Genomic DNA, 57671 nt, shown 5'->3' with positions numbered 1-57671 from the left:
TCGTGCGTGGTGTCGGGTTCGTGCGTGGTCACGTGGCTGCTCCTCTTTCGGCCGCCCCGGCGTGCCGGGAGACCGCGAAATCATCAAGATTAATTGCTAATTAATCGCACTGCCGACCGGAACGAGTCATCCCGCTTGTCCGGTGACCCGTTCCGGCCGATTCCGATCACATAGGCTCGTCCGCGAGATGAACAGTAATCACACCCCCCTAGGCCCCAAAGCCGACAAAGAATCGGTTCGCCGGCACAATCTGAGCCTTGTGCTGAGGGCGGTACGGGACGAGGGCGAGACGACCCGGGCGGGGGTGGCGGCGCGGGTGGGGCTGACCCGGGCGGCGGTCTCCTCACTCGTCGAGCAGTTGCTGGAGAACGGATTCCTCACCGAATCCGGCAAAACCTTCAGCGGACAGGCGGGGCGGCCTGGCACCGTACTGAAGGTGACGCGTTCGGGACCCGCCGGCATCGGCGTGGAGATCAATATCGACTATGTGTCGGTGTGCGTGGTCGATCTGTCCGGCACCGACCGGGTACGGCTGACCGAGCACCTCGACAACCGGGGGACGGAGCCCGCCGAGGTGCTGGCCCGTGGCGCGCGGATAGCCGCGCGCACCCTGGAATCCGCGGCCGAGCAGGAGTTGCACCCGGTCGGTGTCCAACTCGCCCTGCCGGGGCTGGTGTCGGGGGGCACGGTGCGCCAGGCGCCGAACCTCGGCTGGAACCAGGTGCCGGCGCGGGCGCTGTTCGCGCGCGCCCTGGCCGGGCTGCGCCCCACGGCCCCCGGCCTGCCGGTGAGTTCGGAGAACGAGGCCAATCTGGCGGCGCTGGCCGAGCTGTGGTTCGGCGGCCCGGGACCGCTCCGTACGTTCCTCTACCTGACCGGTGAGATCGGCGTCGGCGGCGCCCTGGTGCTCGACGGTGAACTGCTGCGTGGGGCGCACGGGTTCGCCGGGGAGATCGGCCATGTGGTGGCCGACGCGGACGGACCGCTGTGCCGGTGCGGCGCCCGGGGGTGCCTGGAGCAGTACGCGGGCCAGTCGGCGCTGCTGCGGGCGGCGGGCATCGACGAGGACGCCGGGGTGCCGGGTGTGGCGGAGCTGGAGCGCCGGGCGCGCCACGGCGACCGGGCGGCCGTGGCGGCGGTCGAGCGGGCCGGCACGATGCTCGGCCGGGTGCTGTCGGGCGCGGTGAACCTGGTCGACCCGGACGCGGTCGTGCTCGGCGGGATCTACCGCGAGCTGATGCCCTGGCTCTCCCCCGCGGCGGACCGGGAACTGACGGCCCGCGTGGTGTCGGGCCTGTGGCCGCCCGGCAGCGGACGGCTGCGCGCGTCCTCCTCGGCGGGCGACGCGGCGCGCGGCGGCGCGGCCCTGGTGGTACGGGAGGTCCTGGCCGACCCGGTGGCGTACGTACGACGCGACCGGCCGGGCGGTACGGAGCACGGCGGGGCGGTCGGCACGGGCGGGACGGACCGGGCGCCACGGACGCCCCACGAGACCGACGGGGCCGACGGGACTGTCAACGGGGCCGGGAACGGCTGACGCCGGACAGCCCCCGCGGGGATCCGCCCGGCGTCCGCGCGCCCCGGCCGTCCTCCGGGTCGGCGCGCCCCGGTCCTCCAGGTCAGCGCGCCCCGAGCAGGTGGTCCATGGCGAGCTGGTCCAGGTGCTCGAACGCCATCCCGCGCGCCGCGGCCGCATCGACGTCGAACTCCTCGTACGCGGCGCGGTCCGCCAGCAGTCCGGCCACCCCGTCGGCGGCCGACGGCTGTGCCAGCTCGTCCACGCGCGAGGCGCGCAGCGCCTCCTGGACCAGCGGGTCGGCGCGGAAGGCGGCGGCGCGCTCCTTGAGGATCAGGTAGTTGCGCATGCAGCCCGCGGCGGAGGCCCAGACCCCGTCGAAGTCCTCCGTGCGCGGCGGCTTGAAGTCGAAGTGCCTGGTGCCGTCCCAGCCCGCGCTCTCCAGCAGGTCCACCAGCCAGAAGGCGGCCCGGACGTCACCGGCGCCGAAGCGCAGGTCCTGGTCGTACTTGATGCCGTTCTGGCCGTTGAGGTCGATGTGGTACAGCTTGTCCGCCCACAGGGCCTGGGCGATGGAGTGCGGGAAGTTCAGCCCCGCCATCTGCTCGTGGCCGACCTCCGGGTTCACCCCGAACAGCTCGGGGCGCTCCAGCTGTTCGATGAAGGCCAGGGCGTGGCCGACGGTGGGCAGCAGGATGTCGCCGCGCGGCTCGTTCGGCTTGGGCTCGATGGCGAAGCGCAGGTCGTATCCCTGCTCCGTGACGTAATCGCCGAACAGGTCGAAGGCCTCCTTCATCCGGTCGAGCGCGGCCCGTACGTCCTTGGCGCCGCCCGACTCGGCGCCCTCACGCCCGCCCCAGGCCACGAAGGTCCTGGCCCCCAGTTCGGCGGCGAGGTCGATGTTGCGCAGGGTCTTGCGCAGCGCGTAGCGGCGGACGTCGCGGTCGTTCGCGGTGAAGGCGCCGTCCTTGAAGACGGGGTGGGTGAAGAGGTTGGTGGTGACCATGGAGGTCACGATCCCGGTCGCGTCCAGCGCCTGCCGGAAGCGCTTGACGTGCGCCTCGCGCTTCGTGTCGGAGGAGCCGAACGGGATCAGGTCGTCGTCGTGGAACGTCACGCCGTACGCGCCGAGATCGGCGAGGCGCTGGACCGACTCGACGGGGTCGAGGGCCGGGCGCGTCGCCTCCCCGAACGGGTCCCTGCCCTGCCAGCCCACCGTCCAGAGACCGAAGCTGAACTTGTCCTCGGGGGTGGGGGTGAAGCGTTCCGTCATGCTCTGGCCGCCTTCGATACCTCAGGTCCGGCGTGCGCCGAAACCTTTTTGTTTCCTGACATGACTAATAATGCATGCCGGTCGCCGCGCGGAGAAGCCCCACGCCGCATCCCCGCACACTGCCCACCGAGGACACCGGCTCCCCGCCGGGGCGATGATCGGCGGGACGGTTCCCGTGCGCGGCGCCATCGCGTAATTTGTTCTCCCAACGTCCAAAACCGCTGCTCGGAAGAGGAACGCCCATGTCGCAGAGCCCGGTCGTGATCGGCGTGGACAGCTCCACCCAGTCCACGAAAGCGGCCTTCACCGACGCCGCCACCGGCCGGCTGCTCGCCGTGGGCCGCGCGCCGCACCGGGTGACCGGCGAGGGCGGGGCGCGCGAGAGCGACCCCGAGGTGTGGTGGGACGCGCTGCGCGAGGCGGTGGCGGCCGGGCTGAAGGAGTCCGGTACGGACCCGGCGGCCGTGACCGGCATCGCGGTCGCGGGACAGCAGCACGGCCTGGTGGTGCTGGACCGCGGCGGCCGGCCGCTGCGCCCGGCGCTGCTGTGGAACGACACCCGCTCGGCCCCGCAGGCCGCCGCGCTCACCGAGGCGCTGGGCGGCCCGGACGCCTGGACGGCGCGTACGGGCTCGGTGCCGGTGGCCTCGATGACGGCCTCGAAGTGGCAGTGGCTGCGCGAGAACGACGCCGCGGTCGCCCGGGCCGCCGCGGCCGTCAGGCTCCCCCACGACTTCCTCACCGAGCGCCTCTCGGGGACCGCGGCGACGGATCCGGGCGACGCCTCGGGGACCTGCTGGTACTCGACGGCGACCGGCGGGTACGACGAGGAGCTGCTGGCCCTGCTCGGTCTCGACCCCGCCCTGCTGCCCGCCGTCGCGCCCACCGGGGCCACCCGGGTCGGCTCGCTGACGGCCGGGGCGGCGGCCGAACTCGGCCTGCCCGCCGGGGTCGCGGTCGCCGCGGGCACCGGCGACAACATGAGCGCGGCCGTCGGCCTGGGCCTCGGGGGCGCGGGCCTGCTCGACCACCCGGTGCTCTCCCTGGGCACCTCGGGCACGGTCTTCGCCGCCACCCGTACCCGCCCCGGCTCCCCCGCGCTCGCGGGATTCGCCGCGGCCGACGGCACCTATCTGCCCCTGGCCTGCACCCTCAACTGCACCCTGGCCGTGGACAAGATGGCCGCGCTGTTCCGGCTCGACCGGGAGGACGCGGTGCCGGGCGGCGAGGCCGTCGTCCTGCCGTACCTCGACGGGGAGCGCACCCCGGACCTGCCGGCCGCGTCGGGGCTGCTGACCGGGGTGCGCCACGACACCACGCCGCAGCAGCTCCTCGGCGCCGCGTACGAGGGCGCGGCCGTCACGGTGCTGCGCGCGCTGGACGAGGTGCTGCGCGCGTGCGGGCTCGATCCGGCGGACCCCGCGGTGGCGGGCCGCCCGATGCGGCTGGTCGGCGGCGGCGCGCAGGGCCGGATGTGGGTGGAGACCGTACGGCGCCTCTCGGGCCGGCCGCTGATCGTGCCGGCCGGCGGCGAACTCGTCGCCCTGGGCGCCGCGGCGCTGGCGGCGGGCGCGGCGACGGGCGAGGACCCGGTGGCCGTCGCGACCTCCTGGGCCTCCGGCGCGGGGACCGAACTGGAGCCGGTGGAGCGGGACATGGAGACCTGGGAGCGGGTGGGCGCGGTGCTGGACAAGGCGGCGCCGAGCCTGCTGTCCTGAGAGCCCGTCGGGAGAGGCCCGCGTCCCGCCCCCGTACGCCAGGCATGACGTGCCCCGGTGCGCGCCGACGAGCGCCCCCGCACGCCCCTTGAGGGGGCCTCGGCCGCCCCTCTACGCTGCGGTCTGTGCGGGCGCGGCCCGCGTCGGGGAGGGGGACCGGCCATGTCCGACGCACCGTCCGGGGAAGGGCCGTACGAGAAGGCGGCGGCCGGCGCCGAGCCGCCGCGCTCCGCCGGGGAGCCGTCCGAGGAAGCGCTCCTCGAAGCCGTCCTCGCGTACGGCGGCGGCAACCGCCGGACCCGCCATCCGCACCGCGAACTGGCCGAGCGCGTCCGGGAGGTCGAACGGCACCAGCTCCTGCGCGCCCGGACCGTACGGTGTGTCGAGACCCGCGAGCAGGAGGACGCCGAGCATCACGGACCGCTCGATCTGTCCGGCCGCCCCCGCTACCAGGACGACGTGCGGAGCTATGTCCTCGCGCCGCCGGCGGACGCCCACGAGACGCTGACGCTGGAGCTGGTGCGCGAGGGCTCCGACAAGGAGATCATCTGCAGCTGCGACAACGGCCGGATCGCCTGTCCCGGCTGCCAGGGCAGGGGCAGGCGACCGTGCCCCGATCCGGAGACGGTCATCTGCCCGGACTGCCTGGGCGTCGGCTCCTGCACCCACTGTCCGGACCCGCCGCGCCGGGAAGGCCCGGCGCGGCGCCCGGGCACCGGGAGGCCCGCGACGGGCGGGAAGCCCCCGGCGGGCGGGAAGCCCCCGGCGGGCGGGAAGCCCCCGGCGGACACCGCCGCGCGGGCCCGCCGGAGCGAACGGAGCGAGGCACCGCCCAGGACCACCTGTGCCCGCTGCCGCGTCAAGGAGGCTGCCTGCGCCGGCTGCAGGGGCCGGGGCGTCGTCACCTGCGCCACATGCGGCGGCAGCAACGTCATACGCTGCGAGGAGTGCGACGGCTCCCGCCGGATCGACCACGCGCAGTGCGGCGGCAAGGGCAGCCTCGTGCGCTGGGTCCGGGGGGTCGTCCGGCGCAGGCCGTCCGTCCGCACCCTGACGCTGCCCAAGCAGAGCTGGCCCCGCGCGGTCCGTAACCGACTGGACACGCGCACGGCCGGCTGGACCGAGCTGACCACCGCGGGGAGCGACCCGTTCACCGTGCCGGACGGCGTCGACCGGATCCACCGCCGCTCCCTCGAAGGCCATCTCGCCCGCGAGCCCAGGGAGATCGCGCGCGAGGTGAGCGTCCGGAGTCTGCGCCTGACCCGGCTGAAGCTGCTGAACCAGCCGAACTGGGTCTTCTACGTACTCCCCGGTGAGCGCGGCCTCACCGTCACCCGCGTACCGTCCCGGCTGTTGCTGCTGCGCGCGTCGGGGGCCGCGGCGGGCGCCCTGACCGTCCTGGTGCTCCTGCTGGTCCTGCTCGGCTGAACCCCCGCGAACCGACAGGCTCTCACCCCGTCGCCACCCCGGCCGCCGCCAGCGACAGCGCCGCCAGCACCGGCCGGATCAGCGGATGCTCCTCCGCTCCCCGGCGTACGGCGGCGAAGACGCGGCGGGTCGCGGCCGGGCCCGCCACGGGGCGTACGACCGTGCCCTTCAGCTCCATGCCGCGCAGCGCCGAGCGCGGTACCAGCGCGACCCCGGCGCCCGCGCCCGCGAGCGCGACCACCGCGCGGAAGTCGTCCGAGGAGTGCGCCAGGCGGGGCTGGAAGCCGGCCAGTTCGCAGGCGAGCTGTATGACGTCGTGGCAGGGGTTGCCGGGGTAGGGGCCGATCCAGTCGCTGTCGGCGAGACCGTCGAGGGTGACCTCCGCGCCGAGGCTCAGCGGATGGGCGGCGGGGAGCACCGCGTCGAAGGGCTCCGCGTACAGCGCCACGCGCGAGAGCCGCAGATCGTCCTCGCGCGGGGCGCCCCGGTACTCGACCGCCACGGCGACGTCCGCCTCCCCGTCGAGCACCAGCGGCAGACTCTCGTCGCCCTCGGCGTCCCGGACCCGGACCCGGATGTCGGGATGGGCCCCGGCGAGCTGCCGCAGCGCCGGGGCGAGCACCTCCGCGATGCCGGTGGCGAACGCGGCGACCGTGACCTCACCGGCCGTGCCGCCCGCGTACGCGGCCAGTTCCGCCTCGGCGCGTTCGAGCTGCGCGAGGACCTGGTGGGTGTGGGCGAGCAGGATGTCCCCGGCGGCGGTCAGCCGCACGCCCCGGCCGCTGCGCGTCAGCAGGGCGTGGCCGGTCTCCTGCTCCAGCGCGGCGAGCTGCTGGGAGACGGCCGAGGGGGTGAGGTAGAGGGCGGCGGCCGCGGCGGTCACCGTACGGTGCTCCGCGACGGCCCGCAGGACGCGCAGCCGGCGGGGGTCGATCACACTCGCCATCCTGCCAGGTCGCCCGGGCACCGTCAGTCCTCGTTCCCCATGGCCTCCCGCGCGTCCACGAACGCCCGGACCGCCCGCTCCACGTCCTCGGTGGAGTGCGCGGCCGAGAGCTGCACCCTGATCCGGGCGCGGTCCATCGGCACCACGGGGTACGAGAAGCCGATCACGTACACGCCGCGCTCCAGCAGCAGCTCCGCCATCCGGCCGGCCGCCGCGGCGTCGCCGATCATGACCGGGGCGATGGCGTGGTCGCCGGGCAGTACCTCGAAACCGGCCTCGGTCATCTTCGTACGGAAGAGCCGGGTGTTGGCGTTCAGCCGCTCCCGCAGCCCGCCCGCGCTCTCCAGCAGGTCGAGCACCTTGATGGAGGCGGCGGCGATGACCGGGGCGAGGGAGTTGGAGAAGAGATACGGCCGGGAGCGCTGACGCAGCAGCGCGACGATCTCGGCGCGCGCGGCGACATAGCCGCCGGAGGCGCCGCCGAGCGCCTTGCCGAGCGTGCCGGTGAGGATGTCGACGCGGTCCAGCACGCCGTGCAGCTCGGGCGTGCCGCGGCCACCGGGGCCGACGAACCCCACGGCGTGCGAGTCGTCGACCATGACCAGCGCGTCGTAGCGGTCGGCGAGGTCGCAGATCTCGGCGAGCGGGGCGACGTACCCGTCCATGGAGAAGACGCCGTCCGTGACGATGAGCCGGCGCCTGGCGTCCTGCGTCTCCTTGAGCCGGGTCTCCAGCTCGGCGAGGTCGCGGTTGGCGTAGCGCAGGCGGCGGGCCTTGGAGAGCCGGATGCCGTCGATGATGCTGGCGTGGTTGAGGGCGTCGGAGATGACGGCGTCCTCCGGGCCGAGCAGGGTCTCGAAGACGCCTCCGTTGGCGTCGAAGCAGGAGGAGTAGAGGATCGTGTCCTCCTGGCCGAGGAACGCGGACAGCCGCCGCTCCAGCTCCTTGTGGATCTCCTGGGTGCCGCAGATGAACCGTACGGAGGCCATGCCGTAGCCCCAGCGGTCGAGCGCGTCCTTGGCGGCGGCGACGACCTCGGGGTGGTCGGCGAGGCCGAGGTAGTTGTTGGCGCAGAAGTTGAGTACGTCGCCGGGCGCGCCGCCCTCGGCGACGGCGACGGAGGCGCTCTGCGGGGTGGAGATCACACGCTCGGGCTTGAAGAGGCCGGCGGCGCGGATGTCGTCGAGGGTGGCGGACAGATCGTCCCGGACGGACCCGTACATGGGGGCTCCCTGTGCGTTCGTTCTGTGGGCTTCTGCGGCTACTGCGACTACTGCGGCTACTGCCGCTACTGCCGCTACTGCGACTACTGGCGGGCGTGCGCACGCTTCCGCGTGCTTCCGGCCCGTGGGCGGGGCGAGGACCGGGGTTCAGCGGGTCCAGTCGAGGATGATCTTGCCGCTGCGGGCGGTCGCCGCCTCGTCGAACGCGGCGTCGAACTCCTCGTATCCGTAGCTGCCGGTGATGACGGGGGTGAGGTCGAGCCCGCCTTCGAGCAGCACGGACATCGCGTACCAGGTCTCGAACATCTCGCGGCCGTAGATGCCCTTGACCGTGATCATCGAGGTGACGATCTTCGACCAGTCGATCGCGAACTCCTCGGCGGGCAGGCCCAGCATCGCGATCCGGCCGCCGTGCGTCATGTTGTCGACCATGTCGCGCAGCGCCTCGGGCCGGCCGGACATCTCCAGGCCGATGTCGAAGCCCTCCTTGAGGCCGAGACGGCGCTGTGCCTCGGCGATGCCGGTGCCGGGGGCGGAGACGTCGAGGGCGAGGGTGGCGCCGGCCTTGCGTGCCAGTTCGAGGCGGTACGGGCTGACGTCGGTGATGGCGACATTGCGCGCCCCGGCGTGCCGGGCGACCGCGGCGGCCATGATCCCGATGGGGCCCGCGCCGGTGATGAGCACGTCCTCGCCGACGAGCGGGAAGGAGAGCGCGGTGTGCACGGCGTTGCCGAAGGGGTCGAAGATCGCGGCGACGTCGAGGTCCACGTCGGAGCGGTGGACCCAGACGTTGGAGGCGGGCAGCGCGACGTACTCCGCGAACGCGCCGTCCCGGCCGACGCCGAGGCCGACCGTGCTGCGGCAGAGGTGACGCCGGCCCGCGAGGCAGTTGCGGCAGGTGCCGCAGACGAGATGCCCCTCGCCGCTGACGAGATCTCCGACGGCGATCTCCCGTACGGCGGCGCCGACGGCGACCACCTCACCGACGAACTCGTGGCCGAGGACACGGGGCGCCGTGACGGCCCCGCGGGCCCAGCCGTCCCAGGACCGGATGTGCAGATCGGTGCCGCAGATGCCGGTACGGGCGACCTTGATGAGCACGTCGCCGTCGCCGGTCTCCGGCTCGGGTACGTCCATGAGCCACAACCCCGGCTCGGCCTTCTGTTTCACAAGTGCCTTCATGGGGCGCCGCTCCCGGGGGTGATGGTGCTGGACGGTGATCGACTCCAATGTGCCGACCCGGGCCGCTCCGGTCCATCGAGGATTTCTTAAGCGGGTCCACAGCGCAGCTTCACACGGACGTCACGCGGCGGCCCGGGAGCGCCGCAGCAGCCGACGTTGGCGTGGCACGCGCCCGTCGACCGCGCTGACCTCGGCTTCTTCCAGGCCGTCCGGTACGGGGGCGTGCGCGGCGGGCGCCTCGGAGCACGAAGGCGTGCGCGAGGGTACGGGGCAGACCGCGCGCCGGGACAAGGCCGTTCGGGTGGTGCCGCCCCTCCGGCCCAGGCGGCGGCGCCCGCCACGGCGGACGCGGGTGGGGGCGGTCGCGGTCGCGGTTGCGGGCGCGGCTGCGGGGGCCGCCCGGGCGGTGTCCTCCGCACCACGGACGTCCGGTACGAGGGCGCCCGGCACGAGGACATCCGGCACAAGGGCACCCGATTCGGGGGTGTCCGGTACGAGAGTGCCCGGTTCAAAAGTGTCCGCCGCGGGTCCGCCCACCGCGGCCGTCCGCGTGAGCAGGACCACTCCGCGCGCCGCGACCACGGCGCCCACGAGCGCCGCGGCGATCCCGGGTGTGCCGCCCTGGAGCCCTTCGCCCAGCAGCACCAGCCCTATGACGGACGCGGCGACCGGATTGGCCAGGGTCAGCACCGCGAGCGGCGCCCCCAGGCCGCCCCGGTAGGCCGTCTGCGAGAGCAGCAGCCCGGCCGAGGCGAAGGCCGCGACGACCAGGGCCACCGCGCCCACCTGCCAGAGCGGCAGCGCGCCGGTGGCCCCATCGAGCTCCGTGGCGGCGACGGTGACTGTCTGGGTGAGGGCGGAGGCGACGCCGGAGATGATCCCGGAGGCCGCCGCGTGACGGAGCCCCGGGCGGGCTCCCGGCCTGGTCAACAGCGCGACCAGGGCCATCGCGACGCCCGCGACCGCCAGCGCCTGTGGCAGGGTCAGCGTCCGCTCGGGGGCCGCGCCGGCGGCCGTCAGCAGGATGACCGCGAGGCCGGCCAGGGTGAGCGCCGTACCGCGCCACTCGCCCCGGCTGACCCGCCGCCCCGCGCGGCGGGCGCCCAGCGGCACGGCGGCGACGAGGGTGAGCGCGCCCAGCGGCTGGACCACCGTGAGCGGGCCGTACGTCAGCGCCACGACATGGAGCAGCGCGCCGGTCGCGTTCAGCCCGACGGCCGTCCACCAGGCACCCCGGCGCAACAGCGTGACCAGGGGTGTTCCCGGCTCCGTACGGGCGGCGAGACGTTCCTGCGCGACGGCCGCGCAAGCGTAGGCGACGGCGGAGACGAGGGAGAGCGCCACCGCGACGGCCATCTCGGCGCTCATCGGGCCCCCTTGCGTGGACGGCACGGCGCCCTGGGACGACGTGGTGGCAGGCGGCGGGGTCGGCACCCCGCCGTATCGATACGCCAGTGTACCGATACGCATCCGTTTCGGTACACTGGCGTATCGGTACACTGCCGTACCGACGCCGAGTGCCAGAGGCGAGGAGAGACGATGACGACGCCCCAGCGCCGCTCCAAAATCACCCCGGAACGCGAACTGGAGTTGTACGAGGCGGCTCTCGACGTACTCAGCGAGAGCGGCTATGACGCACTGACCATGGAAGGCGTCGCCGCCCGCTCCCGCTGCGGCAAGTCCACGCTCTACCGGCAGTGGCGCACCAAGCCGCAGCTCGTCGCCGCCGCGCTGCGCGGTACGCGCTGCGTCAAGCTCGCCGATGTCGACACCGGTACGCTGGAGGGGGACTTGAGGGCGGCGGTCCGCGTGGCGGCGGTCGGCGCGGGACGCGACACGGCGCTGCTGCACGCACTGAGCCATGCCGCGTTCCAGAACCCGGAACTGCTGCTGGCGCTGCGGGAAGCCCTCATCGAACCGGAGATCGCGGCCATCGACGCCATGCTGGAGCGCGCCGTGGCCCGGGGTGAGCTGGCGGCGGACCACCCCGCCGCCGAGTTCGTGGCAGCCCAGCTCATCGGCGTGACGCGCGCGCGGCCGACGATGGAGGGGCGGTACGCGGATGAGGCTTATCTCACGCGCTTCCTGGAGGCCTCGGTCTTTCCGGCGCTCGGTCTGCGGACCGGCGCACACCCCTGACCGGCGGACCGTCGTTCCGAGCGGATGACGACGGTCCGCCCGCGCCGCACCGTGGGGACGGGCGCGGCGCACCCCCTGACGGTGGGCCCCTTCCACGGGAGGGGCCCACCGTCATGTCCGGACCCTCAACGGCACGGCGCGGACACGCCGTCAAGGAGCCTTGACGTCAAGCTGCCCTGACGGAAGACTCGGCCCATGTCCACCCCGGAGGAGCTGGAGAGACGCTTCACCCTGCGTACCGCCGTCGGGCGCTACGACGAGCTGCGCACCCGCGAGTCGCTGTACGCCCCCGCCACCGCTGACATGGCTGACGGCGCCGAAACGGATGACAGCGCCGCGCTGACCCGCGACGAGACGCTGGAGCTGCTGGCGCTGAGCGAGCTGATCGCCCGCAAGGCGGCGTACGGACGCCAGCTCTCCGTCCGGTCGGCGCGCCGCGCCGGCGCGTCCTGGTCCCGGATCGGAGCGGCTCTGGGCACCAGCAAACAGGCCGCCTGGGAGGCGCACAACCGCTGGATCGACGAGCAGGACGGCCGGCGGCCACGGACCGGCGCGATCGGCTGGGACGACACGGAGATCGCCGCCGCCCGGGCCCTCGCCGGTGCCCCGGACGACGCGCAGGACGACACCGACCCACAGGACGGCCGCCGGCACAACGACCGGGACAGCGCCCGGGACGACGACGGGAACCGCGCATGACCGACCCCGCCCCCGCCTCCCCCGGCCCCGGCGTGCTCACCCCCTTCACCCTCGCCGTACCGCAGCCGGAGCTGGACGATCTCGCCGCCCGGCTGGCGGTGACCCGCTGGCCCGCCGCGGCCACCGGTGCCGGCTGGTCCCAGGGCGTCCCGCTCCCCTACCTCCGGGAGCTGGCCGCGTACTGGGCCGACGGCTACGACTGGCGCGCCCAGGAGGCCGAGCTCAACGGCTTCCCGCAGTTCACCACCACGATCGACGGCGCCACCGTCCACTTCCTGCACATCCGCTCGCCCCGGCCCGACGCGCTCCCGCTGCTGCTCACCCACGGCTGGCCGGGCTCCGTCGTCGAGTTCCTCGATGTGATCGGCCCGCTGACCGATCCGCCGGCATCGGCCCACGGCGACGCCTTCCATCTCGTGATCCCCTCCCTCCCCGGCTACGGGCTGTCCGGCCCGACCACCGGCCCCGGGTGGGAGGTACGCCGCATCGCCCGGGCGTGGGCCGAGCTGATGCGGCGGCTCGGTCATGATCGGTACGGCGCGCAGGGCGGTGACTGGGGGCATGCGATCACCCTCGAACTGGGCCGTATCGACGCGGCCCATGTGGTCGGCGTCCACGTCAACACCCTGCTGACCCCGCCGCCCGACGACCCGGCCGTGGCCGCCGCGCTCGGCGACGACGACCGGGAACGACTGCGCCGTACGTCCGCCGCGTACGCCGAGATGTCGGGGTACGCACAGCTCCAGAGCACCCGGCCGCAGACCCTCGGTTACGCGCTCACCGACTCGCCGGTCGGCCAGCTCGCCTGGATCGTGGAGAAGTTCGGGGAGTGGACGGACTCGGCGGAGGTGCCGGAGGAGGCGGTGCCGCGCGACCGGCTGCTGACCAATGTGATGCTCTACTGGCTCTCCCGTACGGCGAGTTCATCGGCGCGGCTGTACTGGGAACACGCCCACGCCCCGCACACCCGCACCCCGTCCGGTTCCGCGCGCGAGCCGTACCCCACGCCGACCGGGGTCGCGGTCTTCGGCGGGGATCTCGCGCGTCCGGTCCGGCGGCTCGCCGAGCGGCACCACCCCGTCGTCCACTGGACGGAGTTCGACCGCGGCGGCCACTTCGCCGCGCTGGAGCAGCCCGGGCTCTTCGTCGACGACGTCCGGGCCTTCTTCCGCCGCTTCCGCGCGCGGTGCTGAACCCGGCCCGGCGGTGCGGAGACAGACCGGGTGCGTCCGTCTCCTCGCAGGACCGTTCATTGACGTACTGTCCCCGATCCGGAAACCTCCGGATCCGGTACGGTCCGGACACGGGCCGTGACGAAATCACCGTCGGGGACCCCGCCATGGGCTCCGGCCGGGGTGGGGTGAGGAGGCGGATGAAGGCGCGCGACGGCGCGGGGAAGTCCGTATCAGGGGGGCGTGAACCGCTTCCCCGACGGGCTTACCGGAATCCGGACCAGCTTGATCAGGACAGCTCACAATCAGTCAATTTCAGCCAGGCGCCGGATACATGGGCCGCTGTTGACGATCCGACATGGCCCTATACGCTCCCCTACGCCCCTGTCCCCCCGGCATCCCGCCTCGTCAGCGCACCGCGCTCCGCCCGTCCCGCATCTGGAGGCCGATCGTGACCTGTGTCTCGGAACAGCACCTGACCCAGCAGCTTCCGGCCGTACCGTTCTACTGTCCGGTTCCGCCCGCCCGGCACCGCGCGGGCGGGGAACTCAACGACCGGACCGTGCGGTGGATGCGCGGTCGGCGGCTCGACGAGGACGAGCGGCAGCTCAAACGTCTCGCCGTCTGCGACTTCGGCGGTCTCGCCGCGGCGACGATGCCGTACGGACAGCTCGGTCCCCTCGCCCTGATGGCCAAGTTGCACGCCGTGCTCTTCTCCCTGGACGACGCGGTGTGCGACGAGTCCGGGGCGACGGCGGACCGGCTGGCCCAGGAGACCTCGCGCATCATGCGCGCGCTGGAGGCACCCGACACCGGTTCGACGGGCGACTCGCCGCACACCGCCGCACTGCGCCTGCTGCGGCTGGAGTTGGAGGAGTACGCCTCGGCCCGCCAGCTCCGCCGGTTCACGGAGGCGATGCGCGTCTACACCTCGGGGCTGGTGTGGGAGGCGTCCTGGCGCAGCGATGCCCGGCTGCCGTCGCTCGACGACTACGTCACGCTGTGGATGCGGGCCATCGGCATGGCGCCGTCCACCGCGATGATCGAGATCGTCGGCGGCTTCTCCGTGCCGGACGAGGCCCTGCAGGACGCGCGCGTACGGGCCCTCACCGAGATCACCTGGACGCTGGTGAGCTGGGACAACGACCTCTACTCCCGCAACAAGGAGCTGGAGCGGGTGGGCGACGACCTCAATCTGATCGATGTGGTCTGCCAGGAGCAGGGGTGCGATCCGCAGCGGGCGCTCGTCCGGGTGGTGGCGATGCGGGACCGGATCATGGTCCTCTTCGACCGGCTGGCCGCGCAGGTCACCGAGGAGGCGGACGACGGCCTGCGGCGCTACGTTCGGGGACTCGCGCAGTTCGTCCGGGGCCACCTCGACTGGGCGTCGCTCTGCCCCCGTTACGCCGTGGCCTCGGGCCCGCGGACCCCGACCGGCGGATGGTGGAAGCAGCAGCCGGCCGACAACAGCCCGGAGCCGCTGCCGATCCCGACGATCGCCTGGTGGTGGGATCAGCTCGCCCCGGCGCACTGACCCCTCCCTTCCCTCTCTCTCCTCTCCCCTTCCCCCCTCCCCTTCGCCACGGCCCGGCAGTGTGCTCGTGCCCGCGCGGCCGTCCGGTCAGTACCCGCGCCACCAGCGGGCGACGGCCTGCCAGGCCCGCCGGGGCGCGCTGGTGCCCGGGCGCTGCTCAGGAACCGGAACGGCAACCGCTACCGGCACGGGAGCCGGAGCCGAAGCCGGAGCCACCGGGCCCCCGTCCGGGGCCCCGCCCCCGGGAGCCGCCGACGGCACCGCCGCGGCCGGAGGTGCCGAGGGCGAGCCCGGCGCGGCGCCGGGCGCGGGCGAGTCGACCTGCCAGCGCGGACGCGGTACGGAGGCCGTCGCACTCGGCGGTCCGGTGATGTCCTGGGGCGGCCGGGGCGCGAACGTCACCGGCAGCTCCTGCAGCTGACGCGACATCAACGCGGCCGACCAGCGCAGTTCGTGCTCCTCCACGGCGAGTTGCAGATCCGGCAGGCGCAGCAGCAGCGCGTCGATCCCGGTGTCGGCGATGGCGCGGCCGATGTCCTGGCCCGGGCACTCGTGGGGGCCGCCGCTGAAGGCGAGATGCGCGCGGTTGCCCCGCATGGAGGCGTTGACGTCGGGCCGTACCACCGGGTCCACATTGGCCGCGGCGATCCCGACGACCAGCGCGTCGCCCGCCTTGATGGGCTGCCCGCCGAGTTCGGTGTCGCCGACCGCCCAGCGGCCGAAGATGGTGGTGAACGGCGGCTCGTCCCACAGCGTCTGCTCGACCGCCTCCGGCAGGGTCATGTGGCCGCCGCTCAACTGGGCCCTGAACCGCGGGTCGGTGAGCACCATCCGCAGCGCATTGGCGATCAGGTTGGCGGTGGTCTCGTACGCGGCGATGAGCACGAGCCGCAGATGCTGGCTCACCTCGTCGTCGGTCAGCCCCGCCGGATGCTGGGTGAGCCAGGTCGCGAAGTCCTCCTCCGGCGCGGTCCGGCGCCGCTTTACCAGCCGGGTCAGTGCGGCCATCACGTACATGTTGCTCTCGTTGGCGGTGGCGGTGCCCTTGATCATGTCGCGGGCCGCCTGCACCAGCCGCTCGTTGTACTCCTCCGGCATCCCGATGATCTGCGCCATCACCATCATAGGCAGGTGCTCGGCGAAACTGCTGACGAGATCGGCCTGCCCGGCCTGGCAGAAATCGTTGACCAGCCGGTTGCTGTAGCGGTTGATGTAGCGGCGTACGCCCCGGTGGTCGATGCGTGCGATCGAGTCGGTGACCGCGCCCCGCAGCCTCTCGTGGTCCGCGCCGTCGGCGAAGACGCAGATGGGCTGCCAGGTGAAGATCGGCGCGAGCGGGTGGTCGGGGGGCGCGCTGCCGTCGTGGAGCGCGCGCCAGCGCCGGGAGTCCCGGGAGAACTGCGAGGGCGTACGCGTCATGTGGAGGTTCTCGCTGTGGCCGAGGACCAGCCAGGCGGGGACGTCCCCCTGGAGGAGCACGGGCGCCACGGATCCGTGTTCGGCGCGCAGTTTCTCGTACAGGCCCATCGGGTCGTTCTCGGCCTCGGGCCCGTACAGCCGGCGCAGTCCGGCCGGGGCGGGACCGTGCGGGGCGAAAACGTCCGGGCCGAAGCCGTCCGGGGACGGGGCCACGCCGTTCACCGGCCCGGCGGGCAGGCCGGTGGGGAGCAGGCCGCCGGCGTTCAGGCCGTGGGCCGGGCAGCCGGGGGGCGGCACGGCATGGCCGTCGGGACCGGGGCGCTGAGGGAAGGGGCTGGTCACGGTCGCTCCAGAGTCGGGGAAAGGACAGGGACGGAGAGTGAGGGAGAGAGGGCGCCGTGCGGGTCACCCGGGCGGCGCGGAGAGCGTGTGCAGGTAGCTCATCAGCGTCAGCAGCACATCGCGGCTCGACGCCCGCAGCCGCGCGTCGCAGTCGACCATCGGCACCTCCTCCGGCAGGTCGAGCGCGGCCCGCAGCGCCTCGACGGGGTGGTACGGGGCGTCCGGGAAGGTGTTGACGGCGACGACGAACGGCACGCCGCGTTCCTCCAGGCGTCCGATCACGTCGAAGCTGACTTCGAGACGGCGGGTGTCGACCAGGACCACCGCGCCCAGTGCGCCTTCGAAGAGGCCGTTCCACAGGAACCAGAAGCGTTCCTGGCCGGGGGTGCCGAAGAGGTAGAGCACCAGGTGTTCGGTGATGGTGATCCGGCCGAAGTCCATGGCGACGGTGGTGGCGGTCTTGCTCTCCACCCCGCGGTTGTCGTCCACCCCCACCCCGGCCTGCGTCATGGTCTCCTCGGTGGTGAGGGGCCTGATCTCGCTGACCGAACCGACCATCGTCGTCTTGCCGACCCCGAAACCGCCCACGATCACGATCTTCACCGCCGAGGTGGCCGTGGTGGGGAGGATGTCCTCGGCCCGCGGGCCGGTGATCGTGTCAGAGTTTCTGGAGTCCATGCATCACCGCTTCGAGAAGGGACCGGTCGGGAAGCGTGGCGCGGACGACGGGTGCGCGCGATTCGACCAGCTCGGTCGCGAGGAGTTCGGTCAGCAGCGCGGTCACCACGCTGAAGGGGAGGCTGAGATACGCGGAGATCTCGGCCACGGAGAGCGGCCGGTGGCAGAGCCGCATGATGGCGGCCTGCTCCGGCTGGACGGTCGGTGCCGGCTCCACCTGTGCCACGATCATGGTGACCAGGTCGAGCGGGGCCCGTTCGGCGCCGTCCGGGCCGCCGGTGATCACATAGAGCCGTTCGGGGTCTCCCACGTCCCCTTCCGGCTGTCGGCGTTCACGTCGGGGAGGCGGGGTCATCCGGCCTGCCCGTCATGGCGCGGCGGACTGGTGAGATGGGCTCCGATCCGGACCACCATGTCCCGCATCCGGGCGCCGACGAGCCCCGCGTCCACCGTGTCGTCGGCGAGGACCGCGAGATACGCGCCCGCTCCCGCCTCCATCAGATAGAAGAAGCCGCCTCCGACCTCGATGACGACGAGCCGCATCCGGCCGTCGCTCAGCGGGATCTCGGCGGCGACGGCGGCGGCCAGGCTCTGGAGCCCGGCGCAGGCCGCCGCGAGCCGGTCGGCCACGTCCGGGTCGCCGCCGTGCCGGGCGATCCTGAGCCCGTCGGCGGAGAGCACCACGATCTGCTGGATCTGCGGCACGCCGTCGGCGAGTTCCTTGAGCATCCAGTCCATGTTCGCCCGCTGCTGGATCACTTCAGATCTCCCTTGCCCCGCACATCGTCGGATTCACCGTGGTCGCCGGTCCGGCCCGGCGACTCGCCTGTTCCGGCCGCGGGCTCCCCGGGGGTGCCGTTGACCGCCTTCGTGAACGCTTCGAGCCAGATGCCGGGTCCGGGCTTCTGCTCCGGCGTACGGTCACCGGCTCCGGCTGCGGCGCCTCCGACTCCCGGGCCGTCTGCGGCTCCGGGGCCGATCCCGTTTCCGGGGCCGATCCCACGTCCGGGGCCGATCCCACGTCCGGGGCCGATCCCGTCGCGGTCGTGGGCGCGGCCGTTCGCGGCACCGTTCGCCGTGCCGTTGGCACCGCCGTTCAGCGGGGCGCCCGGCTGGTCGCCCGCCCGGCCGCCGCCCCCGTACCCGGCTCCCTGGAGGCCGAGATTGTGCGAGCCGAGCGGGGCGCGGCCCCGGCTGCGGCGCTGGGGCAGTCCGTTCTCCGTCCACTCCGTCACCACCGGCACGTCGTCCTCCCCCACCGTCGCGACCGGGGCCGGGCGCCGGGGGCCGGTGACCGGCCGGGGCACCCGGTTGGCGGGGCGCAGCACATCCTTCGTGGGCAGGTCCGACACGCTGCCGCGGGGCAGCGCCGAGGCGCCGATGCCGTGGGCGATCCCGGGTGCGGGACCGGTGGTGATGATGGAGCGCGGCACGATGAGGACGGCGCGGACGCCGCCGTACGCCGACTGCCGCAGCGAGACCTGGAGGTGGTACATCTGGCAGAGCCGCCCGACCACGGCCATGCCGAGCCGGGGGGTCTCGCCGAGGTCGTTGAGGTCGATACCGGCCTGGGCGCGCGCGAGCATGCGCTCGGCGCGGGCCCGCGCCTCCTCGCTGAGGCTGACGCCACCGTCCTCGATCTCGATGGCGATCCCCGTCTGTACCTCGACCGCGGTGACATGGACGCGGGTCTGCGGCGGTGAGTAGCGGGTGGCGTTGTCGAGGAGTTCGGCGCAGGCGTGGATGAGCGGTTCGACGGCGGTGCCGATGATCGCGACCTTGGAGATGGAGTGCAGGTCGACGCGCTGGTACTCCAGGATCCGGGACATCGCCCCGCGCAACACGCTGAACAGCGGTACGGGGCGGGGCCATTGGCGGCCGGGCCGGGCCTTGCCGAGGACGGTGATGGAGTCGGCGAGCCGGCCGATCAGCGCGGTGCCGTGGTCGATCCGCAGCAGGTCGTCGAAGACCTCGGGGTTGCGGCCGTGCGCGTCCTCCATCTCGCGTAGCTCACTGGCCTGTTGGTGTACGAGCGACTGGACGCGGCGCGCGATGTTCACGAAGGAGCGCTGCGCGGACTCGCGCATGGCCTCCTCGTCGTCGACGATCTGGAGCACGTACTTGAGCAAGGCCCGCTGGGCGGCGGGCAGTTCGCGGTAGCGCTCGTCGCCGTCGACGACGACGCGGATCACCTCGTCGGGTGATTCGCCCTGGCGGAGCCGGTGGACCGCGGCGGGCACCAGCTCCTTGCCGAGCCGGACGTTCTCCTCGTCGTGCTGCGCGAGGCGGCCCTCCAGCAGGGAGATCCGGTACGCGTAGTGCTCGTGGAGCACGCTGACCGCCCGCCGCCTGCGCGCCAGTTCCCCGGCGCACCAGCCGACGACGACCAGGGACCCGGCGCCGTACAGCGCGAGCGGTATCCGGGCGGAGTCCTCGACGAGGACCACCATGAGGGTGGTCGCCGCGGTGACGAGGAGGACGGGGAGGAGCAGCGCGCGGAATCCCGGTGGTGTCTGTTCCTTGGGTGGTGACTGTTCCTTGGGTGGTGCTTCAAGACGAACCATGTAAGCCCTCTGGCGGTCGATTCAGGTCGGTTTTCGAACAATCAAGGAACCTGGGAACAAGTGCCTGATTACGTATCAACTCGGCGCGTAACGCGAGAGCCTAACCCGGCCCGTTCGGCACTTCGGCGTATTCGCGCAACCTCATGCACAGGCGCCCCACGGAGGAATAGACTTCGCCGATTTGCACGCTGTGCAGCCTTGACGGCACAAAGGGTGACCACATCAGTGCGCGCGACGAACACCCGCCCGAAGGCGCGGTGCGGGCAGGCGTCCCGTCAGAGCGCCCCGTCGCCGCGCTTGGCGAGCTGGATCTGCTCGTACACCCGTGTGCGCAACTCCGCGAAGCACGGGGCGACCCGTGTCCGGAGCTGGTCCCGCTCCGCCGGGAGGTCGATCTTCACCTGTTCCTGTACGACGGTCGGCGAGGCGGAGAGGATCAGCACCCGCTCCCCCAGATAGACGGCCTCGTCGATGTCGTGGGTGACGAACAGGATGGTCATGCCGCGCTCGCGCCAGAGGCGCCGTCCGAGCCGTTCGAATCGCTCCCGCCGCAGGCGGTTGCGGTGACCAGGAACGCGGCCGCGATGACCGCGACGGACAGTCGGCGCATGGAAACCCTCCTTCGACGGACGGCACTTCCGGCGGACTGTGCGCAGCCCGCACAACAATTCCCAGCGGGAACATGGGGGCAGCCGCCGTCACGGGTCAACGGTCGTGCAGCGTCCTCACCAACTGGGGCGTACAAGGGAGTTGGGGCTCAGATGTGGAAACCGCCGGTCGTCCGGGGCGTTGTTGACAGCCGTCGGACCCGGCTCCTAGCGTGCGCATCACGCACACCGGTACGCGGATCACCCCTGACACACAGCGGATCGCCCCTGAGACACAGCGGATCGCCCAAGACACACCTCAGGGTCGACGGAGGCAACTGATGAGTGCTGCCCAGGCACGTGAACCCCACTTCGTCCAGTCCTTCGAACGGGGACTGTCGGTGATCCGCGCCTTCGACGCGCACCATCCGGAGCTGACGCTCAGCGAGGTGGCCCGCCTCTGCGGCCTCACCCGGGCCGCCGCGCGCCGGTTCCTGCTGACGCTCGCCGATCTCGGCTATGTCCACACGGACGGGCGGCTGTTCCGGCTCAGCCCCCGCGTCCTCGAACTGGGGTACTCCTACCTCTCCAGCTTCTCGCTGCCCGAGATCGCCGAGCCGCACCTCGAACGGCTGGTCGCCGAGGTGCGCGAGTCGTCCTCGCTCTGCGTGCTGGACGGCGACGCCATCGTCTACGTGGCCCGGGTCCCGGTGAGCCGGATCATCACGGCGTCGATCACCGTCGGCACCCGCCTCCCCGCCCACGCCACCTCGGTCGGGCGGGTACTGGTCGCCTTCCTCCCCGAGGAGGAGCGCGACACCCGGCTCAAGGGCGCCGAGCCGGCCGCCCTCACCCCGTACACCATCGTCTCCGTCGATCTGCTGCGCGCGGAGCTGGAGCGGGTACGGCGCCAGGGGTACGCCGTCGTCGACCAGGAGCTGGAGGAGGGCCTGCGCTCGGTCGCCGTGCCCGTACGGGACCGGACCGGCACGGTGGTCGCCGCGGTCAACGTCCCGGTCCACGCGAGCCGGCACTCGGCCGAGTCGGTACGCCGCGACCTGCTGCCCCCGCTCCTCGCCACGGTGGCCCGGATCGAGGCCGACCTGCGGGTGGTGGCACCGCGGAGATGAGCGGGGTGGCGCCGGGTCCGGACGGGGTCAGGCGGGCACATCCCCTTCGAGGAGCTTGACCAGCTCGTCCACGAGGGCCGGGGCCTCCCGCTTCAGCGCGACGATGTCCATCCCCTCGTCGCCGAGGATGGAGAGCAGCGCCCGGTCCCCCACCGCGAGGACGATGATCTGCCCGGCCGCGCAGCGGATGACCACGTCACGGAGCGCGCCCGCGTCGGCCTGCTGCGCCATGCGCTGCCCGAGTCCGAGGGTGGCGGCGGCGAGGGCGGCCACGGACTCCGGCTGGAGTGTGTCGGTGTCGGCGGCGACCATCAGGCCGTCGGCGGTGGACAGAACGCTCTCCGACGCTCCCATCACCCGCTCACGGAGCGAGGCCAGAACATCGACGAGTGACGTGACGGACGAGTCTGCGTGCATGGTTTTCGCTCCTTGGTGATGATCCGGCAGCGGTCCTGCCGTGGGGCGTTCGTACGAGGCCCGGCTGCGTCCCGCAGCCGGGCTACAAGCCGTCCGACTGTCCTGAGAGTTCCTGGTGCGGCGAGGGCTCCGCTCCCCCGGGGGAAGTCGGCGCCGCACCCGGCTTTTCGCCCGGGGTCCACCGGGGGCGGGGGCCCGGAACCCGGCGCGGGAGGGAGCCGGCCGGTGGCGGCGTCACCGCGCCGGAGTGACCGCCGGCACCTGTGCCCGGGACGCGGGGCGCGGTGCTCGGCCGGCCCGCCGGACGCCGGGCGCCTTCCCACTGGATGAGCCCCAGGTCGTCCATCCGGATCAGGTCCACCATCACGGCGAACAGCCCCCGGCCCAGGAAGAAGGCGAGGTCGCGCGCTGTGCGGCGGCCGTTGGCGATGGCGAGGAGCGCGGTGTGCCGGGGCGCCAGCCGGCCGGCCACCCGCTCCGCGCTCGCCGAGGGCCGCAGCCGCGTCCTGGCCAGTTCGCCCGGCGATCCCCAGCGGTCGGTGACGAACGCCAGCCGCCGCACGGTCTCCTCCGCGACACTCTGCGGCTGCGCGGGGTACCCCGCGAGCACGGTCCGGGTGGGCCCGCCCACCTCCCAGCCGTCCGGCCGGGTCAGCGCCAGCGCGAAGGCGCCCTCGTGGATCGTCGCGGTGCAGAGGACCTCCAACTCGGTCTCACCCACCAGTCCCTGGCCGACGAGGGCCGCCCCGAGACCGTCCACGTCCCGAGTCGCCGCCAGACCGGTTGCCCACCCCTCCTCGGTGATCCGGCCCGACTTCAGAAGGGCGGACTCGACCGAGGGGGTCCCCGGGGTCTCTACAGCGCTGATCAGGCCGTTCCTGAGGTGAATCGTTCCTCCAGGTGACCCGGAGACCGACACCGTACCGCTGTACTCCTCCTGTTGCAGCCGTACCAGCAACGCCGTGACATTGCGCGGCGCGGAACCGTGCGCGTGCGCCCCGGCCGGAGTCTGCGGGGGACTCGTCCACAACGGGACCGGCTGCGCGGCCCCCTGGACGCCGGACCCATCGCTCATGCGAGCACACCTTCCGCGTGTTCCGTGAGCCGGCGCATCGCCAGGGCGAGATTGGTCCGGTCGCGGTCCAGCGCCGCGACCAGCAGCACCGGGTCGCCCGCGCGCCGTACCGTCTGCACCACGTGGTAGCGGCGCGCACTCGTCACGATCACGCTCTCCAGCTCGCTCTCGCCCCCGACCCGGTCCAGCTGCCCCGAGATCACGGCGGTGAGTTCGGCCGTCTCCACTCCGTCCCCCACCTCCAGGACATCGCCGACCACGCAGTACGTGAGGCCGGTGACCGCGTCCACCAGAGCGGCCCCGGTGATCCCCGGCATCTCCATGAGCCGGGCGAGGGACGATTCGATCGCTGACACGTACATCCCTTCGAGTGACGGCTGATTTCAGAGTACTCTAGCCTTCAACTAGTACCTTGGTGACCAGGTTTGGCATTATTTCGACCGCAAAGTTTCGGCTCGTAGAACAGGACCACAACGATGAACCTTGAGACCGCACTCAAAGAAGCCATGGCGATCGATGGCGCCCTCGGTGTGGCCGTGGTCGACTACGAGAGCGGGCTGTCCCTCGGAACGCTGGGCGGGGGCCAGGGACTTGACCTGGAGGTCGCGGCCGCGGGGAACACCGAGGTCGTCCGGGCCAAGATCCGCACCCTCGCCACACTGGACATGGACGACAGCGTGGTCGACATCCTGATCACCCTCGGCAAGCAGTACCACCTGCTCCGGCCGCTCATCTCCAGCCACGGAACCCTCTTCCTGTACCTCGCACTCGACCGCACCCGCGCCAACCTCGCGCTGGCCCGCCACAACCTCAAGCGGATCGAGGCCGAACTCGCGGTCTGAGGTCGCGGCGGCGTGTACGAATGGATACGGGTGCCGGTGGGCACCGGTTCGACGCGATGGACGACGCGCGGACGGTGCCGACGGGTGCTGTTCGTCGTGCACAACGTGACCTCGGCGACCCGGCTGCTGGACGTTCTCCCGCTGTTCCGCGACGACCTGCGCGTCCAACTGCTCGCCACGTGCACCGGTTCGTCACCGTTCCAGGCCGGAGTGGCCGAACTGCTGGCGGAGACGGGCGTGCCGGTGCTTCCGTGGGAGCAGGCGGTCTCCCTCCCGGTGGATCTGGCGATCTCGGCAAGCTTCGGCGGCCAACTCCATGCGATCAAGGGGAAGTTGACAGTCCTCTCGCATGGCGTCGGCTACAATAAGAGGCTGGCAACACCGGACACCGGACACCGGACACCGGACACCGGACGCCCTTCGGCCGGGGCCGTTCCACCCGTCTTCGGGCTCTCCCCCGAGTGGCTGCTCGCCGACGGGACACCGGTCGCGGACGCGATGGTCCTCTCCCACCCCGAGCAGGCGGCGAGGCTGCGCGCCGCCTGCCCCGAGGCCGCTCCCACCGCCGTCCTCGCCGGTGACCCCTGTTTCGACCGCCTGCTGGCCGCCGTCCCGTACCGCGAACGCTTCCGCCGGGCCCTCGGCGTCCATGAGGGCCAGCGACTCGTGCTGCTCACTTCGACCTGGAATCCGGATTCCCTCTTCGGGGACGGCGGGGCCGAGGACGTACTGCCCGCGCTGCTGCCGCGCCTGACGGCCGAGCTGCCCGCCGACGAGTACCGCTCGGCCGCCGTACTGCACCCCAACATCTGGCACGGTCACGGCCCCGGGCAGATCCGCGCCTGGCTGGACCGGGCCCGCCGGGGCGGTCTGGCGCTGGTGGACCCCCTGGAAGGATGGCGCCAGGCGCTGATCGCGGCCGATGTGATCATCGGGGACGCCGGTTCCGTGACGTACTACGGAGCCGCCCTCCGCACCCCCGTCCTGCTGGGCGCGGCCTCGGCGGAGGGTCTCGACGCCGGGTCGCCGGTGGCCGCGTTCGTACGGCAGGCGCCCCGGCTCGCGCCCCACGCGCCGCTCCGGTCACAACTGGAGGCGCTGCTCGGCGCAGGAGAGCGCCGGCCGTCGGCCCCGGCGGCGGAACCAGGCCCCGCCGAGCTGGTCTCGTCGGTCCCCGGTGCGGCGGCGGCCCTGCTGCGGCGCCACTTCTACGGAGTCATCGGCATCCCCGAGCCCGCGGAGCCCGCGCTGCTCGACCCGCTGCCGCTGCCGCCCTGCGAACGGGGCACCCGGACGGCCCCGCTGAGGGTGGTGACCCGGCTGACCGGGGCGCGCGAGGTCGAGGTGGACCGCTACGCGGATCCGCGTCCCGAGCCCGCGGCGGACGGGGACGCCCACATCGCCGTGCACGAGGACACCCTGGACCCCGGGCTGCTCGCGCTGGCGGATGTGATCTTCCGGTACGGCGCCGCGGACGACCCCCGGTTCGGCGGGCCGGCGCGGTGGACCGACGAGGTGTTGGCGCGCCATCCGCACAGCGCCCTGGCGGCGTTCGTCGCCGAGGACGGGGCGTGCACGGTCCGTACCCGCGCGGGCGTGCTGGTGCGGCTCTCCGGCAGTGTCCCGGAGGGTCTCCCGGGCGGTCCCCTGTCCGGGGCCGACCCCGCCGCCCACGCCTCCGCCCTCCACGCCTGGCTGGCCGCGGGAAAGGCGCTGGAGGAGCTGACGGCGGCCGGGATGACGGTACGGACCGGCGCGGGCGCCTGCCCGGTGACGGTCACGCCGCTCGGCCCCGGCGCACCGGTCGTTCCCGCCGCGCCGGTCCTCCCCGCCGCGCCGGTCAGTCCCGGGCGAGGGCGCTGAGACAGCGCTCGCGCAGGGCCCGCAGATGCGCGAGGTGGTGGGCGGCCTTCTCCTTGTCGAGGGTGACCGCCGCCTCGTCGATCAGCGGCAGCGCCCCCTCCGGGTCGCCCTCGGCGAGATGTGTCTCGGCCAGATCGGTGAGGGTGCGCGCCGCGTTGTACGGGTCGGCGCCGGTCGCGAAGAAGCCGAGCGCCGTCTCCAGCCGCTCCCGGGCTTCGGCGAACCTGCCGAGTCCCCGCAGGGCCCGGCCCCGGTGCCGCTCCAGCAGGGCGCGGGCGCGCGGCAGATCACGGGCGCCCTCGCCGTCGGTCCCCGCCCCGTCCAGGACCGCCGACGCCTCGTCGAAGCACGCGTACGCCTCCTGGAAACGCCACTGGCGCAGCCGCAGCAGGCCCAGGGACTCGACGGCGGACGCCTGCCCGCGCGGGTGCCCGGCCGCCTCCTCGGCCCGTACGGCGGCGGTCAGATGGGACTCGGCCTCTTCGTCCTCCCGCAGCTCCAGCAGGTTCAGCGCCAGCAGCACATGCATCCGCCCGGCCAGCCGGGTTCCGGGGTGGCGGGCGTCCACCATCCGTGCCCCCGCCCTGAGCGCCGGCAGGATCTCGTCGTGGTGGCCCGCCTTGAGCTGGAGCGGCCAGAGCGCCTGGCAGAGCTGGTGGACGGAGTCGGGATCACCGAACTCCTCGGCGGCGAGGACGGCCTGGACGAGATTGCCCAGCTCGGCACGGAGGACGGTGAGCGCCTCGCCCGCGTCCCGGTACGGGCCGGGGCTCGCCGCCAGTTCGTCGTAGAGCGGGCCGATCGCCCACGCCTGGGGCAGGGCGGCGAGCCGGGCCCGTACGGCGAGGCGCAGATACCACCGCACCGTGCCGGTCATGGCCGCCGAGCAGGCCGCGATGCCGTCCGTGCGGAAGGCGGTCTCCTCCGCGTGGGCGCGGACCGCGGGACGGTAGCGGAAGCGGCCGGTGTCCGTCGGCTCCAGCAACTGCCCGTCCGCCAGGGCGCCGAGGATCCGGGCCGCCTCGGCCTCGGACACCCCGGCGACGTCCGCGACGACGGCCGGCCCGAGCGCGGGCCATTCCCGCAGCGACATCAGCCGGTAGACCCTGGCCGCACCGGGCTCCAGCCCGCGGTACGTCCTTTCCGCGGCGGCACGGACCGGGTCGGCGGCGGACAGGGCGGGGTCCTCCGCCGTACGGCGCCGGGGCTCGCCCGGGCCGGAGAGCGGCTCACGCTCCGGCTCCGACAGCAGGGGCACGGCGGCCCGCAGCGCGTACGGCGAGCCGCCGCACCGCTCCAGCACGCGCGGCAGTACGGAACGGGCGCCGGCCACGGTGTCGCTGCCCGCGAGATCCGTGAGCAGCCGGCGGGCGTCCTTGTCGGACAGCGGTCCGACCGGGACGGGTACGGCGTCGAGGCCGGGCAGCGGCCGGCGCGCGACCACCACCGTGAACACCTCGGGCGCGGAGGTCAGCAGCGGCCGGACCTGTGCGGACGAGTAGGCGTGGTCGAGCACGACGAGCAGCCGCCGGTCGGCCACGCAGCGGCGGAAGGCCGCCTGCCGGTCCGCCGCGCCCGGCGGTACGTCGTCCTGGTCCATGCCGAGCTGGACCAGCAGGCTGCGCAGCACCACGGTGCTGTCGACGGCGGTGCCCGCGGAGGCGCCGCGCAGATCGGCGTAGAGCTGCCCGCCGGGGAACCGGGCGGCTTCCTTGCACCCCCAGTGGACGGCGAGGGCGCTGGTGCCGATGCCTTCGGGGCCGTGGACCAGCGCGAGCCGGGGTCGCCCGTCGGCCTTGCGCGAGGCCTCCCGTTCCAGCAGCCGCATCGGTCCCTGACGATCCGTGAAGAACCGTACGGACGGCGGGAGCGCGGGGACGCCGTCCGCGGTCGCCCGGAGCGGCGCCGTACGGGCGAAGGCCGCCCAGGCACGGGCGAGCGCGGGGTCGTGGCGTACGCCCTCGTGGACGAGGCGGGCCACGGCGGACAGCTCGGCCGGTCCCGTGGGCGCGGCCACCTCCTGCCCGGCGATCCGCCGCACCAGGCCGCCGGCCGTTTCCCAGGCCCATTTCCCCGCCTCGTTGGCCAGCCCCGCGCCCACGGCGCCCAGCACCGCGGTGATCGCCGCCAGTGACATGGGATCCAGCATGTCCCGCCCCCCGCTCCCCTGATCTGTGGCCCGGCCGGTCCGTGGCCGGTGTCCGAGGACGCCCCGCGCCACGGTTCCGGATCAACGGTAGTCCTGATCAACGCCGTTCGGGGAGGGTTGGCGACTACTCGCGAGCGCCCGGCAACGGGCCGGGCCCGGTGCGGGTACCGGCCGGTATCAGGCGGGGGCAGCCGTACGCGCTGATACTGGCCCCATGACCCGACACGGAGAGCTGGGCACGGCCCTGCACCGCTGGCGCGACCGGCTCGCCCCGGCCGAGGCCGGGCTGCCCTCGGACGAGCCCGCCAGGACGGGCGGGCTGCGCCACGAGGAACTGGCGCGGCTGACCGGGCTGTCCGTGGACTATCTCGTCCGGCTGGAGGAGGGACGGGCCACCTCTCCGTCGGCGCAGGTCCTCACGTCGCTGGCGTGCGCCCTGCGCCTCTCCGACGACGAGCGCCGGCATCTCTTCCTGCTCGCCGGGCAGTCCCCGCCCGCCGTGGGCCGGGTCCCCGACCATGTTCCGGCCGGCGTGCGGCGGCTGCTCGGGCGGCTCGCGTGCACCCCGATCGGGGTGCACGACGCGTCCTGGAACCTGATCACCTGGAATCCGCTGTGGGCCGCCCTGGTCGGTGACCCCGCGCAGCTCCCGCCGCGCGGGCGCAACGCCGCCTGGCAGCACTTCACCGGCCGGCCGAGCCGGATCGCCCACACCGCGGAGCAGGAGGCCAGGTTCGAGGCGGCGCTCGTCGCCGATCTGCGCGCGGCCACCCTCCGCTATCCGACCGACGTACGGCTGCGCTTCCTCATCGGTGAGCTGCGGCGCGCCAGCAGCCGGTTCGCGGTGCTCTGGAACTCCCGGATCACCGGTGTGCACGACAGCGCGACCCGGACCGTCCATCACCCGGATGTCGGACCGGTGACGGTCGACTGCGACACGTTCACCGTGCCCGGGTGCGATCTGCGGATCACCACCTACTCGGCGGCGTCCGGTACCGACGCCGCCGACAAGCTCGCCCTGCTCGACGTGCTCGGCACCGAGGTCATCGGCACCGCGACGGGGCCCGTACGGGAGCCCGGAGAGGGCCTCGTACGGATGCCCGGAGAGGGCCTCGTACGGGAGTCAGGGAGCGCCGCCGTACGGTGGCCCGGCGACGGTCCCGTGCCGGAGCCCGGCGACGGCGGGGAGCCGGGCTCCGGCGCGGATCCCGCCGCCGACCCCGCGCCCGCCGGAACCTGACGGGACGGCCCCGCCCCCGGCGGCGCCCCGCCCTGTCACCCGATCGGGTGCGCGCCCCGGAGGGGCCGACCGGGGCGGTGATACATCCGGTCGGCCCACGCGAGGGGCGCGCGGCACGGTCCGTTCCTACCGTGGCGGGATGATCATCAGACCCGTGACGCGCTCCGCGCTCTCCGGCACCGTCGCCCTCGCCGCCGGCCTGCTGGTCCTCCTGCCGGTGTCCCCGCCGGCCGCAGCGGATTCCCGTACCGATCCGGCCGTACGCGCCCCCGGCCTGCCCGCCGGCGCCGCGATCGCGGGCTTCCCCGGTGCCGGTGCCCCGCCCGGCGCGCCGGGCGCACCCGCCCCGAGCGGCTCGGCGCCCGCGTCCCGGCCGGCCGGCCCGACGACGCCGGGGCGCGCGGCCGCCTCCCTCGACACCGCCGCCCGGGACGGTTCGCTGCTGCGCCGCTCCGGGGTCCAGGTCAGGCCCACGCGCGGCACCCCCGCGCCGCCGGAGCTCTCCGCCCTCTCCTGGCTGGTCGCGGACGCCCGTACGGGAGACGTGCTCGCCGCGCGGGACGCGCACCGTCCGCTGCCGCCCGCCTCCACCCTCAAGACGCTCTTCGCCATCACCACACTGCCGCGGCTCTCCGAGCACGCCAAGCGCCTGGTGACGGACGAGGAACTGGACGACATCGGTCCCGGCAGCAGCACGGTGGGGGTCGTCCCGGGCGTGCGGTACGAGGCCGCCGACCTGTGGCGGGGCGTCTTCCTCAGCTCCGGCAACGACGCGGTGCGGGTCCTCTCCGAGATGAACGGCGGCCTGGACGCGACCGTCAAGCAGATGCGGGACAAGGCGAAGCTGCTGGGCGCGCGGGACACCCATGTGGTCTCGCCCGACGGCTACGACGCCCCGGGCCAGGTCTCCTCCGCGTACGACCTGGCGGTCTTCGGCCGTACGGGACTGGGCTCGCCGGACTTCGTCCGCTACAGCTCGACCGTCGACGCCGAGTTCCCCGGCTACGGCGGCACCTTCGGCATCATGAACACCAACCGGCTGCTGACCGGGGCCGACGGGGTCGAGGCGTATCCGGGACTGATCGGTGTGAAGAACGGCTACACCACGGAGGCCGGCTACACCCTGATCGCCGCCGCCCGGCACGGCGACCGCACCTTGCTGGTGACGGTGCTGAACCCGCAGTGGGGCGGCGTCCACGCCGTGTACGAGGAGGCCAGGGAACTGCTGGACTGGGGGTTCAAGGCGCAGGGCCGGGTGACCCCGGTCGGATCGCTCCGGCCGCCCCCGGCGCCGCTGCCGCCGCGCCCCACGGTGGAGGCGGCGGGTCCCGAGCCCGGGGTGGTCGAGAAGGCGGTACGGGCCCATCCGCCGTCGCCGACCCCCACGGCCGGCGCGGCCCGCGCGGTGGCGGCCGGGCCGGTGACCGGGACCGTACTGCCGGTGGCGGTCATCGGCGCGGCCGCGCTCGCGGCGCTCGCGCTCTTCCTCGGGCGCCGTCGGCGCGGCCGGGGCGCCGGGGGCGGCCACTGAGCGGGGACGGGGCCGCACCCCGGCCGCCCGCGGCGGCTACCAGTGGGCGGGGCGCGCGAGGGACGGCGGCAGCCGGGTGTCCGCGTCGCCCCGCGCCGCGTTGACCTGGGTCTGGACGAGGAAGATGCTGCCCGTCAGATCGGCTCCGCGCAGATCGGCGTCCCGGAGGTCGGCCCCGATCAGATCGGCCAGCCGCAGATCGGCGCCCCGCAGATCGGCGGCGATCAGATACGCCCCGCGCAGGTCCGCGCCGCGCAGATCGGCGGCCCTGAGCCGGGCGCCGAGGAGGTCGGCGCCCCTGCGGTTCTTCTTCTTGCCCTTGACCTGGGCCCGGACGAGTTCGCTGGTCCGCAGCAGCAGGGGGTTGACGGCGGCGCGGCGGGCCGCGACGTCCAGGGCCAGCAGGGTGGCGGGGTCGGCGAGGGTGAGGCGTTCCAACTCCTCCAGCGCGGCGCGGAGTTCGCCGTGGAGTGCGCGGGCGGGCTCCAGGGTGAGCGCCTCGGTCAGGTACCGGAGGAGCTCCTGGAGCTGGCGCACCACCGGGAGCAGCGCGAACATCTCGTCGGCGGTGCCCGGGGCCTGCCGCCAGTCCTGTCCCCCGTAGGTGATCCGGGAGATCTTCTGTCCGGCGCCGAAGCAGTCGTAGACCGTGCAGCCCCGGAAGCCGCGCTGCCGCAGCTCGCGGTGGACGGAGCAGCGGAAGTCGGTGCGGAGGTGGGAGCAGGGTTTCCCGGCGGCTTTGTGCTCGGGGAAGTCCGCCGAGGGGGCGAAGGTCAGGGCGACGCAGCACAGGCCGAAGCAGTTCACGCAGTCGGCCCGCAGCCCCGGGTCGTCGAGTGCGGGGCCGTCATGGGCGGGGCCGTGGTCGGTGCGGTGGTCGGGCTGGTGGGGCAAAGGGGCCGGTCTCCTGTCACGGAATGGGCGTCGCGTCCGAGCCTACCGCCCGTCCTCCCCGGGCCTGCCTGCCTGTCCTGCCCGCCCCCCGTGCCCGGCCCGTCCCCTGTGCCCTGCCTGTGCCCCGTGCCCGGCCCGTGCCCCGTGCCCGGCCCGTGCCCCGTGCTCTTCTCCCGCCCTTCCCCGTCCGCGTCTCAGCGCTGCGCGTGATGGGAGTCCATCGCGCGGCGCGCTCGGGCGGCGAGGCCGTCGGCGCCGCAGCTCTCGGCGAGTTCGAGCCCGCAGGACAGTTCGGCGTGGAACCCCGCGGCGATGCCGTACTCGACCCGCGCGACGGCCCGTTCGTACGCGCACGGCGACGCTTCGAGATGCGCCACGGCCTGGGCGAGCAGCTCGACCCGTTCCGGGCCCTCCTTCAGGGACGCCGTGCAGCAGAGCGCCACCCCGATGGCGGTGTGCGTGCCGAAGCGTTCGGCCCGGTCCCTGGCGTACGCGGCGAGCTGGGCCGCGCGGCGCGGATCGTCGTCGGCGAGGGCCCGCGCGAGGTCGATCGCCCAGGGGGCCATGACGACGCTGTGCCGTCCCCGGGCGAGCAACGCCTGCCCGGCCGCCTCCAGTTCGGCGACGGCCTCGTCCTTCCTGCCGAGGGCCAGCAGCAGCCTGCCGCGGACCGAGGGGGCGTCGGGGATGACGATCGTGGAGGAGTACGGCGGCGCGAACGCGTACCGCTCGGCGGCCTCCTCGGCCTCCCCGACATGGCCGCGCGCGAGCAGCGTGTCGATGAGCATGCAGACGGCGTCCCAGTTCATCGGGAGGCCGTTGCCGACCCGGTCGGCCAGGCGCAGGCTCTCGCGCAGATACTTCTCGGCGTCCGCGAGCCGGCCGCGCCTGCGGTGGACGTAGCCGACCAGCGCGTGGGCGAAGGCGAGGTGGCCGCCGCTCCAGCCGGAGATCTCGAAGGCGCGCAGCGCCTCGCTGAACAGGCTCTCGGCGCGGTCGAGCCGGTCGGCGAAGGCGTACGAGAGCCCGAGGAGGGCCGGGGGTTCGAAGCCCCATCCCGGGTCGGCCCAGCCGACGCCGGGCGGCAGAGCACCGTCCTTCAGGGCCCGTTCGCCGATCTGGACGACTTCCTCGGCGCTCTCGCCGCGGGCCGTCCCGTCGAAGGCGCGGAGCATGAGCAGGACGCGTTCGGTGTTGTCCCGCCCGGTGAGCGGGGCCGCCGTGCGGGCGAGGCGGCGCGACCGGTCCGGGCCGTCCTCCTCGATGGCCTGGACGCCCTCCCAGAGGAAGTGCGCGGCCTGGAGCCGCATTCTGACGGGCCCGTCCGCGGTGCGGGCGGCCTCGGTGGCCACCACGTGGGCGGCGTCGCCGGTCTGGTTGTTGTGCGTCAGGGCCTGCGCGAGCCGGAAGACCACGTCCACGCGCAGGGCGTCGTCGAGATGCGGGGTGTCGAGCGCGGCGCGCAGATGTCCGACCGTGGTGGCGGGCGAGGTCAGCAGGGTGGCGCAGCCCAGCTCGTACAGGAGGGGTCCCCGTACGGTGGACAACGGCGGTTCCGCCAGGGCCCGTTCGAGGCAGCGGCGCGCCGCGTCGGGGGCGCCGACCGCGAGGTGTTCGGCGGCGGCCTCCCGTAGCTGCTCGACCAGTTCGGGGTCGCCGTCGGGGTGGACTTCGAGGAGGTGCGGCGCCGCGGCGGCGGCTCCCCGGCCGCTGCGGGAGACCGCCCAGGCGGCGAGTCCGTGCATCGCGGCGCGCACGCCCGCCGGGATGGCGCGGTAGACGGCCCCGGCGATCAGCGGATGGACGAACTCCAGCGGGTCGGTGCCGACGAGGATCCGCGCGGCGCGCAGCCGCTCCGCGCACTCGGCGGCCTCCTCGTCGCTCATGCCCGCGAGCGAGACGGTCAGGTCGAGGGAGATGTCCGTGCCGAGGATCGCGGCGGCCCAGGCGAACCGGGTGGTGGCCGTGCCCAGTTCCTCCAGCCGCGCGATGAGGCCGGTGCCGCGCGCCGAGGCGCCGAGGGCGCGCAGTTCGCCGGCGTTGGTCCCCACGGGGTCGAGCGCGCTGTCCCGTACCTTGGCGAGGAGTTCGACGGTCTCGTAGGCGTTGCCGCCGGTCACCGCCCACACCTCGCGGCAGAACGGGTCGTCCGCCTGCTCCCCGAGCGCGGCGCGGGTGAGCCCGGCCGTGGCGTCGGGGGTGAGTTCCCGGAGGGTGACCAGCAGTCTGGCCGCCGCGCCGAGCGTCCTGAGGTGTTCCTCGGCCTCGCCGACGGCCTCCTCGGTGCGGTAACCGACGACCACGAGGACGGGCAGGGCGCGCCCCGGGCTGCGTGCGAAGGAGGCGAGCCAGGCCAGGGTCTCCAGGTCGGCCCACTGCGCGTCGTCCACGGTGAGCAGGAGCGGGCCGTGGACCTTCGCGAGCCGTTCGACGAGCGCGTCCAGGCCGTCCCTCACGCCCTGCGGGTCGGCGGGCTGGTCACCGGGCGGCAGTATCCCGAGCGCGGGGCCGACTATCTCGTACCGCTCGCCGAGCAGACCGGGAGCCGCCCCGTGCGCGACGTGCTCATCGCGGTCGGCGGGACCGGCCTGATCACTCTGCCCGGTCCGGGCGTCGGCGACCACGAGTGCGGGCTGCAGGAGCTGCCGTACGACATGGAACGGTACGGAGGTCAGCCCCTCGCCGCCGCGCGCCGCCCACACGGCGCAGCGTCCGGCGGCGAGCCGGCGCACCTCGGAGAGCAGCGCGGTCTTGCCGAGCCCGGCCGCGCCTCGGTAGACGAGCACCCCGCCGGTGGGCGCGGCCGCGCACAGGGCGTCCACGGCGCGGGCCGCGGCGGCCAGTTCGGGTTCACGCTCCAGCAGCGGGAGAGCGACCATCTGCTCCGGCCGGTGCACCGGCATCCCTCCCCCTCTCGGACAGCGCCCAGGTCACGTCACGAGCCTAGACCCGCAGCACGCCGAGTGGACCCGAATATGCACGAATTCGACCGTTCGACTGCGTGGCCGCGCGGAAAGGTGTAGGGGATCCTCGGTCCCCGCCGAGAAACGGATCCTCGGTCCCCGCCGAGGAACCGGCCGGGACGGGCGATCAGTTCAGAAGGTGTCAACAGGACCTCCTCACTCCGGTACCGCTGTGGCAGACTCGCCGGTATGACACCGGCTCTCGGGGGTGGAGTGTGAGTGAGCCTCGGTCGGCTCCGACCATCGGGCAACTCGTTCTCGGCAGACAGCTCCAGACACTCCGCGAGAAGGCCGGGCTCAGCCGGGACCAGTCGGCGAGGCTGCTCCATGTCACCGCCGCCACCGTCCGCCGGATGGAGACCGCCGAGGTCTCCCTCAAGATCCCCTATCTCCAGTTCCTGCTGCCCGAGTACGGGGTCGGCCCGCAGGACACCGAGGTGTTCCTCCGGCTGGCCGAGGAGGCCAACAAGCCGGGCTGGTGGCAGCGGTTCCACGACATACTCCCGGACTGGTTCAGCGGGTACGTCAGCCTCGAAGAGGCGGCGAGGACCATCCGCTCGTACGAGCCGCACTTCGTGCCGGGGCTGCTCCAGACCGAGGAGTACGCGCACGCGGTCCTGTCCACGGGGGCGGTCGGCCGGACCGCCGACCCGCTCCGGATCGAGCGCCATGTCGCCCTGCGGATGGAGAGACAGGCGCTGCTCACCCGCACCGACGCCCCGGCCTTCTGGGCCGTTCTGGACGAGACGGTGCTCCGCCGGGCCGTGGGGTCGAAGGCCGTGATGCGCGCCCAGATCGACCGGCTGATCGAGGCGCTCGACCTGCCGAACGTGACGCTCCAGATAGCCGAGTTCGGCGCGGGGCCGCACCCCGGTACGTACAGCCCGTTCGTCCTCTTCCGCTTCGGCATCCCGGAAGTGCCCGACATGGTCTACATCGAGTATCTGACCGGGGCGCTCTATCTGGACGAGCCCCACGAGGTGTCCGCGCACATGCAGGCGATGGACCGGATGGTCACCCTCGCGGAGCCGGCGAACCATACGCGGCGGCTCCTGGCGGCGTTCCGCCGGGAACTCTGACCGCCGGGCCGCCGCGGGCGCCACCGCCGTACGACGCCACCGCCGTACGGCATCACCACCGTACGGCGTCACCACCGCACGGCGTCACCGATCCGTACCGCTTCAGGACTTCGTCACTCCGCCGTCCGCCAGCAGAGCGTCGATCGCGGTCAGTTCGGGCTCCGTCAGCGGCGCGGCGTCCAGGACGGCGAGGTTCTGGTCGAGCTGGGCGACGCTGCTCGCGCCGATCAGGACCGAGGTGACCCGCGCGTCGCGCAGCACCCAGCCCAGCGCGAGCTGGGCCAGGGTCTGGCCCCGGTCGCCCGCGACCTTGTTGAGCGCGTGCAGCAGGGTCAGCTTCTCCTCGCTGAGCGCGTCCCGCTTCAGGAAGTGACCGACGGCCATCCGCGAGTCGGCGGGCACCCCGTTGAGATAGCGGTCGGTGAGCTGCCCCTGGGCGAGCGGCGAGAAGGCGATGACCCCGGCCCCGACCTCGTCGGACGCGGCGATCAGCCCGTTGTGCTCGATGCCCCGGTCGAGCATGTTGTACGCGTGCTGGTTGATCAGCAGTGGAGTGCCCAGCTCCTTGAGGAGTTCGGACGCCCGCCGCATCTGCTCCGGCGGATAGTTGGACAGCCCTGCGTACAGGGCCTTGCCCTGCCGTACGGCGGAGGCCAGCGCCCCGACCGTCTCCTCCAGCGGTGTGTCCGGGTCGAAGCGGTGCGAGTAGAAGAGATCGACGTACTCGACGCGCATCCGGCTCAGCGACTGGTCGAGGCTGGAGAGCAGGTGCTTGCGCGAACCGAACTCGCCGTACGGGCCCGGCCACATGTCGTAGCCCGCCTTGGTGGAGAGGAACAGCTCGTCGCGGTAGGGCCGGAAGTCCTGCGCGTAGATGGTCCCGAAGTTCGCCTCGGCGCTGCCGTACGGCGGGCCGTAGTTGTTCGCCAGGTCGAAGTGGGTGACACCGCGGTCGAACGCGCGGCGCAGCACGGCACGCTGCTTCTCCAGCGGGGCGGTGTCACCGAAGTTGTGCCACAGCCCGAGGGAGACCTGCGGCAGCCGTACGCCGCTGAGACCGCTGCGCTGGAACCGCATGCCGGCGTAGCGGTCGGCGGCGGCGAGGTAGGGCGGTCGTTTCAACGGACTCTCCTGTTGGGGTCGAGCGGGGCGCGGAGGGCCGGTGCACCAGGAGACCGGCGGCTGTGACCTGCCGTTCCGCTGTCATTCCGGCGGGCTCCTAGACGCTACACACGAGTCCGCCCGTTGGGAACGCCCGACCATGATCGAAACGTCCCGGCCGGTGGCCCGGGCCGGATCCGGCCCGGGCCACCGACACGTCGGGGGACCGACCCCCGTCAGCCGACCGACGAGTCAGCCGACCGACGCGTCAGCCGATGGGCGCCGGCATGCGCACCACGTCGTACGCGAGCCCGATCGTGTCGCCCGTGGCCGGGTCGCCCAGCTCCACCCGCCAGCGGTCGGCGAACTGGTCGACGCCCTCGACCATGGGGATCGTGCCGGAGATCAGCACCGTGCCGGGCACGAGGTCGCCGCGCTCCCGCAGCACCTCGGCCCAGTAGGCGGGGGTGAGCAGCTCGGCGAGCGTGCCGTCCTGGATGAGCGTTTCCCGGCCCGCGTCGCCCACCCAGGCCCGCAGGGTGAGGCTGTCGAGCCGGTCCTGCACGTCGGCCAGCAGCCAGGCGCGGCGGGCGAGCACGTCCGGGCCCGCGTTCTTGCTCCACGCCACCCCGTGCACCTCCAGCTCACGGTCGGTGTGGTCACACGCCGCGGTCAGCAGCAGCTCACCCTCCGTGTCCACGACCAGGGCCCACTCCGCCTCACCGGAGGTGCGGCCGTGCTGGGCGCTGACCCGTTCGGTGTGCTGGGCGAGGTACGGGGAAACCGGGTAGAGGGCGGGGGTGACGGACGGCGCGGGCACGCCGAGCTCGGCGAGTTCGGCCACGTGCGCGGCCACGTCGTCCTGGCTGCGGCCCGCATAGCCGGCGTTGAGCACCTGGACGACATCGGCCTGCCGAGTGGTGCCGTCGGGCAGTTCGAAGGTGAGCAGCGCCATGGGGGTTCTCCACATCGTTCGCGGTATCGGCGAGGTTAACTTTGCGCGGAAGGCTTGCGCATACCACCTGTATACAAGAAGTATGCCGGAAGGTCGACAGTGCGCCCTCCCCCGATGGCGGCGCAACCCACCCAAGGACGGATGTCGTGAACCACACCAGTACGCGTACGGATCAGCCCCCGCCCGGCGGCTCGGCGGTCCGCCGCGCCTTCTTCGCCAGCCTCACCGGAACCGCCCTGGAGTGGTACGACTTCGCCATCTACTCCGTGGCCGCCGCCCTGGTCTTCGGCGAGGTCTTCTTCCCCTCCGAGGACCCGGCCACCGGCACCCTCCTGGCCTTCTCCACGTATGCCGTGGGCTATGTGTCCCGCCCACTGGGCGGCTTCGTCTTCGGCCGCCTCGGTGACCGGATCGGCCGCAAGAAGGTGCTCATCGCGACGCTCGTCCTGATCGGCGTCGCGACCCTCTTCATCGGTCTGCTCCCGTCGTACGCGACGATCGGTGTGACCGCCCCGATCGTGCTGGTGATCCTCCGCTTCGCGCAGGGCGTCGGCGTCGGCGGCGAGTGGGGCGGCGCCGTGCTGCTGTCCAGCGAGTTCGGCGATCCGCGGCGGCGCGGCTTCTACGCCTCGGCCGCGCAGGTCGGTCCGCCGGCCGGCAATCTGCTGGCCAACGGCGTCCTCGCGGCCCTGGGCCTGCTGCTCACCGAGGACCAGTTCATGAGCTGGGGCTGGCGGGTGGCGTTCCTGCTCTCCGGGGTCCTGGTCGTCTTCGGGCTGTGGATCCGTACGAAGCTGGAGGAGACCCCGGTCTTCCTGGCCATGGAGGCGGCGGAGAAGCGCCCCGAGGCGCCGATCAGGGAGGTCTTCGCCACCCATCCGCGGGCGCTGGCCGCCGCGATCCTCAGCCGGATCGCCCCGGACGTGCTGTACGCGCTGTTCACCGTCTTCGTGCTGACGTACGCGACCACCGAACTCGACATGTCCCGCGGTTCGGCGCTGGCCGCCGTCCTGATCGGCTCCACCTTCCAGCTCTTCCTCATCCCGCTGGCCGGGGCCCTCTCCGACCGGGTCAACCGACGTCTGCTGTACGGGCTCTCCGCGGCCGCGGCCGGGGTGTGGCCGTTCGTGTTCTTCCCGCTGACCTCCGGCGGGAGCTGGCCGCTGCTCACCCTCGGCGTGGTGGTCGCGCTCGCCATCCACTCGCTGATGTACGGGCCGCAGGCGGCCTTCATCTCCGAGCAGTTCTCCCCGCGGCTGCGCTACACCGGCTCCTCGCTCGCCTACACCCTGGCCGGGGTCGTGGGCGGGGCGGTGGCGCCGCTGCTGTTCACGGCGCTGCTCGACGCCTACGACTCGTGGATCCCGCTGGCGCTCTACATCGTGCTCACCGCGGTGGTCACGATCGGCGGCGTGTGGCTGGGCCGGGACGGAACGGACGCCGACGAGGAGGAACCGCTGGGCCCGCCGGCCGCCCCGGCGGACACCGCGGACGGGTCCGTACGACCGGACGGTGCGGCCACCCGCTGACCGCACCGCCCGCCGACCGGACCACCTCTGCCGGACCACCTCTGCCGGACCACCCGCTGACCGGACCACCCCGTACACCCGGAAGGAACCGCCCATGCGCATCGCGCTGAGCCAGCTCACCACCGGCCCCGACCCCGAGACGAACCTCGGGCTGCTCCGCGAAGAGGCCCGTCGCGCGGCGGACGGCGGCGCCCGCGCCGTCGTCTTCCCCGAAGCCTCGATGGCCTGCTTCGGCACCCCGCTCGCCCCGGTGGCCGAGCCGCTCGACGGCCCCTGGGCCGAGGAGGTCCGCGGGATCGCCAAGGACACCGGGCTGGTGGTGGTCGCGGGGATGTTCACCCCCGCGCCCGACGGCAAGGTGGCCAACACACTGCTGGCCACCGGCCCCGGGGTGGAGGCGTCGTACGACAAGATCCACCTCTACGACGCCTTCGGCTACGCCGAGTCGGACAGCGTGGCGCCCGGCTCCGAGGTCGTCACCATCGACGTGGACGGTGTCCGGATCGGCCTCGCGACCTGTTACGACGTCCGCTTCCCCGAGCTGTTCCGGGCCCACGCGGACGCGGGCGCGGTCGTTTCGCTGCTCCTCGCGTCCTGGGGAGCGGGGCCCGGCAAGCGTGAGCAGTGGGAGCTGCTGACGCGGGCCCGCGCGCTCGACGCGACCCTCTGGCTCGCCGCCGTGGGCCAGGCCGACCCGGCGGCCTCCGGCGCGGTGGGGGTCTCGAACGCGCCCACCGGCATCGGCCACAGCGCGGTCATCGGCCCCGACGGGACCGTACGGCAGTCACTCGGCGCGGCACCGGGGATGCTGCTGGCCGACCTCGACCCGGACGAGGTCACGGCAGTCCGCCGGGCCATTCCCGTACTGGCCAACCGGCGTCTGGCCGAGCGGGGCTGAGATACCGCTCCGGGTCCTGTCCGACGAACGGGACAGGGCCCGGAGCAGGCCCGGCACCCGGGCTATTGCGTCCGGGCTACGGCATCCGGGCCGGCCTGCGGGCTTGGCACTAGCCGGCGAGCAGAACCCTGAGGGTCGTCTCCAGATGGCTGTCGATCGCGGTGCACGCGGCCCCCGCGTCACCGTCGGCGATCGCGGCCAGGATCGCCCGGTGTTCGCGCAGCACGGCCTCCTGCCGGCCCTGCCGGTTGTAGAGCGCCACCACTCCGGCCCTGATCTGCCGGCTGCGCAGCCCGTCGTAGTGGCGGGCGAGCAGTTCGTTGCCCACGGCGGCGACCATCGACGCGTGGAACTGGTGGTCCACGGCGATGAATTCCTTGGCGTGCTCGGGACCGCTCAGCGTGCGCTGCCGCTCCAGCAGCGCGGTCAGCTCCGCCACGGGGGCCTGTCCGCCCGGGACGACGCGCTCGGCCGCGTACCGCTCGACGATGCCGCGCAGCTCCATCAGTTCGGTGATCTCCCGCCCGGAGAGCGGCACGATCTGCGCGCCGCGCTTGGGGACCAGCCGGACCAGATCCTCGGCGGCGAGCAGCAGCAAAGCCTCGCGGATGGGGGTGCGGGAGACACCGATACGGTCCGCGATCTCCTGCTCGGAGAGGAACTCGCCCTGGAGATCGGGGTCGGTGAGGACTTCCTCCTTGAGGAACGCGTACGCCTTCTCGCGGCCTGACGTCACGACTGCCCCCACGGTTGCATACAATGAGTATACAAAATCTACCACGCGCGGCCGCGCACCCGCGTCGCGGCATGCCCGTATGCGCGAAGCCCGGCGCACGGGTGTGGTGGCGAGTGTGGTGGCGAGTACCACGAGCACGCCAATTGGGCACATTCACCGCGCCCCTCGCCCGTTATGTTCTCCTCTTTCCTTTCTTCCGGGGCCGTTTCAACAGTGCGGGTCAACTCTGTTGAATTTCAGCCGACGGAACTCCCTTGAACCGGCCCGAGAAAATAGGCCAGAGTTCCCAACGCGGTAACCGGGCAACCTGGTTGCCGCCGGACACACGGCTCCCCCCTTCTGTGAAACCGGCTTCCCCACGCCTGTTTCCTCCCCCCATGCACGGCCGTGTGTTCCGTGAACCGGAAGGAATGACTGTGCGAGTCTCCCGGAACATTCTCGCGGCCGCGGCCGCGGGCGCGCTGCTCTCCGTCACCGTCGTGACCGGAGCCCAGGCGGGCGAACAGACCGCCGAGCGCTACGACCCGGCGATGGTCAAGGCCCTGGCCACCTCGCTCGGAGTCAGCGAGACGGCGGCGGTCGACCAGCTGGACCGTCAGGCGGACCAGCAGGCCGAACTCTCGGAGCTGGACCGGCAGGGGGTCGCGACGGACGGCGCGTTCTTCGACAGAGCCGGCACCCTCGTCGTCAACGCCGCCGACGCCCGCGCCGGGCAGCGCATCGAGGACGCGGGCCTGACCCCGCGTACGGCCGAGCACGGCCAGGCCGCGCTGGACCGTATCAAGGCAGAGCTGGACTCCAAGGCGCTGCGGCAGACTCCGGCCGGCGTCACCGCCTGGTCGGTGGATATCGCCTCCGACACCGTCACCGTCGAGGTCAACAACGCGAAGAGCGCGGCGGCGAAGTCCTTCCTCAAGGCCGCGCGGGCCCACGGCGACGCCGTCCGCGTGATCGAGGGCAAGGACGAGCTGTCCACGCAGGCCGTCGTCACCCCGGGCGACGAGATGTCCTTCAACGGCTATGTCTGCTCGGTCGGATACGGCGCCCGGGACGCGTCGGGACGCCAGTACCTCGTCACCGCCGGCCACTGCATCGAGGACCTGCCCGTCCTGTCGTACAAGGGCACGCGCTTCGCCAAGGGAACCAGCACCCGCTTCGCCGTCGGCAGCCGCAGTGTCGACATGGGCATCGCGGCCGTGGACTCGGGCAACTCCATAGCCACGCAGGTCGGCACGTACGGCAGCGCGGGCACCGTCGCCGTCCAGGGCAGCAAGCGGGCCGCCTCCGGCGCGGCCCTGTGCAAGTCGGGCCGTACGACCTTCTGGACCTGCGGCAAGGTCAACTCGTACAACGTGACCGTCACCTACAGCGACCCCAACGGCGGCCCCAACACCGTCGTCACCGGCCTCGGCAGCTCCTCCGTCTGCACCCAGGGCGGCGACAGCGGCGGCGCGTACATCTCCGGCAACCAGGCCCAGGGCATGACCTCGGGCGGCCCGTCGGCGCAGCGCTGCACCGGTAGCGTCAACTCGCCCGGATCCTCCTACTTCCAGCCCCTGGACGACGCGCTCTCGTACTACGGCCTCACGCTGAACACCAACTGAGCGCAGACACCGCGAACCGCCGGCACCGGCCGACCGCCGGCACCCGCCGACCGCCCCGGTGCCCATGCCCGGCCCGGTCGCGCACCACCGGTCGGCCCCCGCCGGCCCCCAGGACCGCCCATCGGATACGGTGGGCGGTCCTGCCCGTGCGGGCACGGCGCGGCGCCACCGCACGACCGGGAGGGGAATCCAGTGCACCAGGACCCGGATCCCTCTCCTCTCTCTCCCTCCAACCCGTCCGGCCCGTCCGGCTTCGCCGAGGTCTTCCAGCAGGCCATCAAGAGACGCGGCCTGTCCCTGGAGCGGGTCCGCAGCCGGCTCGCCGAGCAGGGAATCACGATCAGCCTGACCACCCTCAGCTACTGGCAGCGCGGCCGCAGCGAGCCCGAACGGGCGGATTCGCTGCGCGCCGTGGACGCGCTGGAGTCCATCCTCGACCTGCCGCCCGGGACGCTGCGCGCGCTGATCGGCCCGTACCGGCCCCGGGGCAGGGTCGCGCCGCCCGCCCACGACCTCAGCTCCTCCCACCGCGTGTTCGGCGAGAACTCCCTGGCGGAACAGATCCTCGGCCCCGACTTCGCGCGGCTCAACGAGGCCATCACCACGCTGAGCATCCGGGAGACCGTCACCATCGACGAGCACCGGCGCCTGTGCTCCGTCGCCATCCAGCAGGTGCTGCGCGCGGCCCGTGACGGCGCGGACCGGCTCACCGCCGTCCACACGGTCGACAGCGGGGCACGCGCGGTCAGCACCACGGTACGGTGCGGAATTCCCGGCCCCGTCCGCTTTCTGCCCGAAGTGAGCACGGTCGTCCTCGACATACGGTTCGGCCGGAAACTCGCGAAGAACGAGACGGTCGTCATCGACTACACCCTTTCCGTCGATCCCGGGGACGGCACGGACGACCATTACGAACGCCGCACCCGCGTCCGGCTGCGCGATTACCTCCTCCATGTCTATTTCCATCCGGCGGCGCTGCCGGTGGTCAGCCACCGCTATTACCGGGAGCACTCGGGGGCGGAGCTGAGCTACAACCACCGGGTCGCCCTGGACGCCTCGCACACGGTCCACTCGGCGCCGGGCCGCTGCCCGGCGGGCATCCACGGCATCTCCTGGGAGTGGCCCGAACAGGAGTCCGGTGGGTCCGGCCGAGATTGGTGACGGGGACACCCCGCCGTCTAGGCTGGGCCGCTTCGTGCGCGGTCGGGCGGCGGGCGGCGGGCGGCACTGCCGGAGAGTTCGGAGAGTGAGGGGACGTTCCGTGACGGGGGCACAGGTGACGGGGGCACGCGTTCCGCTGTACCAGGCGAAGGCGGAGTTCTTCCGGATGCTGGGGCACCCGGTGCGCATCCGGGTGCTGGAGCTGCTCCAGGACGGGCCGATGCCGGTACGGGACCTGCTCACCGCGATCGAGATCGAGCCGTCCAGCCTCTCCCAGCAGCTCGCGGTGTTGCGGCGCGCCGGGATCGTGACCGCGACACGGAGCAGCTCGACCGTCGTGTACGAGCTGGCCGGCGGGGATGTGGCGGAGCTGCTCAGGTCGGCGCGGCGGATCCTGGTCGAGCTGCTGGCCGGCCAGGAGGATCTGCTCACCGAGCTCCGTGACAACCGGCGTTCGTCGGCACCGGAGGAAGTGCCGGAGGAAGTTTCCTAGGAAGCCGGGCCCGGCCCGCACGGGCGACAGAAGCGGAATCATGTCTTCTAGTTGAAGATATCTTCAATTCGCCATCCCGTACAAGTCGTTACTCGATAAACTCGTCATACGGAGAGTCATCAGGCCGAGAGGACCGGGGTACATGGCAAGCGCGGACGTGGCACTGAAGGACGCGATGATGATCGAGGGCGCCCAGGGCGCCGCTCTGGTCGACTACACCAGCGGCATGGCACTGGGCACGCTGGGCGGAAGCAAGGACCTGGACCTCGCCGTCGCGGCGGCGGGGAACACCGATGTCGTACGGGCCAAGATGCGCACCCTGGAGACGCTGGGCATCCGGGACGCCATCGAGGACATCCTGATCACGCTGGGCTCCCAGTACCACGTGATACGGCCGCTGTCCGGTTCGGCCGGCCAGGGGCTGTTCCTGTACCTCGTGCTGGACCGGGCGCGCGCCAATCTGGCCATGGCGCGCCACCAGTTGAAGCGGATCGAGAACGAGGTGGACGTATAGGCGACAGCGTGGGCGAAAGTCCCCGGTTCTCGGAGGTTCCGCAGTTCCCGGAGGTTCCGCAGTTCCCGCAGGTCCGCACGGACTAGGACGGTCCGCCCTGCGGGGGCGTGGCCCCCGAGTCCGCGGCGCGCAGGTCGGCGAGGAGTTCGGCCTGGCCCGCCAGCACCCCGGAGAGGATCGCCCGCGCGACGCTCAGCAGTTCCGCGAGATAGGGATGGGCGAGCGCGTAGTGGACGGCGGAGCCCTCGCGGCGCGTGACCACCAGATTGGCACGGCGCAGCACGGCCAGCTGCTGGGAGAGCTGGGCGGGCTCGACACCGACCTCCGGAAGCATCTCGGAGACCGCGTGCTCCCGCTCGCTGAGCAGTTCGAGCACCCGTATACGGACGGGGTGACCCAGCGTCTTGAAGAACTCGGCCTTCAGTTGGTACAGCGGCGTGCTCACCGGCCTTGCCTCATTTCCCGCGCGTACCCCGCGTACCGCGCCTCTACCCGGAAGTCCCTGTCCCGGGGCCGTCCTCGATGTTCTGTCACCCGCACATGCTGCCACCCCCGCCTGCCGTCACTCCGGCGTGGTGATCTCGGGGAAACGCCCACATTACCGGCCGCGCGGTACGACGCGCTCCGCGCGGGCGGACCCGCTGCGGACGGCAGGGGCTACGCCACGGTGACACTCCTGCCGTCCGCGTGCGCGGCGGCCACGACCGCGTCGAGGATCCGCAGGTGGTGCAGTCCGTGGGCGAGCGGTGGACAGGGCGGCAGCCCGTCGGGGCCGGCGATCCGGTCGAGGAACGCCCGCGCCCGGAAGGCGAAGAACTCGTTCTGCCCGTGGCCCACGCTGGGGAAGTCCATGGGCAATCCCTGGGTGACGTACGGGTGGTCGGGGCCGATCAGGACCGGCCGGTCCCCGACCACGGTGGTCAGGACCGTACCGCGCACGCTCTCGACGGGTCCGCACCGGTACTCGCCGAGGTCCACGACGTGTCTTCGCTCCCCGGTGACCGAATTCCGGCCGCCCGGCCGTGGGGCACCGGACTTTTGGAGGCTGTTGCGGAGCCATGCTCAACTGACGCTCATGCCCACCGCCGGGACAAGCACGAAGAGTGACGAGCGACGTCGGGCCATCGTGGCCGCCGCGATCGAGTGCTTCGCGCAAAAAGGTCTCTACGGTACGACGACGCATGAGATCGCCGATCGGGTCGGCGTCTCACAGCCGTATCTCTATCGCCTGTACTCCAACAAGCAGGCCCTGTTCGCGGCGGCGGTCGACCACGTGTCCGTGGTCATGACCGAGACTCTGACCGCGCAGGCGCCGGCGTCGGGTGAGCCCCTGGCGCCCGAGGCCGAGTTGCAAGCGGCACGCGACGGTTACGCCGCGCTCGTCGCGGACCGGACCATCCTGCGTTTCCTCATGCACGCGAACTGCGCCGCCGGCGAACCGCTGGTCGGGCAGGCGGTGCGCGGCTGCTACGCCAAGCAGGTCGCCACCGTTCGGCAACTGCTGGGCGACGACGACGCCGTACGGAGCCGGTTCGGCGCCGGAATGCTCGACAACGTGGTCGCCGTGCTGGGGCTGGCCGACATCGACGAGCCGTGGGCGCGGGTCCTCACCGCTCAGTAGGTGACGTCCGGGGGACGACCGGAGAACTCCCGGTCCGGACGAGTCCGGGCCGGGAGTTCGGTGAACTTGACCAGGGCGACAGGGCTTCGGTGCCTCAGCTCGCGGCGCGGGTGGCGATGAGGTGCGCCGCGCGCTCGGCGATGCCCAGGACGGCCGCGTTGGTGTTGGCCGAGACGATCGAGGGCATCACGGAGGCGTCGGCGACGCTCAGGCCGTCGACACCGTGGACGCGCAGGGCCGTGTCGACCACGGCCTCGTCGTCCGTGCCGATGCGGCAGGTGCCCACCGGGTGGAAGTAGGTACCGACGGTGTGACGGATGTACGCACCGCACTCTTCGGCGGTGACAACCTCCTGGCCGGGAAGGGTCTCGTCGTCACGCCAGGCCGACAAGGCGTCGGCCCGCGCGATGTGCCGTGCCATGCGCAGGGCGGCGACCATACGGGCCAGGTCTTCGCTCTCGGCCAGATAGGCGGGGTCGATGAGAGGGTAGGAGGCGGGGTCCGCGCTGCGCAGGCGCACACTGCCCCGGCTGGTGGGGGTCGCCAGTCCGAAGAGGATCGAGAAGCCCTCCTGGGCACCTGCCCATCGTGGTTGCAGCGCCACGGGCGTGAAGCTCATCAGGATGTCGGGATCCCCGCCTCCGCTGGTGCGTGCGAAGAGCATCGCCTGCCGCGAGGGGCCGAGCACCGGGGACTTCTTCACCCCGTAGGAGATCCAGGCCAGGGGATGGTCGTGCAGGTTGGCGCCCACACCGGGGAGATCGGCACGGACCGGGATCCCCAGCTGTCGCAGATGGTCGGCGGGGCCGATGCCGGAGAGCAGGAGAATCTGCGGAGATCCGATGCTTCCCGCGCTCAGCACGACTTCCCGCTCGGCGTGGACGGTGTGTGACGTGCCGTTCCGAACGTACTCGGCACCTCTGCACCGGCCGTTGTCCAGAAGAAGGCGCTGCACCTGTGCGTCGGTGACGACGGTGAGATTGGGCCGTGAGAGCACCGGAAACAGATACGCGTCCGCGGCGCTCTGCCTGCGGCCTCCGGCGACATTCCTTTCGGCCCAGAACACCCCTTCGGCCTCGGGGGCGTTACCGTCCTCACAGCGCGGGAAACCCGCGTCGAGTGCCGCGTCATAAAGGTCCTGCGCGAGAGGAGCGGCGGCGGGCGGCTCCTCGATGATCATGGGACCCTCTTGCCCCCGGAAGCGCGGATCCCCGCCTCCCGCCCGCTCGCTGCGCATGAGGAACGGCAGCATTTCCTGGTAGTTCCAGCCAACGGCGCCCTGCTTCTCCCAGGCGTCGTAGCTTGACGCGTGGCCGCGCAGGTGGGTCATGCCGTTGATACTGCTGGAACCGCCCAGTACCCGCCCTCTGGGCCAGGTATGGACAGTGTTTTCGGTACCTGACTGAGGTGTTGTCGTGTAGTTCCAGTCCACGGACGATCCCCAGAGACCGACCGCCGCCTCAGGGTTCCCGTCCGACATGATCGCAGGGCCCTCTCCGGCTCCCGCCTCCAGAAGGGCCACACGGACTTCGGAGTTTTCCGACAGCCGGGCGGCCAGCACCGCGCCGGCCGTTCCGCCGCCGACGATGACGTAATCGTAGATTTGCTCCATAGCCACCCTCATTCATCCGGAATTTCCTCACCGACTGCTCGCCGGTTTCTGTGACCGATAGGCGATGAAAAAGGGAGGCTACCCGCGTGAACCGGGTGCCGAACTCCGGGTTCGGGAAGCGGCACGCGAGGGTTCTTTTCCGCAGCCATCACCGCAGGTCGACCGCGCCGAGACGGCGCCGGCCACCATGATCGGCCGGGCCGGGGAGGATATGAATCAAAGGCCGGATAAACCGGCCCATGCCGGTTGTCACACCCACGAAAGCGCCGGCCGCTTCGATCTGGAGAATTCACTTCTTGGTTCGTCGGGGGTCTTGTTCGTCAACGGCCATCATGTTGAACCCGTAGAGGTTTCCGGCAACGTCCGGCATCACTCACCGGGCTGCACGATGGCCCGGTACGACCACCCACGTAAGGACGGAGCGCGGCGGCCGGCCGCCTCCGGTGCGGGCTGACTCGGCCTGTCATCCCTGGTCCGACCTGGGGAACTCTCGACTGTTGGTCACGTGGCCGGTCACGCCACAGTCCGAGAAACAGAAAAACCCCACCTGAAGTGGGGTCTCTGCTGGTTGCTGGTGGGTTGTTGACACAACTCGCTGGCCTGCAGGGATGATCGGGCCTGCGCGGCGCTTGCACAGGCTAAGCAGGGCAGTGAACACAGCGATTTGCCCGCATTGCTGGTGGGCTATTGCGGTCCGGTTCTGGCCTGGTCAGGTGGCGTCCGTGACCAGCTCACTGCGAGGTTTCCTCAACTCGTCTGCGAGATGAGGGTGTTTGCGGACCGAACCCCTAGATCTGGGTGGTCTGACCCGGACTCCGCTCCACCTCCGTAGGCACGTGGTCGATCTGGGTCAGCAGTGCATCGAAGGTCAGCACCGCGTCGGCCAGGTCCAGCGGGTCCAGCAGCGGGCGGAACGCGGTGATTTCGTTGCTCTTGGCATCGACCTCACGCTGGGCAAGCACGATGCCGTCGGCGCGCAGCGCGGACAGCAGGTGGACGGTTCCGTGGAGCCCGGGTGAGAAAAAAATCCCCCGGGCGCCCCGACTACTTGGTGGTCATACAAGGGGGAGCGTACGGCAGTTGGAGAACGTATCGGCTCCATTGCGGCCGGCTCAGGGCGCCGGAGCTCGCGGCGCAGATACGGCTGATGGCGGTCTCGACGTTCAGATCCCAGAGCGTGGCCACGCCGTCGTCGGTGGTGGCGGCCAGGGTACGACTGTCCGGGCTGAACGCCAGAACGGCGACGAATCCGGTCTCCACGGTCAGCGGCCGGCCGATGGGGGTGGGATGGTCAGGATCGGTGACGTTCCACAGGTTGATGGTGCCGTTGTCGGTATGGCCGGCCGCTGCGAGGGTGCGCCCGTCCGGACTGAACGCCACCGACCACAGGCTGCCGCCGGGCACGGTCAGGGGACTGCCCCTGCGCGTGAGGTTGTTGGGGTCCGTGGCATCCCACAGGGTGACTGTGCCGCGCTCGTTCCCGGTGGCGAGCGTGCGGCCGTCCGGGCTGAACGCCACCCAGGTGCTGGTGCCGGTCGGCTGGTCGATCTTCTTCCCGATGCGGACCCCGGGGTCGGTCGTACTCCACAGTCCGACGGAGCCGTTGCTGCCGTCGCCGCCGGCCGCCAGCATCGTGCCGTCGCGGCTGAACGCCAGGGATTGGACGGACCTCGTGTGGTCATTGGAGATGTCGGACTGGGAGTTGGGCTTTGCGGGGTCGCTGACGTCCCATAGGGCGATGCTGCCGGCCTCGTCGTCGCCGGCCGCGGCCAGGGTGTCGCCGTCGGGGCTGAAGGCCAGGGAGAAGATGAGCCCGTCCGCCCCGGTGAGGGTCTCACGGAAGCGAAACGGATGGCTGGGGTCGGTGGTGTTCCACAACGTGACGGTGCCGCCGCTGTCGCCTGCGGCCAGGGTGCGCCCATCCGGGCTGAACGCCACGGCGTTGACCGGTTCCTTTGGGCCGGTAAGCGGATCACCGCGGGGAGCGGGGTTGTTGGGGTCGGTGGTGTTCCACAGCGAGACAGTGTTGTTCTGGTTTCCGGCTGCCAGGGTGCGCCCGTCGGGGCTGAACACCACGGATGCCACATTGCCGCCGGCGCCGATGATCCGGGTCGGCGGCAGATTCCACAGATCGACGTTGCCGTCGCTGTTCCCGGCGGCGAGGGTGCGGCTGTCGGGGCTGAACACCACGTCGGTCACCGCGTCGCCGGGACCGGTCAGCGGCCGGCCCAGGGGGACGATGGCTCCGGGGTGGGTGACGTTCCACAGACGGATGGTGCGGTCGGCGCTGCCGGCCGCCAGGGTGTGACCGTCCGGGCTGAACGCCACCGACATGACGGGCTGGGCGGGGCCCGTCAGCGGCTTGCCCAGGGGGGCGGGGTGGCCGGGGTCCGCGACCTTCCACAGGTGGACGCTGTCGCGGGATCCGGCGGCCAAGATGCGGCTGTCGGGGCTGAACACCAGGGCGTTGACGGGACGCCCGGCTTTCAGGGTACGGCCACGGTCGGGGTGGGCCGGGTCGGTGGTGTTCCACAGGCTGATGGTGCCGGCGTCGTCGTCGCATGCGGCGGCCAGGGTGTGACCGTCGGGGCTGAACGCGACGCGATGGGAGAAGACGTCGGGGCAGTCGAGGTTCAGGGGCGCTTTCGCGGGCTTGACGTCGTCGGGGTGGGTGACGTCCCACAGGCTGACGAGTCCGGTGTGCCGTCCGGCGGCCAGGGTACGGCCGTCGGGGCTGAACGCCAGCGATTCGATGGAGGCCAGGGCGTCAAAGCCCTGAACGGCGGGACTCTCCGGCCGGCCGAGCAGGACGGGGTGGCTGGGGCTGGTCAGGCTCCAGAGATCGACGAATCCGCCGGAACCGGCGTCGCCGTTGTGGCTGGTGTGGCCGCCGACGGCCAGCATCTGGCCGTCCGGGCTGAACTCGAGCGACAGGATCGAATTGACGGAGCGGTCCACGGGCAGGGGTTGGCCCAGCGCCATCGGACGGCCCGGATCGGAGACGTCCCACAGCCGGACGAGGTTCTGGTCGAGGTTCCCGGCCGCCAGCATGTGCCCGTCGGGGCTGTAGGCCACGGTGTACACCGCGCCGCGCGGGCCGGGAAGCCGGGTGGCCAGCGGGGTGTTCTGGGTCGTGATGAGCCGCGACGCCGCCTCCGGGTTCGGGTCCATGCGGTAGGCGGTCAGCGCGAGTTGGGCGGACAGCGAGGGATCGGTCGGGCCCAGTTGCACGGACGCGGAGGTGACGGCGGCGTTGATGGCCTGGTCGCGGGAGTGCAGGGCCTGGGTGGCGGCGTCCCGGGCGCGGGACTCCTGCCGGAAGGCGAACACCGCGGCCAGCGAGGCGGCCACGGCCAGGGCGGTGATGGTGGCGACCGCGGCGCGCCGGAGCCGTTGCCCGCGCCGCTGGTGGTGACGGGCGGCCGTCAGAAAGGCCCGTGCGACGCTGCTGAGTTCCTGCTCGCGCGTTTCGGCCCAGGCGAGGGCGGCTTCCAGGCGGTTGCCGCGGTACAGCGCGGCTGCCTCCCGGCTTGCCTGTTCCCAGAGGGCGGCCGCCTCCTCCAGATCCTGTCGTACGAGGTTCCCGTTGCGGTCGTGCTCGATCCAGTCCCGCAGCCGGGGCCAGGCGCGGATGAGCACCTCATGTGTCATCACCACCGTGTCCTGGTCCCGGGTCAGCAGCCGGCCACGAGTGAAGTCGTCCAGGACTCTTACGGCCGCTTCCCGGTCCGGCGCGTGACGCAGCAGCTCGTCGTACCGGACGCGCCGACGGGTGTCGTCGGCGTCGCGTCCCACGATGACGAGCCGCAGGAACAGCCACCGTGCGGCCTCGTGGCAGGGCGGCGGCAAGGTGTCGTAAAGCCTGTTCGCCGTCATAGCGATGGCGCCCTGGATGCCGCCGGTGACGCGGTACCCGTCCACGGTGAGCGTGTAGCCGTGGCGCTGCTGCCAGGTGGCCCGCAGCGCGTGTGCGAGCAGCGGCAGCCGGCCCGTGGTGCTCGCCCCGACGGGTCCGCCGACCGTACCCAGCTCCGTCAGCAGCACCTCGACCAGACCGTCTTCGACGTCGAGTCCCACGCTGCCTGCCGGGCGGCGGATCGCGTCCTTGAGTTCGCCCTCCGTCATGGGCTCCAGCAGGACCGGTCCGGCCCGGAGCGCCGCCCGGAGCTGCGGATGGGCCGTGCACGCGGCATAGAAGTCCGCGCGTACTCCCAGTACCACGACCGCCCCGCCCGTGGGCTTGGCCAGACGGTCGAGCAGTTCGATGAGCCACTGCCGGTCGGTCTCGTCGCCGCAGGCCGTGAAGATCTCCTCGAACTGGTCGACCACGACGACCAGGCCCGCGGAGGGGGACTCTCCGGTGGGCGCCGGATCGCCGGCTCCGGTGATCTCGCGCAGCTCGGCCAGGCACCGCGCGGGATCGGCGCGCCACGCCGGTGCCGTTCGCCGGGCGGTCTCGGCGTCGAGCCCGGCGGCAACCGCCAGTGCCAGGGCCGGGGATGCCGTCGGAGTGAACAGCAGCCGCCGCCAGGTGCTGGACCCCGCCACGGGAAGCCGGCCGTCGTCCAGGGCCGGCAGTACCCCGGCCGCGAGCAGGGACGACTTCCCGGCCCCCGAGGGGCCGATCAGCACCAGCGGGCCGCCCTCACGCATCCGGGCGTCCATCCGCTCGCACACGAGGTGGACCATGCGCTCACGGCCGTAGAACCACTGCTTGTGCTCTTCGTCGAACGGGACCAAGCCCGGGTACGGGCACGGCACGTCGTCGGCGCCGGGGCCGGGCACGGTTCTGCGCCCTTCGTCGCCGAGGCGAACGTGGAGGTCGCGGCCGGCCATGAAGGCGCTGCCGCCGCCGGTTACGTTCGCCTCCTGACTCTTCGGCCGCCAGAGGGGCGGCCTGTCCGGAGGCGAGGCACCGGTACTGCGTTCCGTCACGCCTCTCCGCCCCTGGTGACGCTCATGTCCCGGCCGGCCATGAACGCGTCGCCGCCGGAGACGTGTGCCTCCAACGCCATCGAGCCCGTGATCTGCTGTTCCGGGGTTCCGGCAGCGCGCAGTTCCCCGCCGAACAGCGCGCGCAGCTCATCGACGGCATCCGGCCGCGTGGCCATGAGCCGGATGATGCGGGCCTGCCACTCGGCGACCAGCAGCCCCTGGAGCTCCTCGCCGTCGCCCGTCTGCCGTGCCTGAAGCAACTCGCCGCGTGCATCGGCGAGTTCTTCCTCGACGCGCTCCGGGTGCGCGGACCGCCAAAGCGACAGCACCGAGGACTTGACCGCGGCCCAGCCGTCCGTCGCGAGCAGATCGATCAGGCGCGCCGCGGCCACCGATGCCAGGCCGGCAAGTTCCACACTCATCTCCATGTCTTCTCCTTGTCCCTTACCGTCCGTGGGCCGCGATCGCTGTCATGGTCAGGTGGGAGGCGATGAACACGTGGTCGCCGCCCACCGTCCACATGAACCCCACGTCCGGCTGCCCGGGGTCCCTGTATTTCCACCGGGCCCTGCCCGTGGCCGCGTCGATGGCCCACAGCGTCTTGGCGCTGTCAGTGGCGAAGACGGTGTCGGCCGAGCACTGCGCGTTCTTGCCGCCCAGCCTGAGGGAGGCGTTGAACACGTTGGAACGGCCCGACTCGCTGGCGCCGTCGAGCACCGCGACCCACCGGAGCGTGCCGTCGGCCGCGGCCAAGGCGGCCAGATCGCTGCCGACCGGTACGTAGACGGTCGCGCCGTCCTGGCTGGAGAACGGGGTGCCGATCTTGACCTGGTCCCCGTTCTTCGCATCGAAGCGCTGATGCCACTTCTCGCGGCCCGTGGCCGCGTCGACGGCGAACAGCGTGTTGCCGTTGCCGCCGGCGAACAGGAACAGCCCGGCGGCGTAGCACGTCAGCGGCCAGCCCATGGTGAAGTAGAACGAGGCGTGCGGGACGGACACCTTCCAGCCGCGGGCGCCCTTCCTGCCGGCGTCGATCATCTGGACGCGGCCGGGTTTCCTGCCTGGGACGGCCGAGGTGGCCAGCAGGTGAGAACCGGAGGACGGCACGAGCACGTTGTTGATGTCCGTGCCCTTGACCTGCCACAGCAACTTGCCAGTCGCGGCGTTGAACGCACGGATGTAGCCGGTGGTCGGAGACTCGACCGAGAACTTCCCGTCGAGCTGACGAACCTGCCCGCACACATAGACCGTGTCCCCGGCGACTGCCACATAGTTGCTCGGGTACATCGACACAATCGTGGCGCCGCCAGGATCGTAGGCCGAAAGGTTGGTCGCCCACTTAGCCTTCCCGCCGGCGGCGTCGAACGCCGCCAGCACGCCTGACTGACTCGGTGTGTCGCAGAGCAGGTAGAAAACTCCGTCCGCGTACGCCGTCGGGTACTTGATGCTGCTCGCGCGGAACTTGTTGGTCGTGTTCAGCTGGGGGAACACGGATTTTCCGGTTGCGGCGTCGAGGAAGGACGTGGCAGTGTCCGTGACCACCATGACCACCTTGTCGGATGCTTCCAGGCAGGTAGGGGCGTTCTTTCCGGCTCCCGACCATGCTTTGACGGCGTCGGGTCCGGCCAGAACGACCGGTTCCGGTCCGTCCGTCGAGGACGGTGACGCGGAGGACGTGGATCGCCCGCCTGACGGAGAGGCCGGCCGTGCGGTGGCCCCGGGCCCGCCGGCCCGGCCGTCGGCTGCCGGTGACGAGTCGCCGGAAAAGGCGAGTGCCGCCGCGGTTCCGCCGAGTACGGCCACGCCCCCGGCCAGACCGATGATCAGCTTCCGGCGGCTGACTCCCGTGCCGGCGGCGATCACCGGCGGCGGAGGAAACGGGGCCCGGTCGCCGCCCCCTGAGGACGCCGATCCCACCGCCACGGTAGTGGCGGCCATGTCGGAAGTCACCGCCGGCGGCAGCCAACTGCCCCCCAGGGCCGGCAGGTCCTGATGCCTCAGGTAGTCGACGAGTTGCTCCGCGGTGGGACGCTCCGGCGGTTCCGGGTACCGGCAGCCGCCGATCACCTCGCGCAGCGACACGGGGAGGGCGCCCGTGTCCGGCTCACCTCCGGAAGCTGCGAACAGCACGGTCGACCCGAGGTCGAACATGTCGTCCGTCGGCGAGGGCGCCGGACCGCCGGTGGCTCCCGCACACCCCACGGCGGTGATGCGGGGCCCGTCCATGGTCAGCAGCACCGAGTCCGGGCTCACCCCGCCGTGGATCGTCCCGGCCGCGTGGAGTGCGGCCAGCGCCCGGGCGAGGCCGTCGGCGAGCACCCGCAGAGCGGGTTCGGACAGCGGGCCGTGCCGGTCCACCACCTGCCGGAGCGGCAGTCCGGCGGTGAACTGGGTCGCCAGCCAAGGAACCGGCGCGTCGGCGTCGGCATCCACGACCGGTACGAGGAAGGCGCTGGACAGCGTCCGTGCCGCCTCGACGGCAGCTCGGAACCGGTCCCGGAACCCCGGGTCCGCGGCGAGTTCGGGCCCCACGACCGTGACCGTGACGAGTAGCCCCTCGTCCGTGCGGGCCGCGAACACTTCGCTCCCGCCGACCGTGCTCTGCCTTCCGAGCAGTGCGTACGGCCCGATCCGATAAGCACCGTCTACTCCGGAATGATCCATCGTCCGCCCCTCACGCCAGCCTGATCGTCTGATCACGCGCCGCCTGGTAGGCGCTGCCGCCGCCGGACACATGGGCCGTCATGGTCGTTGACGGCTCAGGATCTGCGGCCGGCGCCGTGCCGCGCCCAGGTTCGACAGCGGTATCGGTATCGGACAGGAGAGCGGTCACCGCGTCGCCCAAGTGCTGTAGCCCGTCCGGCAGATGGGTCTCCGGAACGCGGAGAAACTGCAGGCGCGCCAGCTCCGCAATCTCGGTCGGCAGCGCCGAGGCGTCGGGCAGCAACGTCGCGTCTCCCAGAAGGACCGGGACGACGCGGTTTCCCGCCCGCAGAGCCGTCGCGATCTCCAGGCGGACCCAGTCGTGAGCCCGGTCCAGGAGCCGCACACCGTCCTCGCCCCGCGCGTCGAGCCACCCTGGCCCGATCAGCACGCACATGAGCTCGCACCCGGCGGCCTGCCGCCGCAGGATCTCGGCGAAATCGGCCCCGGGCGGAATCGACTGGCCCGACTTGAAGATCTCGTTGGCACCTAAGCGGTCGGACAGCGCGCGGTAGACGCGGTCTCGCATCCACCGGGAGTCCGGTTTACGAAAGCTGAGGAAGATGCGCGGCACTATTGCCCCCTTTCCGGCAAGCCTTGACGTCAGGAATCGTGCTCACCCTAGGGGTGGAGTACGCGCTCGGTGGCTATTCGCCGGGGATTGAATAGCGGCCACAAGGCTCCGTACGCTGGCGGGTATGGATCCGGCAGACAGCACGGCAGGGAGATCGACCAGCACGCGCCTGCCGCCGGGCGACTTCGGCGTCGTCCTGGCCACACTCCGCGCGCGTCGGGGGTGGAGCGTGCGCGAGTTCGCCCGGCGTGCGAACGTGTCCGAAGGCCAGATCTGCAATCTGGAAAGCGGGTTACGCAACCCGACGCCCGCTGTGGCCACGGCATGCGACGCGGCCCTCGGCACCGGCGGAGAACTCGTCGAGCTGGCCGGGGCAGGCCGCTGCGGCGCCCGGGCCGAGGGCGTCGTCGAGGCCGGCCCCGTGGTCACCGGCTACGAGCGGGTCCTGTTGGAGCTGAAGGACATCGGCAGATCCACCGGACCGAGGTTCGTCACCGCTTCGATGAAGTCGATCTCGCGGACCCTGACGGACGCCGGACCGCACGCCGTTGGCGAGCAGCGTGCCGAGATCTGGCTGCTGGCCTCGAGGTTCGCCGAATACGCGGGGTGGATGGCACAAGAGGCGGGAAATCCCGCGGAGGCGTTGCGCTGGACGAATCTCGCTGTCCGCTGGGGCGCACACGGCGGGGACGAAACGGTGGCCGCGTACGCCCTGGTCCGCAAGGCGTTCATCGCCCAGCACCGCGGTGACACCTGTGCGGCGATCGGATTCGCTGACCAGGCGGCCGGGCACCCGGCGGCCAACCCGGTGATCCGCGCGCACGCCGCGCGACGCGCCGCCCAGGGGCATGCGCGCCGTGGCGATGCGGAGGCCTGCCAGGAGGCACTGGAGCGGTTCAGAAGCCACGCCGCCGAGGCCATCGGCGACCGGACCCCTCACTGGGGCCCGCGCATCGAGAACGGCAACCCTCGGCTCATCGAGGCGTCCTGCATGCTCAGCCTCCGTCGATTCGAGCTGGCCGCCGACCTTTTCGCCGCCGAGCACCGGCAAGCCGTCCCGGCGGACAGCAACTCCCAGGCCCGCTTCTCGGTTCGGCAGGCGACAGCCCTGGCCGGTGCCGGCCACCTCGACGACGCCTGTCAGATCGTCGAGGCCACGCTGCCCGTGATCAAACGCATCGACTCGGCCACCGTCCGCGCGGAACTCGGCCGTTTCGTGGAACAGGCTCGAACCAGGAGAGCCAGCCCGGGCCAACTCGCCCTCATCGACGCATCGGCCGCCCTATCGATCGGCTGACAGTCGCGATCGGCTGGCGGTACGGACAGATCTAGTAGTCGGGTCGCCCGGGGGAATCTCACCCCGGGCTCTCACGGCGCTGCGCGGCGACGGCATCGTGCTTGCCCAGCGCGAGGTCGATGCGGCTGGACCCGCTGGACCTGGCCGACGCGGTGGTGGCCTTCTTAACGCGAGGGGGGTGTCCTCAGGCCGTTCCCCCTCGCCGCCTGATGCGAGATCTACAACCATGCTGCCCCCTAATACTCCAGTGCGGTTTCGTGATCTATCCAGCGGGTTCGTCGGTGGACCGTCGTCGGTAGTGGCTGCGTCGGGCTGTTGCCTGGTGGCGTCTGCGC

Annotated in this window: 47 protein-coding genes and 3 pseudogenes; 22 read left to right on the top strand and 28 right to left on the bottom strand. The window is 72.3% G+C overall.

Annotated elements, in window-relative coordinates:
* Positions 1-187: 187 nt before the first annotated feature.
* Positions 188-1405: pseudogene (locus AB0P17_RS17630) on the top strand (ROK family protein); the annotation flags it as partial.
* Between the two features lie 214 nt (positions 1406-1619).
* Here AB0P17_RS17630 and xylA read toward each other — a convergent pair.
* Positions 1620-2789, bottom strand: coding sequence for a xylose isomerase (xylA, locus tag AB0P17_RS17625; RefSeq protein WP_365811873.1), 1170 nt, complete (start codon positions 2787-2789; stop codon positions 1620-1622).
* A 242-nt stretch (positions 2790-3031) separates the two neighbouring features.
* On the opposite strand from xylA, the gene xylB reads away from it, so the two are divergent.
* Entirely contained in the window at positions 3032-4507 is a 1476-nt protein-coding gene (gene xylB, locus AB0P17_RS17620; RefSeq protein ID WP_365811872.1) for a xylulokinase, read from the top strand.
* A 162-nt stretch (positions 4508-4669) separates the two neighbouring features.
* A complete protein-coding gene (locus AB0P17_RS17615) occupies positions 4670-5935 on the top strand; it encodes a hypothetical protein (RefSeq protein ID WP_365811870.1) in 1266 nt (421 codons plus the stop codon).
* Positions 5936-5957: 22 nt separating this feature from the next.
* On the opposite strand, the gene AB0P17_RS17610 is transcribed toward AB0P17_RS17615, so the two are convergent.
* From AB0P17_RS17610 to AB0P17_RS17595, 4 genes are all read right to left on the bottom strand, one after another.
* The gene (locus tag AB0P17_RS17610) at positions 5958-6872 is read right to left on the bottom strand and encodes a LysR substrate-binding domain-containing protein (RefSeq protein ID WP_365811868.1); all 915 of its coding nucleotides are present in this window, start codon (positions 6870-6872) and stop codon (positions 5958-5960) included.
* 32 nt (positions 6873-6904) lie between these two features.
* Complete coding sequence (locus tag AB0P17_RS17605) at positions 6905-8104, bottom strand: glycine C-acetyltransferase (protein ID WP_365811866.1); 1200 nt, start codon at positions 8102-8104, stop codon at positions 6905-6907.
* Between the two features lie 147 nt (positions 8105-8251).
* Positions 8252-9286: an L-threonine 3-dehydrogenase gene (gene tdh / locus AB0P17_RS17600; protein ID WP_365811865.1), complete on the bottom strand. Its 1035-nt coding sequence runs from the start codon at positions 9284-9286 to the stop codon at positions 8252-8254.
* A 120-nt stretch (positions 9287-9406) separates the two neighbouring features.
* The gene (locus AB0P17_RS17595) at positions 9407-10654 is read right to left on the bottom strand and encodes a DMT family transporter (protein ID WP_365811864.1); all 1248 of its coding nucleotides are present in this window, start codon (positions 10652-10654) and stop codon (positions 9407-9409) included.
* Between the two features lie 171 nt (positions 10655-10825).
* Here AB0P17_RS17595 and AB0P17_RS17590 point away from each other — a divergent pair, with 171 nt between their 5' ends.
* The 4 genes from AB0P17_RS17590 to AB0P17_RS17575 all read left to right on the top strand — a co-directional run bounded on the left by AB0P17_RS17590 (position 10826) and on the right by AB0P17_RS17575 (position 14830).
* Positions 10826-11425, top strand: coding sequence for a TetR/AcrR family transcriptional regulator (locus AB0P17_RS17590; protein WP_365811862.1), 600 nt, complete (start codon positions 10826-10828; stop codon positions 11423-11425).
* Positions 11426-11620: 195 nt separating this feature from the next.
* Positions 11621-12124, top strand: coding sequence for a hypothetical protein (locus AB0P17_RS17585; RefSeq protein ID WP_365811860.1), 504 nt, complete (start codon positions 11621-11623; stop codon positions 12122-12124).
* Positions 12121-13317: an epoxide hydrolase family protein gene (locus AB0P17_RS17580; RefSeq protein ID WP_365811857.1), complete on the top strand. Its 1197-nt coding sequence runs from the start codon at positions 12121-12123 to the stop codon at positions 13315-13317. Before AB0P17_RS17585 ends, AB0P17_RS17580 begins: the two co-directional genes overlap by 4 nt.
* Positions 13318-13747: 430 nt before the next feature.
* Positions 13748-14830, top strand: a complete 1083-nt coding sequence (locus AB0P17_RS17575) for a hypothetical protein (RefSeq protein WP_365811855.1) — start codon at positions 13748-13750, stop codon at positions 14828-14830.
* Positions 14831-14917: 87 nt separating this feature from the next.
* On the opposite strand, the gene AB0P17_RS17570 is transcribed toward AB0P17_RS17575, so the two are convergent.
* The 6 genes and pseudogenes from AB0P17_RS17570 to AB0P17_RS17545 form a co-directional block, all read right to left on the bottom strand.
* Entirely contained in the window at positions 14918-16396 is a 1479-nt protein-coding gene (locus AB0P17_RS17570) for a cytochrome P450 (RefSeq protein ID WP_365812015.1), read from the bottom strand.
* Positions 16397-16654: 258 nt separating this feature from the next.
* Positions 16655-17269 carry an ATP/GTP-binding protein gene (locus AB0P17_RS17565; RefSeq protein WP_365811853.1) on the bottom strand — a complete coding sequence of 205 codons (615 nt, stop codon included), beginning with the start codon at positions 17267-17269 and terminating at the stop codon, positions 16655-16657.
* Positions 17250-17624, bottom strand: a complete 375-nt coding sequence (locus AB0P17_RS17560) for a DUF742 domain-containing protein (RefSeq protein ID WP_365811851.1) — start codon at positions 17622-17624, stop codon at positions 17250-17252. Before AB0P17_RS17560 ends, AB0P17_RS17565 begins: the two co-directional genes overlap by 20 nt.
* Entirely contained in the window at positions 17621-18028 is a 408-nt protein-coding gene (locus AB0P17_RS17555) for a roadblock/LC7 domain-containing protein (protein WP_365811849.1), read from the bottom strand. Before AB0P17_RS17555 ends, AB0P17_RS17560 begins: the two co-directional genes overlap by 4 nt.
* On the bottom strand, positions 18025-19833 hold the full coding sequence (locus AB0P17_RS17550) for an ATP-binding protein (RefSeq protein WP_365811847.1): 1809 nt from the start codon (positions 19831-19833) through the stop codon (positions 18025-18027). Before AB0P17_RS17550 ends, AB0P17_RS17555 begins: the two co-directional genes overlap by 4 nt.
* A gap of 275 nt (positions 19834-20108) precedes the next feature.
* A pseudogene (locus tag AB0P17_RS17545) lies at positions 20109-20351 on the bottom strand (ABC transporter ATP-binding protein); the annotation flags it as partial.
* Positions 20352-20761: 410 nt separating this feature from the next.
* Here AB0P17_RS17545 and AB0P17_RS17540 point away from each other — a divergent pair.
* Positions 20762-21550: an IclR family transcriptional regulator C-terminal domain-containing protein gene (locus AB0P17_RS17540; protein WP_365811845.1), complete on the top strand. Its 789-nt coding sequence runs from the start codon at positions 20762-20764 to the stop codon at positions 21548-21550.
* 27 nt (positions 21551-21577) lie between these two features.
* Here AB0P17_RS17540 and AB0P17_RS17535 read toward each other — a convergent pair whose 3' ends face one another.
* The 3 genes from AB0P17_RS17535 to AB0P17_RS17525 form a co-directional block, all read right to left on the bottom strand.
* Positions 21578-21967, bottom strand: a complete 390-nt coding sequence (locus tag AB0P17_RS17535) for a roadblock/LC7 domain-containing protein (RefSeq protein ID WP_365811843.1) — start codon at positions 21965-21967, stop codon at positions 21578-21580.
* Between the two features lie 82 nt (positions 21968-22049).
* Positions 22050-23042 (bottom strand): hypothetical protein, encoded by a 993-nt coding sequence (locus AB0P17_RS17530; RefSeq protein WP_365811841.1) that lies wholly within the window; start codon positions 23040-23042, stop codon positions 22050-22052.
* Positions 23039-23398 carry a hypothetical protein gene (locus AB0P17_RS17525; protein ID WP_365811839.1) on the bottom strand — a complete coding sequence of 120 codons (360 nt, stop codon included), beginning with the start codon at positions 23396-23398 and terminating at the stop codon, positions 23039-23041. Before AB0P17_RS17525 ends, AB0P17_RS17530 begins: the two co-directional genes overlap by 4 nt.
* 120 nt (positions 23399-23518) lie before the next feature.
* Here AB0P17_RS17525 and AB0P17_RS17520 point away from each other — a divergent pair, with 120 nt between their 5' ends.
* The gene (locus AB0P17_RS17520) at positions 23519-23884 is read left to right on the top strand and encodes a hypothetical protein (protein WP_365811838.1); all 366 of its coding nucleotides are present in this window, start codon (positions 23519-23521) and stop codon (positions 23882-23884) included.
* Between the two features lie 12 nt (positions 23885-23896).
* Positions 23897-25747 carry a hypothetical protein gene (locus AB0P17_RS17515; protein ID WP_365811836.1) on the top strand — a complete coding sequence of 617 codons (1851 nt, stop codon included), beginning with the start codon at positions 23897-23899 and terminating at the stop codon, positions 25745-25747.
* Here the strand turns inward: AB0P17_RS17515 and AB0P17_RS17510 are convergent.
* Positions 25725-27896 carry a tetratricopeptide repeat protein gene (locus tag AB0P17_RS17510; RefSeq protein WP_365811834.1) on the bottom strand — a complete coding sequence of 724 codons (2172 nt, stop codon included), beginning with the start codon at positions 27894-27896 and terminating at the stop codon, positions 25725-25727. The genes AB0P17_RS17515 and AB0P17_RS17510 overlap by 23 nt on opposite strands.
* A 214-nt stretch (positions 27897-28110) precedes the next feature.
* Between AB0P17_RS17510 and AB0P17_RS17505 the strand changes: the two genes are divergently transcribed.
* Both AB0P17_RS17505 and AB0P17_RS17500 read left to right on the top strand, forming a co-directional pair.
* Positions 28111-29136: a helix-turn-helix transcriptional regulator gene (locus AB0P17_RS17505; protein WP_365811832.1), complete on the top strand. Its 1026-nt coding sequence runs from the start codon at positions 28111-28113 to the stop codon at positions 29134-29136.
* Between the two features lie 139 nt (positions 29137-29275).
* Positions 29276-30667: a serine hydrolase gene (locus AB0P17_RS17500; RefSeq protein WP_365811830.1), complete on the top strand. Its 1392-nt coding sequence runs from the start codon at positions 29276-29278 to the stop codon at positions 30665-30667.
* Positions 30668-30703: 36 nt separating this feature from the next.
* Here the strand turns inward: AB0P17_RS17500 and AB0P17_RS17495 are convergent, their stop codons facing one another.
* Both AB0P17_RS17495 and AB0P17_RS17490 read right to left on the bottom strand, forming a co-directional pair.
* Positions 30704-31489 carry a pentapeptide repeat-containing protein gene (locus AB0P17_RS17495; protein ID WP_365812013.1) on the bottom strand — a complete coding sequence of 262 codons (786 nt, stop codon included), beginning with the start codon at positions 31487-31489 and terminating at the stop codon, positions 30704-30706.
* A gap of 266 nt (positions 31490-31755) precedes the next feature.
* On the bottom strand, positions 31756-34464 hold the full coding sequence (locus tag AB0P17_RS17490; RefSeq protein ID WP_365811829.1) for an AAA family ATPase: 2709 nt from the start codon (positions 34462-34464) through the stop codon (positions 31756-31758).
* A gap of 275 nt (positions 34465-34739) precedes the next feature.
* On the opposite strand from AB0P17_RS17490, the gene AB0P17_RS17485 reads away from it, so the two are divergent.
* A complete protein-coding gene (locus AB0P17_RS17485; RefSeq protein WP_365811827.1) occupies positions 34740-35603 on the top strand; it encodes a helix-turn-helix transcriptional regulator in 864 nt (287 codons plus the stop codon).
* Between the two features lie 102 nt (positions 35604-35705).
* Here the strand turns inward: AB0P17_RS17485 and AB0P17_RS17480 are convergent, their stop codons facing one another.
* Both AB0P17_RS17480 and AB0P17_RS17475 read right to left on the bottom strand, forming a co-directional pair.
* Complete coding sequence (locus tag AB0P17_RS17480) at positions 35706-36680, bottom strand: aldo/keto reductase (protein WP_365812011.1); 975 nt, start codon at positions 36678-36680, stop codon at positions 35706-35708.
* Positions 36681-36972: 292 nt separating this feature from the next.
* The gene (locus AB0P17_RS17475; protein ID WP_365811826.1) at positions 36973-37659 is read right to left on the bottom strand and encodes a DUF2848 domain-containing protein; all 687 of its coding nucleotides are present in this window, start codon (positions 37657-37659) and stop codon (positions 36973-36975) included.
* A gap of 146 nt (positions 37660-37805) precedes the next feature.
* On the opposite strand from AB0P17_RS17475, the gene AB0P17_RS17470 reads away from it, so the two are divergent.
* Positions 37806-39188, top strand: coding sequence for an MFS transporter (locus AB0P17_RS17470; RefSeq protein ID WP_365811824.1), 1383 nt, complete (start codon positions 37806-37808; stop codon positions 39186-39188).
* A gap of 94 nt (positions 39189-39282) precedes the next feature.
* Positions 39283-40086, top strand: coding sequence for a carbon-nitrogen hydrolase family protein (locus tag AB0P17_RS17465; protein ID WP_365811822.1), 804 nt, complete (start codon positions 39283-39285; stop codon positions 40084-40086).
* A 109-nt stretch (positions 40087-40195) separates the two neighbouring features.
* Here the strand turns inward: AB0P17_RS17465 and AB0P17_RS17460 are convergent, their stop codons facing one another.
* Positions 40196-40822, bottom strand: coding sequence for a GntR family transcriptional regulator (locus AB0P17_RS17460; protein ID WP_365811821.1), 627 nt, complete (start codon positions 40820-40822; stop codon positions 40196-40198).
* A gap of 416 nt (positions 40823-41238) precedes the next feature.
* Between AB0P17_RS17460 and AB0P17_RS17455 the strand changes: the two genes are divergently transcribed.
* From AB0P17_RS17455 to AB0P17_RS17440, 4 genes are all read left to right on the top strand, one after another.
* A complete protein-coding gene (locus AB0P17_RS17455) occupies positions 41239-42426 on the top strand; it encodes a S1 family peptidase (RefSeq protein WP_365811820.1) in 1188 nt (395 codons plus the stop codon).
* A gap of 192 nt (positions 42427-42618) precedes the next feature.
* Positions 42619-43587 (top strand): XRE family transcriptional regulator, encoded by a 969-nt coding sequence (locus AB0P17_RS17450; RefSeq protein ID WP_365811818.1) that lies wholly within the window; start codon positions 42619-42621, stop codon positions 43585-43587.
* Between the two features lie 115 nt (positions 43588-43702).
* Complete coding sequence (locus AB0P17_RS17445) at positions 43703-44080, top strand: metalloregulator ArsR/SmtB family transcription factor (RefSeq protein WP_365812010.1); 378 nt, start codon at positions 43703-43705, stop codon at positions 44078-44080.
* A gap of 142 nt (positions 44081-44222) precedes the next feature.
* Positions 44223-44594, top strand: a complete 372-nt coding sequence (locus AB0P17_RS17440; protein ID WP_365811816.1) for a hypothetical protein — start codon at positions 44223-44225, stop codon at positions 44592-44594.
* Between the two features lie 82 nt (positions 44595-44676).
* Here AB0P17_RS17440 and AB0P17_RS17435 read toward each other — a convergent pair whose 3' ends face one another.
* Both AB0P17_RS17435 and AB0P17_RS17430 read right to left on the bottom strand, forming a co-directional pair.
* On the bottom strand, positions 44677-45039 hold the full coding sequence (locus AB0P17_RS17435; protein WP_365811815.1) for a metalloregulator ArsR/SmtB family transcription factor: 363 nt from the start codon (positions 45037-45039) through the stop codon (positions 44677-44679).
* A 212-nt stretch (positions 45040-45251) separates the two neighbouring features.
* Positions 45252-45572 carry a hypothetical protein gene (locus AB0P17_RS17430; protein WP_365811813.1) on the bottom strand — a complete coding sequence of 107 codons (321 nt, stop codon included), beginning with the start codon at positions 45570-45572 and terminating at the stop codon, positions 45252-45254.
* Between the two features lie 97 nt (positions 45573-45669).
* Here AB0P17_RS17430 and AB0P17_RS17425 point away from each other — a divergent pair, with 97 nt between their 5' ends.
* Entirely contained in the window at positions 45670-46215 is a 546-nt protein-coding gene (locus AB0P17_RS17425) for a TetR/AcrR family transcriptional regulator (protein ID WP_365811811.1), read from the top strand.
* A gap of 94 nt (positions 46216-46309) precedes the next feature.
* Here AB0P17_RS17425 and AB0P17_RS17420 read toward each other — a convergent pair whose 3' ends face one another.
* On the bottom strand, positions 46310-47827 hold the full coding sequence (locus AB0P17_RS17420; RefSeq protein WP_365811810.1) for a GMC family oxidoreductase N-terminal domain-containing protein: 1518 nt from the start codon (positions 47825-47827) through the stop codon (positions 46310-46312).
* Positions 47828-47891: 64 nt separating this feature from the next.
* Between AB0P17_RS17420 and AB0P17_RS17415 the strand changes: the two genes are divergently transcribed.
* Positions 47892-48281, top strand: a complete 390-nt coding sequence (locus AB0P17_RS17415) for a hypothetical protein (RefSeq protein WP_365811808.1) — start codon at positions 47892-47894, stop codon at positions 48279-48281.
* Positions 48282-48663: 382 nt separating this feature from the next.
* On the opposite strand, the pseudogene AB0P17_RS17410 reads toward AB0P17_RS17415, so the two are convergent.
* The 5 genes and pseudogenes from AB0P17_RS17410 to AB0P17_RS17390 form a co-directional block, all read right to left on the bottom strand.
* Positions 48664-48825 (bottom strand): annotated as a pseudogene (locus AB0P17_RS17410) (ISAs1 family transposase); the annotation flags it as partial.
* Positions 48826-48871: 46 nt separating this feature from the next.
* Complete coding sequence (locus AB0P17_RS17405; protein ID WP_365811806.1) at positions 48872-52762, bottom strand: hypothetical protein; 3891 nt, start codon at positions 52760-52762, stop codon at positions 48872-48874.
* Positions 52759-53184: a hypothetical protein gene (locus tag AB0P17_RS17400; RefSeq protein WP_365811804.1), complete on the bottom strand. Its 426-nt coding sequence runs from the start codon at positions 53182-53184 to the stop codon at positions 52759-52761. Before AB0P17_RS17400 ends, AB0P17_RS17405 begins: the two co-directional genes overlap by 4 nt.
* 22 nt (positions 53185-53206) lie before the next feature.
* Entirely contained in the window at positions 53207-55426 is a 2220-nt protein-coding gene (locus AB0P17_RS17395) for a PQQ-binding-like beta-propeller repeat protein (protein ID WP_365811802.1), read from the bottom strand.
* A gap of 10 nt (positions 55427-55436) precedes the next feature.
* Positions 55437-56039 carry a toll/interleukin-1 receptor domain-containing protein gene (locus AB0P17_RS17390; RefSeq protein ID WP_365811800.1) on the bottom strand — a complete coding sequence of 201 codons (603 nt, stop codon included), beginning with the start codon at positions 56037-56039 and terminating at the stop codon, positions 55437-55439.
* 124 nt (positions 56040-56163) lie between these two features.
* On the opposite strand from AB0P17_RS17390, the gene AB0P17_RS17385 reads away from it, so the two are divergent.
* Complete coding sequence (locus AB0P17_RS17385) at positions 56164-57336, top strand: helix-turn-helix transcriptional regulator (protein ID WP_365811798.1); 1173 nt, start codon at positions 56164-56166, stop codon at positions 57334-57336.
* Positions 57337-57671 lie beyond the last annotated feature (335 nt).

The organism is Streptomyces sp. NPDC088124 (assembly GCF_040685895.1).
GTDB lineage: Bacteria > Actinomycetota > Actinomycetes > Streptomycetales > Streptomycetaceae > Streptomyces.
The sequence above is the reverse complement of the archived record's forward strand: the minus strand, read 5'-3'. Positions and strand labels throughout refer to the sequence as shown.

Bases quoted from the DNA above. Each gene is read 5' to 3' on its own strand.
- xylA (WP_365811873.1), bottom strand. From the start codon at position 2,789: ATGACGGAACGCTTCACCCCCACCCCCGAGGACAAGTTCAGCTTCGGT.
- xylB (WP_365811872.1), top strand. From the start codon at position 3,032: ATGTCGCAGAGCCCGGTCGTGATCGGCGTGGACAGCTCCACCCAGTCC.
- AB0P17_RS17615 (WP_365811870.1), top strand. From the start codon at position 4,670: ATGTCCGACGCACCGTCCGGGGAAGGGCCGTACGAGAAGGCGGCGGCC.
- AB0P17_RS17605 (WP_365811866.1), bottom strand. From the start codon at position 8,104: ATGTACGGGTCCGTCCGGGACGATCTGTCCGCCACCCTCGACGACATC.
- tdh (WP_365811865.1), bottom strand. From the start codon at position 9,286: ATGAAGGCACTTGTGAAACAGAAGGCCGAGCCGGGGTTGTGGCTCATG.
- AB0P17_RS17595 (WP_365811864.1), bottom strand. From the start codon at position 10,654: ATGAGCGCCGAGATGGCCGTCGCGGTGGCGCTCTCCCTCGTCTCCGCC.
- AB0P17_RS17590 (WP_365811862.1), top strand. From the start codon at position 10,826: ATGACGACGCCCCAGCGCCGCTCCAAAATCACCCCGGAACGCGAACTG.
- AB0P17_RS17585 (WP_365811860.1), top strand. From the start codon at position 11,621: ATGTCCACCCCGGAGGAGCTGGAGAGACGCTTCACCCTGCGTACCGCC.
- AB0P17_RS17580 (WP_365811857.1), top strand. From the start codon at position 12,121: ATGACCGACCCCGCCCCCGCCTCCCCCGGCCCCGGCGTGCTCACCCCC.
- AB0P17_RS17565 (WP_365811853.1), bottom strand. From the start codon at position 17,269: ATGGACTCCAGAAACTCTGACACGATCACCGGCCCGCGGGCCGAGGAC.
- AB0P17_RS17560 (WP_365811851.1), bottom strand. From the start codon at position 17,624: ATGACCCCGCCTCCCCGACGTGAACGCCGACAGCCGGAAGGGGACGTG.
- AB0P17_RS17550 (WP_365811847.1), bottom strand. From the start codon at position 19,833: ATGGTTCGTCTTGAAGCACCACCCAAGGAACAGTCACCACCCAAGGAA.
- AB0P17_RS17540 (WP_365811845.1), top strand. From the start codon at position 20,762: ATGAGTGCTGCCCAGGCACGTGAACCCCACTTCGTCCAGTCCTTCGAA.
- AB0P17_RS17535 (WP_365811843.1), bottom strand. From the start codon at position 21,967: ATGCACGCAGACTCGTCCGTCACGTCACTCGTCGATGTTCTGGCCTCG.
- AB0P17_RS17530 (WP_365811841.1), bottom strand. From the start codon at position 23,042: ATGAGCGATGGGTCCGGCGTCCAGGGGGCCGCGCAGCCGGTCCCGTTG.
- AB0P17_RS17520 (WP_365811838.1), top strand. From the start codon at position 23,519: ATGAACCTTGAGACCGCACTCAAAGAAGCCATGGCGATCGATGGCGCC.
- AB0P17_RS17510 (WP_365811834.1), bottom strand. From the start codon at position 27,896: ATGCTGGATCCCATGTCACTGGCGGCGATCACCGCGGTGCTGGGCGCC.
- AB0P17_RS17505 (WP_365811832.1), top strand. From the start codon at position 28,111: ATGACCCGACACGGAGAGCTGGGCACGGCCCTGCACCGCTGGCGCGAC.
- AB0P17_RS17500 (WP_365811830.1), top strand. From the start codon at position 29,276: ATGATCATCAGACCCGTGACGCGCTCCGCGCTCTCCGGCACCGTCGCC.
- AB0P17_RS17490 (WP_365811829.1), bottom strand. From the start codon at position 34,464: ATGCCGGTGCACCGGCCGGAGCAGATGGTCGCTCTCCCGCTGCTGGAG.
- AB0P17_RS17480 (WP_365812011.1), bottom strand. From the start codon at position 36,680: ATGCGGTTCCAGCGCAGCGGTCTCAGCGGCGTACGGCTGCCGCAGGTC.
- AB0P17_RS17475 (WP_365811826.1), bottom strand. From the start codon at position 37,659: ATGGCGCTGCTCACCTTCGAACTGCCCGACGGCACCACTCGGCAGGCC.
- AB0P17_RS17465 (WP_365811822.1), top strand. From the start codon at position 39,283: ATGCGCATCGCGCTGAGCCAGCTCACCACCGGCCCCGACCCCGAGACG.
- AB0P17_RS17440 (WP_365811816.1), top strand. From the start codon at position 44,223: ATGGCAAGCGCGGACGTGGCACTGAAGGACGCGATGATGATCGAGGGC.
- AB0P17_RS17425 (WP_365811811.1), top strand. From the start codon at position 45,670: ATGCCCACCGCCGGGACAAGCACGAAGAGTGACGAGCGACGTCGGGCC.
- AB0P17_RS17420 (WP_365811810.1), bottom strand. From the start codon at position 47,827: ATGGAGCAAATCTACGATTACGTCATCGTCGGCGGCGGAACGGCCGGC.
- AB0P17_RS17415 (WP_365811808.1), top strand. From the start codon at position 47,892: ATGAAAAAGGGAGGCTACCCGCGTGAACCGGGTGCCGAACTCCGGGTT.
- AB0P17_RS17400 (WP_365811804.1), bottom strand. From the start codon at position 53,184: ATGAGTGTGGAACTTGCCGGCCTGGCATCGGTGGCCGCGGCGCGCCTG.
- AB0P17_RS17395 (WP_365811802.1), bottom strand. From the start codon at position 55,426: ATGGATCATTCCGGAGTAGACGGTGCTTATCGGATCGGGCCGTACGCA.
- AB0P17_RS17385 (WP_365811798.1), top strand. From the start codon at position 56,164: ATGGATCCGGCAGACAGCACGGCAGGGAGATCGACCAGCACGCGCCTG.